70 protein-coding genes and 3 pseudogenes (2 of these 73 running past the window's edge) are annotated in these 56,415 nt (G+C 34.4%); 21 read left to right on the top strand and 52 right to left on the bottom strand.

The window, feature by feature from the left end; translation table 11 throughout:
• A protein-coding gene (locus CQ058_RS12900; protein WP_105589734.1) for a transglutaminase TgpA family protein crosses the window boundary here: on the top strand, window positions 1–750 show its 3' end. It extends 1,479 nt beyond the left edge of the window; 750 of the gene's 2,229 nt are visible here — the last part of the coding sequence; its start codon lies off the left edge, out of view; it ends in the stop codon at window positions 748–750.
• A gap of 83 nt (window positions 751–833) precedes the next feature.
• Here the strand turns inward: CQ058_RS12900 and bsaA are convergent, their stop codons facing one another.
• Window positions 834–1,316, bottom strand: coding sequence for a glutathione peroxidase (gene bsaA, locus CQ058_RS12895; protein WP_105589733.1), 483 nt, complete (start codon window positions 1,314–1,316; stop codon window positions 834–836).
• A 225-nt stretch (window positions 1,317–1,541) separates the two neighbouring features.
• Here bsaA and CQ058_RS12890 point away from each other — a divergent pair, with 225 nt between their 5' ends.
• From CQ058_RS12890 to CQ058_RS12870, 4 genes are all read left to right on the top strand, one after another.
• Window positions 1,542–1,751, top strand: coding sequence for a DUF3925 family protein (locus tag CQ058_RS12890; RefSeq protein WP_002127081.1), 210 nt, complete (start codon window positions 1,542–1,544; stop codon window positions 1,749–1,751).
• A gap of 96 nt (window positions 1,752–1,847) precedes the next feature.
• Window positions 1,848–2,813 (top strand): MBL fold metallo-hydrolase, encoded by a 966-nt coding sequence (locus tag CQ058_RS12885; RefSeq protein WP_002141446.1) that lies wholly within the window; start codon window positions 1,848–1,850, stop codon window positions 2,811–2,813.
• A gap of 85 nt (window positions 2,814–2,898) precedes the next feature.
• Window positions 2,899–3,333, top strand: a complete 435-nt coding sequence (locus CQ058_RS12880) for a hypothetical protein (protein ID WP_002135918.1) — start codon at window positions 2,899–2,901, stop codon at window positions 3,331–3,333.
• Window positions 3,334–3,644: 311 nt separating this feature from the next.
• Window positions 3,645–3,887, top strand: a complete 243-nt coding sequence (locus CQ058_RS12870) for a hypothetical protein (protein ID WP_002135917.1) — start codon at window positions 3,645–3,647, stop codon at window positions 3,885–3,887.
• A gap of 54 nt (window positions 3,888–3,941) precedes the next feature.
• Here the strand turns inward: CQ058_RS12870 and CQ058_RS12865 are convergent, their stop codons facing one another.
• Both CQ058_RS12865 and CQ058_RS12860 read right to left on the bottom strand, forming a co-directional pair.
• Complete coding sequence (locus CQ058_RS12865) at window positions 3,942–4,622, bottom strand: DUF3600 domain-containing protein (RefSeq protein ID WP_105589732.1); 681 nt, start codon at window positions 4,620–4,622, stop codon at window positions 3,942–3,944.
• Window positions 4,619–5,197 carry a sigma-70 family RNA polymerase sigma factor gene (locus CQ058_RS12860; protein WP_002031567.1) on the bottom strand — a complete coding sequence of 193 codons (579 nt, stop codon included), beginning with the start codon at window positions 5,195–5,197 and terminating at the stop codon, window positions 4,619–4,621. The genes CQ058_RS12865 and CQ058_RS12860 overlap by 4 nt, the downstream gene beginning before the upstream one ends.
• Window positions 5,198–5,403: 206 nt before the next feature.
• Between CQ058_RS12860 and CQ058_RS12855 the strand changes: the two genes are divergently transcribed.
• Window positions 5,404–6,390: a quinone oxidoreductase family protein gene (locus CQ058_RS12855; protein ID WP_002141439.1), complete on the top strand. Its 987-nt coding sequence runs from the start codon at window positions 5,404–5,406 to the stop codon at window positions 6,388–6,390.
• Window positions 6,391–6,419: 29 nt separating this feature from the next.
• A complete protein-coding gene (locus tag CQ058_RS12850; protein ID WP_105589731.1) occupies window positions 6,420–7,058 on the top strand; it encodes a zinc dependent phospholipase C family protein in 639 nt (212 codons plus the stop codon).
• A 44-nt stretch (window positions 7,059–7,102) separates the two neighbouring features.
• Here CQ058_RS12850 and CQ058_RS12845 read toward each other — a convergent pair.
• The 5 genes and pseudogenes from CQ058_RS12845 to CQ058_RS12825 all read right to left on the bottom strand — a co-directional run.
• Window positions 7,103–7,189, bottom strand: a pseudogene (locus CQ058_RS12845) (VOC family protein); the annotation flags it as partial.
• 8 nt (window positions 7,190–7,197) lie between these two features.
• Window positions 7,198–8,367, bottom strand: a complete 1,170-nt coding sequence (locus CQ058_RS12840; RefSeq protein WP_002012513.1) for a DEAD/DEAH box helicase — start codon at window positions 8,365–8,367, stop codon at window positions 7,198–7,200.
• Between the two features lie 19 nt (window positions 8,368–8,386).
• A complete protein-coding gene (locus tag CQ058_RS12835) occupies window positions 8,387–8,914 on the bottom strand; it encodes a hypothetical protein (protein ID WP_002065080.1) in 528 nt (175 codons plus the stop codon).
• 90 nt (window positions 8,915–9,004) lie between these two features.
• Entirely contained in the window at window positions 9,005–10,693 is a 1,689-nt protein-coding gene (locus tag CQ058_RS12830) for a formate--tetrahydrofolate ligase (RefSeq protein ID WP_002031556.1), read from the bottom strand.
• 93 nt (window positions 10,694–10,786) lie between these two features.
• Window positions 10,787–11,467: a class I SAM-dependent methyltransferase gene (locus CQ058_RS12825; RefSeq protein WP_002085991.1), complete on the bottom strand. Its 681-nt coding sequence runs from the start codon at window positions 11,465–11,467 to the stop codon at window positions 10,787–10,789.
• Between the two features lie 359 nt (window positions 11,468–11,826).
• Here CQ058_RS12825 and CQ058_RS12820 point away from each other — a divergent pair, with 359 nt between their 5' ends.
• A complete protein-coding gene (locus CQ058_RS12820) occupies window positions 11,827–12,165 on the top strand; it encodes a hypothetical protein (protein ID WP_001253195.1) in 339 nt (112 codons plus the stop codon).
• A 30-nt stretch (window positions 12,166–12,195) separates the two neighbouring features.
• On the opposite strand, the gene CQ058_RS12815 is transcribed toward CQ058_RS12820, so the two are convergent.
• The 4 genes from CQ058_RS12815 to ytfJ all read right to left on the bottom strand — a co-directional run bounded on the left by CQ058_RS12815 (window position 12,196) and on the right by ytfJ (window position 14,212).
• Window positions 12,196–12,408, bottom strand: a complete 213-nt coding sequence (locus CQ058_RS12815) for a hypothetical protein (protein ID WP_002012518.1) — start codon at window positions 12,406–12,408, stop codon at window positions 12,196–12,198.
• Window positions 12,409–12,477: 69 nt separating this feature from the next.
• Window positions 12,478–12,798 (bottom strand): hypothetical protein, encoded by a 321-nt coding sequence (locus tag CQ058_RS12810; protein ID WP_002118741.1) that lies wholly within the window; start codon window positions 12,796–12,798, stop codon window positions 12,478–12,480.
• A 51-nt stretch (window positions 12,799–12,849) separates the two neighbouring features.
• Complete coding sequence (locus CQ058_RS12805; RefSeq protein ID WP_002085994.1) at window positions 12,850–13,626, bottom strand: hypothetical protein; 777 nt, start codon at window positions 13,624–13,626, stop codon at window positions 12,850–12,852.
• Window positions 13,627–13,786: 160 nt separating this feature from the next.
• Entirely contained in the window at window positions 13,787–14,212 is a 426-nt protein-coding gene (gene ytfJ, locus CQ058_RS12800; RefSeq protein ID WP_002127061.1) for a GerW family sporulation protein, read from the bottom strand.
• Window positions 14,213–14,343: 131 nt separating this feature from the next.
• Here ytfJ and CQ058_RS12795 point away from each other — a divergent pair, with 131 nt between their 5' ends.
• Complete coding sequence (locus CQ058_RS12795) at window positions 14,344–15,129, top strand: GNAT family N-acetyltransferase (RefSeq protein WP_002189407.1); 786 nt, start codon at window positions 14,344–14,346, stop codon at window positions 15,127–15,129.
• Window positions 15,130–15,340: 211 nt separating this feature from the next.
• On the opposite strand, the gene CQ058_RS12790 is transcribed toward CQ058_RS12795, so the two are convergent.
• From CQ058_RS12790 to CQ058_RS12725, 14 genes and pseudogenes are all read right to left on the bottom strand, one after another.
• A complete protein-coding gene (locus CQ058_RS12790) occupies window positions 15,341–15,532 on the bottom strand; it encodes a hypothetical protein (protein WP_002189405.1) in 192 nt (63 codons plus the stop codon).
• A gap of 155 nt (window positions 15,533–15,687) precedes the next feature.
• Window positions 15,688–15,876 carry a hypothetical protein gene (locus CQ058_RS12785; protein WP_000516426.1) on the bottom strand — a complete coding sequence of 63 codons (189 nt, stop codon included), beginning with the start codon at window positions 15,874–15,876 and terminating at the stop codon, window positions 15,688–15,690.
• A gap of 50 nt (window positions 15,877–15,926) precedes the next feature.
• The gene (locus CQ058_RS12780) at window positions 15,927–16,175 is read right to left on the bottom strand and encodes a DUF4176 domain-containing protein (protein ID WP_000771626.1); all 249 of its coding nucleotides are present in this window, start codon (window positions 16,173–16,175) and stop codon (window positions 15,927–15,929) included.
• Between the two features lie 172 nt (window positions 16,176–16,347).
• On the bottom strand, window positions 16,348–16,542 hold the full coding sequence (locus CQ058_RS12775; RefSeq protein ID WP_105589730.1) for a hypothetical protein: 195 nt from the start codon (window positions 16,540–16,542) through the stop codon (window positions 16,348–16,350).
• Between the two features lie 4 nt (window positions 16,543–16,546).
• A pseudogene (locus CQ058_RS12770) lies at window positions 16,547–17,433 on the bottom strand (WXG100 family type VII secretion target).
• Window positions 17,434–17,726: 293 nt separating this feature from the next.
• Window positions 17,727–17,918 carry a hypothetical protein gene (locus tag CQ058_RS12765; RefSeq protein WP_001182258.1) on the bottom strand — a complete coding sequence of 64 codons (192 nt, stop codon included), beginning with the start codon at window positions 17,916–17,918 and terminating at the stop codon, window positions 17,727–17,729.
• Between the two features lie 115 nt (window positions 17,919–18,033).
• Window positions 18,034–18,213 (bottom strand): hypothetical protein, encoded by a 180-nt coding sequence (locus CQ058_RS12760; RefSeq protein ID WP_000701193.1) that lies wholly within the window; start codon window positions 18,211–18,213, stop codon window positions 18,034–18,036.
• Between the two features lie 89 nt (window positions 18,214–18,302).
• The gene (locus CQ058_RS12755; RefSeq protein ID WP_088007896.1) at window positions 18,303–18,497 is read right to left on the bottom strand and encodes a hypothetical protein; all 195 of its coding nucleotides are present in this window, start codon (window positions 18,495–18,497) and stop codon (window positions 18,303–18,305) included.
• A gap of 362 nt (window positions 18,498–18,859) precedes the next feature.
• Window positions 18,860–19,228, bottom strand: a complete 369-nt coding sequence (locus CQ058_RS12750; protein WP_105589728.1) for a cupin domain-containing protein — start codon at window positions 19,226–19,228, stop codon at window positions 18,860–18,862.
• A 12-nt stretch (window positions 19,229–19,240) separates the two neighbouring features.
• Window positions 19,241–19,726, bottom strand: a complete 486-nt coding sequence (locus CQ058_RS12745) for a GNAT family N-acetyltransferase (protein WP_002141432.1) — start codon at window positions 19,724–19,726, stop codon at window positions 19,241–19,243.
• Window positions 19,723–20,283 (bottom strand): 2'-5' RNA ligase family protein, encoded by a 561-nt coding sequence (locus CQ058_RS12740; protein WP_002189398.1) that lies wholly within the window; start codon window positions 20,281–20,283, stop codon window positions 19,723–19,725. Before CQ058_RS12740 ends, CQ058_RS12745 begins: the two co-directional genes overlap by 4 nt.
• A gap of 6 nt (window positions 20,284–20,289) precedes the next feature.
• Complete coding sequence (locus CQ058_RS12735) at window positions 20,290–20,856, bottom strand: GNAT family N-acetyltransferase (RefSeq protein WP_002189395.1); 567 nt, start codon at window positions 20,854–20,856, stop codon at window positions 20,290–20,292.
• 232 nt (window positions 20,857–21,088) lie between these two features.
• Window positions 21,089–22,216 carry a metallophosphoesterase gene (locus tag CQ058_RS12730; RefSeq protein ID WP_105589727.1) on the bottom strand — a complete coding sequence of 376 codons (1,128 nt, stop codon included), beginning with the start codon at window positions 22,214–22,216 and terminating at the stop codon, window positions 21,089–21,091.
• 150 nt (window positions 22,217–22,366) lie between these two features.
• Entirely contained in the window at window positions 22,367–22,789 is a 423-nt protein-coding gene (locus CQ058_RS12725; protein WP_002193065.1) for a GNAT family N-acetyltransferase, read from the bottom strand.
• Window positions 22,790–22,920: 131 nt separating this feature from the next.
• Here CQ058_RS12725 and pdxR point away from each other — a divergent pair, with 131 nt between their 5' ends.
• The gene (gene pdxR / locus CQ058_RS12720) at window positions 22,921–24,321 is read left to right on the top strand and encodes a MocR-like pyridoxine biosynthesis transcription factor PdxR (protein WP_002189390.1); all 1,401 of its coding nucleotides are present in this window, start codon (window positions 22,921–22,923) and stop codon (window positions 24,319–24,321) included.
• A gap of 46 nt (window positions 24,322–24,367) precedes the next feature.
• Here pdxR and CQ058_RS12715 read toward each other — a convergent pair whose 3' ends face one another.
• Window positions 24,368–25,225 carry a YitT family protein gene (locus tag CQ058_RS12715; RefSeq protein WP_002189389.1) on the bottom strand — a complete coding sequence of 286 codons (858 nt, stop codon included), beginning with the start codon at window positions 25,223–25,225 and terminating at the stop codon, window positions 24,368–24,370.
• A 169-nt stretch (window positions 25,226–25,394) separates the two neighbouring features.
• Window positions 25,395–26,603: a macrolide family glycosyltransferase gene (locus tag CQ058_RS12710; protein WP_002031509.1), complete on the bottom strand. Its 1,209-nt coding sequence runs from the start codon at window positions 26,601–26,603 to the stop codon at window positions 25,395–25,397.
• Window positions 26,604–26,986: 383 nt separating this feature from the next.
• On the opposite strand from CQ058_RS12710, the gene CQ058_RS12705 reads away from it, so the two are divergent.
• From CQ058_RS12705 to CQ058_RS12695, 3 genes are read left to right on the top strand one after another with little or no spacing between them, the layout of a single operon-like run.
• A complete protein-coding gene (locus CQ058_RS12705) occupies window positions 26,987–27,865 on the top strand; it encodes a phosphotransferase (RefSeq protein ID WP_105589726.1) in 879 nt (292 codons plus the stop codon).
• A gap of 23 nt (window positions 27,866–27,888) precedes the next feature.
• Complete coding sequence (locus tag CQ058_RS12700; protein ID WP_002031513.1) at window positions 27,889–28,776, top strand: GNAT family N-acetyltransferase; 888 nt, start codon at window positions 27,889–27,891, stop codon at window positions 28,774–28,776.
• Window positions 28,769–29,482, top strand: coding sequence for a class I SAM-dependent methyltransferase (locus CQ058_RS12695; RefSeq protein ID WP_002189385.1), 714 nt, complete (start codon window positions 28,769–28,771; stop codon window positions 29,480–29,482). The genes CQ058_RS12700 and CQ058_RS12695 overlap by 8 nt, the downstream gene beginning before the upstream one ends.
• A 20-nt stretch (window positions 29,483–29,502) precedes the next feature.
• On the opposite strand, the gene alr is transcribed toward CQ058_RS12695, so the two are convergent.
• Window positions 29,503–30,678 (bottom strand): alanine racemase, encoded by a 1,176-nt coding sequence (gene alr, locus CQ058_RS12690; RefSeq protein WP_002141421.1) that lies wholly within the window; start codon window positions 30,676–30,678, stop codon window positions 29,503–29,505.
• A gap of 171 nt (window positions 30,679–30,849) precedes the next feature.
• Here alr and CQ058_RS12685 point away from each other — a divergent pair, with 171 nt between their 5' ends.
• Entirely contained in the window at window positions 30,850–31,311 is a 462-nt protein-coding gene (locus CQ058_RS12685; protein ID WP_002031519.1) for a DinB family protein, read from the top strand.
• A 7-nt stretch (window positions 31,312–31,318) separates the two neighbouring features.
• On the opposite strand, the gene CQ058_RS12680 is transcribed toward CQ058_RS12685, so the two are convergent.
• From CQ058_RS12680 to CQ058_RS12660, 5 genes are all read right to left on the bottom strand, one after another.
• Complete coding sequence (locus tag CQ058_RS12680) at window positions 31,319–32,095, bottom strand: Cof-type HAD-IIB family hydrolase (RefSeq protein WP_105589725.1); 777 nt, start codon at window positions 32,093–32,095, stop codon at window positions 31,319–31,321.
• 6 nt (window positions 32,096–32,101) lie between these two features.
• Window positions 32,102–32,692 (bottom strand): histidine phosphatase family protein, encoded by a 591-nt coding sequence (locus CQ058_RS12675; RefSeq protein WP_002141416.1) that lies wholly within the window; start codon window positions 32,690–32,692, stop codon window positions 32,102–32,104.
• A gap of 91 nt (window positions 32,693–32,783) precedes the next feature.
• The gene (gene spoIIP / locus CQ058_RS12670; RefSeq protein ID WP_033708353.1) at window positions 32,784–33,938 is read right to left on the bottom strand and encodes a stage II sporulation protein P; all 1,155 of its coding nucleotides are present in this window, start codon (window positions 33,936–33,938) and stop codon (window positions 32,784–32,786) included.
• 76 nt (window positions 33,939–34,014) lie between these two features.
• Complete coding sequence (locus tag CQ058_RS12665) at window positions 34,015–34,983, bottom strand: SPFH domain-containing protein (protein WP_002031527.1); 969 nt, start codon at window positions 34,981–34,983, stop codon at window positions 34,015–34,017.
• 2 nt (window positions 34,984–34,985) lie between these two features.
• Complete coding sequence (locus CQ058_RS12660; protein WP_002012470.1) at window positions 34,986–35,414, bottom strand: NfeD family protein; 429 nt, start codon at window positions 35,412–35,414, stop codon at window positions 34,986–34,988.
• A 351-nt stretch (window positions 35,415–35,765) separates the two neighbouring features.
• Here CQ058_RS12660 and CQ058_RS32300 point away from each other — a divergent pair.
• Window positions 35,766–35,891 (top strand): annotated as a pseudogene (locus tag CQ058_RS32300) (MFS transporter); the annotation flags it as partial.
• Window positions 35,892–36,074: 183 nt separating this feature from the next.
• Here CQ058_RS32300 and CQ058_RS12650 read toward each other — a convergent pair.
• From CQ058_RS12650 to spoIIP (CQ058_RS12625), 5 genes are all read right to left on the bottom strand, one after another.
• Complete coding sequence (locus CQ058_RS12650; protein ID WP_002141413.1) at window positions 36,075–37,550, bottom strand: amidase family protein; 1,476 nt, start codon at window positions 37,548–37,550, stop codon at window positions 36,075–36,077.
• Window positions 37,551–37,737: 187 nt separating this feature from the next.
• Window positions 37,738–38,184, bottom strand: coding sequence for an NUDIX hydrolase (locus CQ058_RS12645; protein WP_002141412.1), 447 nt, complete (start codon window positions 38,182–38,184; stop codon window positions 37,738–37,740).
• A 23-nt stretch (window positions 38,185–38,207) separates the two neighbouring features.
• Window positions 38,208–38,948, bottom strand: coding sequence for a M15 family metallopeptidase (locus tag CQ058_RS12640; RefSeq protein ID WP_002031537.1), 741 nt, complete (start codon window positions 38,946–38,948; stop codon window positions 38,208–38,210).
• 11 nt (window positions 38,949–38,959) lie between these two features.
• Window positions 38,960–39,457: a GNAT family N-acetyltransferase gene (locus tag CQ058_RS12635; protein WP_002031539.1), complete on the bottom strand. Its 498-nt coding sequence runs from the start codon at window positions 39,455–39,457 to the stop codon at window positions 38,960–38,962.
• Between the two features lie 266 nt (window positions 39,458–39,723).
• Window positions 39,724–40,878, bottom strand: a complete 1,155-nt coding sequence (spoIIP, locus tag CQ058_RS12625) for a stage II sporulation protein SpoIIP (RefSeq protein WP_105589724.1) — start codon at window positions 40,876–40,878, stop codon at window positions 39,724–39,726.
• An 89-nt stretch (window positions 40,879–40,967) separates the two neighbouring features.
• Here spoIIP (CQ058_RS12625) and CQ058_RS12620 point away from each other — a divergent pair, with 89 nt between their 5' ends.
• Together CQ058_RS12620 and CQ058_RS32295 are read left to right on the top strand one after the other, a co-directional pair.
• Window positions 40,968–41,264 carry a hypothetical protein gene (locus CQ058_RS12620; protein WP_002189378.1) on the top strand — a complete coding sequence of 99 codons (297 nt, stop codon included), beginning with the start codon at window positions 40,968–40,970 and terminating at the stop codon, window positions 41,262–41,264.
• Between the two features lie 4 nt (window positions 41,265–41,268).
• Entirely contained in the window at window positions 41,269–41,574 is a 306-nt protein-coding gene (locus CQ058_RS32295) for a permease (RefSeq protein ID WP_080019332.1), read from the top strand.
• On the opposite strand, the gene CQ058_RS12610 is transcribed toward CQ058_RS32295, so the two are convergent.
• The 4 genes from CQ058_RS12610 to cbpA form a co-directional block, all read right to left on the bottom strand.
• Window positions 41,547–42,113 (bottom strand): DUF1572 domain-containing protein, encoded by a 567-nt coding sequence (locus CQ058_RS12610; RefSeq protein WP_002193071.1) that lies wholly within the window; start codon window positions 42,111–42,113, stop codon window positions 41,547–41,549. The genes CQ058_RS32295 and CQ058_RS12610 overlap by 28 nt on opposite strands.
• Entirely contained in the window at window positions 42,094–42,423 is a 330-nt protein-coding gene (csaA, locus tag CQ058_RS12605) for a chaperone CsaA (protein ID WP_001263027.1), read from the bottom strand. Before csaA ends, CQ058_RS12610 begins: the two co-directional genes overlap by 20 nt.
• Window positions 42,424–42,489: 66 nt before the next feature.
• A complete protein-coding gene (gene brnQ4 / locus CQ058_RS12600; protein ID WP_407707699.1) occupies window positions 42,490–43,827 on the bottom strand; it encodes a branched-chain amino acid transport system II carrier protein BrnQ4 in 1,338 nt (445 codons plus the stop codon).
• 441 nt (window positions 43,828–44,268) lie between these two features.
• Complete coding sequence (cbpA, locus tag CQ058_RS12595; protein ID WP_002031550.1) at window positions 44,269–44,916, bottom strand: cyclic di-AMP binding protein CbpA; 648 nt, start codon at window positions 44,914–44,916, stop codon at window positions 44,269–44,271.
• A 388-nt stretch (window positions 44,917–45,304) separates the two neighbouring features.
• Between cbpA and CQ058_RS12590 the strand changes: the two genes are divergently transcribed.
• The 3 genes from CQ058_RS12590 to CQ058_RS12580 all read left to right on the top strand — a co-directional run bounded on the left by CQ058_RS12590 (window position 45,305) and on the right by CQ058_RS12580 (window position 48,175).
• On the top strand, window positions 45,305–46,174 hold the full coding sequence (locus tag CQ058_RS12590; RefSeq protein WP_002031551.1) for a hypothetical protein: 870 nt from the start codon (window positions 45,305–45,307) through the stop codon (window positions 46,172–46,174).
• Between the two features lie 209 nt (window positions 46,175–46,383).
• The gene (locus CQ058_RS12585) at window positions 46,384–47,691 is read left to right on the top strand and encodes a hemolysin family protein (protein ID WP_016120073.1); all 1,308 of its coding nucleotides are present in this window, start codon (window positions 46,384–46,386) and stop codon (window positions 47,689–47,691) included.
• A 1-nt stretch (window position 47,692) separates the two neighbouring features.
• Window positions 47,693–48,175 carry a DUF456 domain-containing protein gene (locus tag CQ058_RS12580; RefSeq protein ID WP_000217328.1) on the top strand — a complete coding sequence of 161 codons (483 nt, stop codon included), beginning with the start codon at window positions 47,693–47,695 and terminating at the stop codon, window positions 48,173–48,175.
• Window positions 48,176–48,199: 24 nt separating this feature from the next.
• On the opposite strand, the gene CQ058_RS12575 is transcribed toward CQ058_RS12580, so the two are convergent.
• From CQ058_RS12575 to cls, 4 genes are all read right to left on the bottom strand, one after another.
• Window positions 48,200–48,820, bottom strand: coding sequence for an NAD(P)-dependent oxidoreductase (locus CQ058_RS12575; RefSeq protein WP_002031554.1), 621 nt, complete (start codon window positions 48,818–48,820; stop codon window positions 48,200–48,202).
• Between the two features lie 238 nt (window positions 48,821–49,058).
• Window positions 49,059–49,238, bottom strand: coding sequence for a hypothetical protein (locus CQ058_RS12565; protein ID WP_002012451.1), 180 nt, complete (start codon window positions 49,236–49,238; stop codon window positions 49,059–49,061).
• Between the two features lie 197 nt (window positions 49,239–49,435).
• A complete protein-coding gene (locus tag CQ058_RS12560) occupies window positions 49,436–49,900 on the bottom strand; it encodes a spore coat protein (RefSeq protein WP_105589723.1) in 465 nt (154 codons plus the stop codon).
• A gap of 32 nt (window positions 49,901–49,932) precedes the next feature.
• Window positions 49,933–51,117, bottom strand: coding sequence for a cardiolipin synthase (gene cls, locus CQ058_RS12555; RefSeq protein ID WP_002031488.1), 1,185 nt, complete (start codon window positions 51,115–51,117; stop codon window positions 49,933–49,935).
• Between the two features lie 159 nt (window positions 51,118–51,276).
• On the opposite strand from cls, the gene CQ058_RS12550 reads away from it, so the two are divergent.
• Window positions 51,277–51,363, top strand: coding sequence for a YjcZ family sporulation protein (locus CQ058_RS12550; RefSeq protein WP_000505094.1), 87 nt, complete (start codon window positions 51,277–51,279; stop codon window positions 51,361–51,363).
• Window positions 51,364–51,492: 129 nt separating this feature from the next.
• On the opposite strand, the gene CQ058_RS12545 is transcribed toward CQ058_RS12550, so the two are convergent.
• The 5 genes from CQ058_RS12545 to CQ058_RS12525 form a co-directional block, all read right to left on the bottom strand.
• The gene (locus tag CQ058_RS12545; protein WP_002012448.1) at window positions 51,493–51,999 is read right to left on the bottom strand and encodes an acyl-CoA thioesterase; all 507 of its coding nucleotides are present in this window, start codon (window positions 51,997–51,999) and stop codon (window positions 51,493–51,495) included.
• A 119-nt stretch (window positions 52,000–52,118) separates the two neighbouring features.
• Window positions 52,119–52,988, bottom strand: a complete 870-nt coding sequence (locus tag CQ058_RS12540; RefSeq protein ID WP_105589722.1) for a TIGR03943 family putative permease subunit — start codon at window positions 52,986–52,988, stop codon at window positions 52,119–52,121.
• Window positions 52,989–52,991: 3 nt separating this feature from the next.
• Entirely contained in the window at window positions 52,992–53,888 is an 897-nt protein-coding gene (locus tag CQ058_RS12535; protein WP_002031485.1) for a permease, read from the bottom strand.
• A gap of 198 nt (window positions 53,889–54,086) precedes the next feature.
• On the bottom strand, window positions 54,087–55,028 hold the full coding sequence (locus CQ058_RS12530; protein WP_000932392.1) for a magnesium transporter CorA family protein: 942 nt from the start codon (window positions 55,026–55,028) through the stop codon (window positions 54,087–54,089).
• Between the two features lie 184 nt (window positions 55,029–55,212).
• On the bottom strand, window positions 55,213–56,415 hold the 3' portion of the coding sequence (locus CQ058_RS12525) for a putative polysaccharide biosynthesis protein (protein ID WP_002031482.1). Its footprint extends 177 nt past the window's final position; 1,203 of the gene's 1,380 nt are visible here — the last part of the coding sequence; its start codon lies off the right edge, out of view — the gene reads right to left on this strand; its stop codon occupies window positions 55,213–55,215.

The following is a 56,415-nucleotide window of genomic DNA, read 5'->3' as shown; positions in this document are numbered from 1 at the left end:
GCTCGGATTCCTGCTCGCTGGGTAAAAGGATTTACAGAAGGAACTCTGGAGAATACACTTGCTAGTACAGAAAGTGAGAATGTTTATACAATCGCGAACAATAACGCACACTCTTGGGTCGAAGTATATTTCCCAGGATACGGATGGATTCCATTCGAACCAACAAAAGGATTTACCAATCCCTATAATTTTACAAATAATACTCCTGCTTCTACTTCACAAAATAACGAAGTAAATAATTCTAATAACGAGCCAATACACCAACGGAACAATGAAGCAAAGCTCAAAAGTTTAATAGAAAATACAGAAGAAGCCTCTACTAAAAAGATCACAAATTCCAAAAATGATTTTTCTTGGTGGTACGTATTCCTCTCTACGATACCGATTAGTATCATCGGATACATTCTCTTCACCACTAAAATGAAATGGATTACATTTTTTATTATTCTTTTCTATAAATACCGAAAAGATGATGCTGTTTATCAAAAAGCTTACGGTACACTTTTAAACCAATTTGCGAGAATCGGCATACCACGGGGTGAAAGTCAAACATTCCGAGAATACGCTCTCCACATCGATACACTTTATAACTCGGCCGATATGCAACAACTTACTTTCAGTTATGAGAACGCTATGTATCAAAAGGAACAGGCCGCAGCCGAATGGAAGACATCCGTACACTTATGGGAAGTGCTTATGAAAAAAGCAGCTTCTCTGCCTAAATCAAACGACTACGATAGAGTGATTTAATCTTGATAATGTGAGTTTAAAGAAAACACCTCAAAGAGCTACATTGTTCTTTGAGGCGTTTTTTAATAAAGTGAAACTCCTAATTATTCCCCAAGTACCTTCTCAATCTCAACCTCTAAATCCATCGGCTTCGTCTGCGGTGCAAAACGTCCTACTACTTTCCCGTCTTTTCCAATTAAAAACTTAGTAAAGTTCCATTTCACTGCTTTCATACCGAGTAAACCTGGCGCTTGTTCTGTCATGTATGTATAGAGAGGATGAGCCTTGTCACCTTTTACATCAATCTTTGCAAACATTGGGAAGTTCACACCGTAGTTCAATTCACAAAAACTAGTAATATCAGCTTCTGTGCCTGGTTCTTGTCCCCCAAATTGATTACAAGGGAAACCGAGTATTTCTAGTCCTTGGTCTTTATATTTATCATATACTTCCTGTAACCCTTTATATTGTGGTGTAAATCCACATTTACTAGCTACATTTACAATAAGAAGTGCTTTTCCTTCGTAATCTTTTAACGATTTTTCTTCTCCTGTTATTGTTTTAGCTGAAAAATCATAAACTGTCATTGTTCATACCCCTCTCTTCACTATCATTCTATGTTTATACTATACTACATTCGTGAATATACAGCTCTTATTACGTATTCACATACCGTAATGATAGCGCTTTATTTTCGTTCGAAAATTCGACACAATATACTAGACTTTTATGATGGAAATTTTTACAATTAATTTGTGAACAAAATGTGACAGTTTATATTTCCATTATAATAGAAAAGGATGGTGTTCATTATGAAAACTGCACAACATGAAACGATTTCAAATCGCGAGTTTTATTTCGTACTATATATGATGTTATTGTATGTTATTGGCTGGGTAATCGATGTAAATGGTTTATTTTTAAGCTCCTACTTTAATTTAGCAGGAGAAATTATGCTTCCGATCGTTGGTGGCATTGTTGGACTGTTCGTTATGTCTATCAATAAAGAACAAACGAAATAACTACATTACAAAAGGGCAGAAGACGAGCTTTCGTTTTCTGTCTTTTTCTATTTTTAGCGTATAATAGATACATACCGTATATAAGGAGTGGTAAGTATGAAAAAAGTAGAACAACTATCTTCTCATCTATATCTTATTGATGATTATGACTTACAACATGATGAACGCACAGGTACATACGTTTTATTAGGTGACGATATTACTTTAATTGAAACTTGTGCGGCCCCTTCTCTTCCCTATATTTTAGACGGCTTACAGCAATTACATATTAATTTAAATGATGTAAAAAACATTATCGTTACACATGTTCATTTAGATCACGCAGGCGCAGCAGGGTTAATGATGGAAAAGTGCCCAAATGCTACTCTATTTGTGCATCCGCGTGGGGCTCGTCATATGATTGATCCAACAAAACTAATTCTTGGCGCAAAAGCTGTGTACAAAGAAGATTTTGATAAACTTTTTGATCCAATTCTTCCAATTGAAGAAGAACGTGTTCATATTGTACAAAATGGTGATACATTAAAAATTGCAGAAGACCGTACACTCACATTTTATGATACACCGGGACATGCGAAGCACCATATTAGCATTCACGATTCATTAACAAACGGCATTTTTACTGGTGATACAATAGGAATTTATTATAGAGAACTCGCAGACCTTGATGTAGAACTATATCTACCATCAACGTCTCCTTCACAATTCCAGCCAGATGCGATGATTGCTTCTAAAAATCATATTCAAAGTATGAATGTAGATACTATTTATTTCGGTCATTACGGCGCATCATCCAATGTTACAGAAGTATATAACCAACTTGAACATTGGTTACCTATTTTCGTTAATACTGGAAATGAAATTTTTCAAAAACATACTGATTTTGATGAGGCTACTAAGGCATTACAATCTTTACTACTGGAGAAAGTCTCCACTCATCTTACAAAGCTAAATGTTCCATCCAATCATTCTGTTTATAACATTTTACATCTTGATTTAGAAATTAGCGCGATGGGAATTATTGATTACTTAACGAAGCAAACAAAATCCACAATTAACTAATAGAAAACGAAGATATATACAACGCCATTATCGTATATATCTTCGCTCCTTGAATATATTTTTTAATAAAGGATGGTGGAATGGAATGCAAAAAGTGATACTATACCTCTGCTTTACATTATTTATCATCTTATTATTAGTTGTAGGTGTTAAAATTCAATTTTATTTAGATACAGACGCGCAAGTGAACTTTAACGTCTATCCAAGATTATTCTACTTTACACTCTTCCCTCTTTTGGTCGGCATTTTATTACGATTCCTACAATCAATTAATCGCGAAACGAGTAAACAAAACTGGAACTTTCAGCCGGATAAGTTTATCGCTATTACGTTGCCAACACTATTCATTGCCTTTTCTCCAGCTCTACTCTTTTCACCAGTTGGTAAATACCTACCTTATTTAACTAATATTATTCTTGTGAATACAACTTTCATTACCATTATTAGTTTAATAGCTGGTTACTCACTTTTAGATTGTTTGATACAAAAAGACAAGGAGAATAGTAAGGAATATAACTAAGTGATTTCCCACTTTCACTTTATTAAGCAAGTCAAGGTAATTCTGCCCCTGACTTGTATGCAAAAGAACCTAATGTTCAATTTTTAAGTGCCGTTGGTTATGCTGGGTTATTTATAAGTGCAATACTCCTTGTAAGAGTTGCTATACATGTGGTAAGGAAATTTAAGTAATAACAAAACGAGTATGAAATCGCATAGATTTTATACTCGTTTTTTATTGTTCATATATTTAATTGGTAATAGGAAATTTATGTTAAACTAAAGAAAGTCGCGCACTAAATCAAAATACATTTCAAACAAGGGAGACTTATTATGAAATTAGGGACTTTCTCGTTTCTAACGTTTATCACAAGTATATGTTCTTTCTTTATTTTAAGAGGACCTAATTCAAATTTAACATTAATTATTGTGCTTCTAAGTATTCTTTCATTACTCGGTATTATTTTTGCGATCGCATCAAAGAATTGGCTATTTAAAATAGTTGGTACGACATTAAATGGAGTCATACTAATATTTGTATATTTCTTATTGCTAGCAAAAGGAATAGGTGGTTAATATATTTACGTTTCAATAAGAAAAGCTCACAGCTTAAGCTATGAGCTTTTTTACTTATCTCACCTTTTCATCTACATACTCCATAAACTGTTCTGCTTTAATAAATCTTTCTTTATAAGCTTCAGGTACTTCTTCTACTGTTATCCCACCACTCGATTTCGCTTTTACTAATACAGTTTGATATGACATTAACGCTTCCATATATTGTTCATACTCTTCTGAAGTTAATACTTCTTTACTAGATTTATGGCCATTTAATTTATCAAAATACGGCTGAAGTTCCATTTCTACCTTTTTCATTTCCTCTTTTTTAGCTGGTGATAATTGATCATAATCAATATTACCGTTCGAATCCCCGTACTCAAGCTTTGCATTCGTTAATTTCTTTAGTTCTTTTGTAAACTCTTCATATTCTTTTGCACCCATTTCATTTTCCGCTTGTGACAATTTCGCACTAAAGCGCATGTATCCTTCTAATGTTAAACTTCCGGCATGCTTCTTTAAGTTTTCAAAAGATCCGTATATACCATCTGCCATAATAGATTGATAAGCAAAACCAGTCGTCGGGATTAAAAATGCGGCTGCAAGCACTCCTGCGATAAGGCGCTTCTTCCTTTTACTTCCCCCGCTCTTCATTTTTATTTGAACAATTACTTTTTCTTTTAACTCCGGCGGGGCAATAATCCCCTTCGCTTCTTCTTGTATAGATTCTCTAACTCTACAATCTAAGCTCATTTCACATTCCCTACCTCTCCTAAAAAGATTTCTTCTACTTGCTCTTTTTGACGTAGTTTCTTTAAGGCCGCATGAATTCTAGATTTCACGGTACCGATTGGAATATGTAATATTTGTGCTACTTCTTCTTGTGAGTAATCATGTAAGTATCTTAAGATAATAACTTGTTTCAATTTATATGGTAATTTATGAATGAGTTCAATTAATTTTTGGTTTGATATTTTACTTACAACATCGCTAGAAAAATCAATTTCTACTGGTTTTCTTTGCTCTTCTGCTTTTTTTACAATTCGCAGTCGCATCCACCTCTTTCTTCTATAAGAATGGATTTGTTTAATCGCAAGTCCAATTAACCATGGACGAAATGGCTTCTCACTATCATATTTACGAAGCGATTCATATAGCTGTATGTATATTTCCTGAACGACATCATCTATATCTGCTTTATCCTCTATTAAAAAATGTGCTGTCTTATATACTTCTTGAATCGTTTTATCATACAATTCGCTATACGCTTCTTTATTGCCTGATAAAGTTAATTGGATTAAATCTGTATACACTGTTTCATCTTTCATGTACCATCCCTCCTTTGTCTTACACTATATATTGGCAAGCAAACGATATTTCGTTCGATTTCTTTCAAAGATTTTTCAAATAAATTAATATAATGATGCAATAACTTCATAAGCTTCACTTATAACCCTGCATAACAATTATATAATTTTCCAATTCCTAATGAAGATTTAAAATAATATATATAGTCAAATTTAGGAGGATGTATATGAAAGCTATCGTTGTAACTTCATTCGGTGGTCCTGAAGTGTTGAAATATACGGACATGGATATTCCTACAATTTCAGATAATCAAGTTTTAATTCGCGTTGTTGCTACTAGTGTTAATTTCGCCGATATTAAATCACGTTATGGCAAAAAAGGAAACAAATCCTTACCTTTTATTCCAGGGATAGATGCAGCTGGTATTGTAGAACACGTAGGCTCTCATGTAAAAAACATTCATCCTGGCCAGCGTGTCATTACTTTTCCTCAAAATGGCTCTTACGCTGAATATGTTGTCGCGAACGAAAATCTTACTTTTGTATTACCTGATGAAGTTAATTTCCAAACTGCAGCCGCTTGCCCTATCGTATCTTTTACAAGCTATAATTTACTCGCAAATGTTGCAAGGATTCAACAAGGTGAATCTGTTCTAATTCATGCAGCTGCTGGAGGAATTGGTACTACCGCGATTCAACTCGCAAAATTATTAGGGGCTAAAAAAGTAATCGGGACTGTCGGAAGTGAAGCAAAAAGAAAAATTGCTTTAGATGCTGGCGCTGATTATGTTATTTGTCATCAAGATGAAGATTTTGTAGAGAGGGTAAATCAGCTTACACACGGAGAAGGCGTTAATATTGTTTTAGATTCTATTTCTGGAACTGTTTCTGAAAGAAGTTTAAACTGCCTTGCTTATTACGGTCGCCTCGTCCATTTCGGCAATGCTAGCGGAGAAGTTGGTAGTTTTCAAACGAAAGATTTACACGCAAGTTGCCGTTCTATACTCGGTTTCAGCTTTGGCACTACACGGAAAAAACGTCCTGAATTGCTTCAAGAAACTGCGAATGAAGTTTTCCGTTATTTACGCGATGGAAGTTTACAAATTAAGGCTACGAAATCTTTTCCCCTTCAAGATGCAGGGAAAGCACATGAATGGGTCGAAAGTAGACAAAGTACAGGGAAAGTAATACTACACGTTCAGACAGCTCCCTAAAATGAATACATGAAATAGAGGTGTTATTCATGGGATCACGAATTATGCATATCATTATCGCTAACTGTATTGCTGAGAAACTTTCTATTCAAGATAAAACTTCTTTCTTACTTGGTGGTGTAGCTCCTGATGCTGTTCATTCAAAAAAAGAAAAAGGAACTTCACATTTTTACGCTGGTACAACGAAGAACTATACGAGAAGAATAGATTATGATTCATTTATTCATAAATACGAAGATCATCTGGATTCCCCTTATATTTTAGGTTATTATACCCACCTCATTGCCGATGATAATTGGCTAAGCGGCTTTTTTCTACCTTGGCTTAAAAACAGAATAGAAAACGACGAAACTATCGCACCTATGTACTATAACGATTTTAAATTATTGAACGCACAATTGTTGCATCATTACGATAAAGAACAGCAGCTCTTCGCCCTACTTAATCAAGAGGCTAACATTGTGAATATAGAGGAGATTTCTAGAAAGAATGTTTTAGCTTTTCGGCAATATATTTTTGAAGATATGCTATATCCTGAGCAACACTTGCACGAAAACTTACAAGTGTTTTCATTTGATCAAATCGTTGGTTATATTGAGACTGCAATTGAAAAAGGAACATTTTTTATAGAACAACTCGTTAATAAAAAATTGACTTCAAATATTTAATCCCCCTCATTATTTACGAGGGGGATTTTCACATAACTATATAATTATTTATTTTTTCCCATTACTGCAAAGTAATTCCCTTCACTATCAGCAAAGTTAAACACTTTACCAGAAGGCATAGTTACGTCTTCCCAATTATTTATCTAGGCTTTTTCTTACCAGTAAAAGCTGGTTTCTTTTTCTTTGGTGCTGGTGGTTTCGATTCTACAAATGTTCCTTTGAACATTTCTTGTTTCGTAAACACGATACCTAATTTTTTCGCAAATTGAAGTAATTTACGCTCTTCTTGTTCTGTTACAAGAGAAACAACTGTTCCTTCTTTGCCCATACGTCCAGTACGTCCTGAGCGGTGAATATATTGGTCTACTGTGTCTGGTAACTCTAAGTGGATTACGTGTGTTAAATCATCGATATCTAATCCACGTGCTGCAATATCAGTAGCAAGTAATATTTCTAATTTCCCGCTACGGAACGCGCGCATCGTTACTTCACGCTCTTGTTTGCTTGCCTCTGCATGAAGTGCTGCTGCTTTCATTTTACGGAACTTCAGTTTTTGAGTAATTTCATCTAAACGGAATGGATCATTTAAGAAGGCAACTGCTTTTACATTTCCCATATGCATAACTCTTCTAATATAATCATTTTTTTCACGACGCTCACAAACGATATACGTATGTTCAACTAGGCTCTGTGCCTCTGAACGTGTTACACGTACTAATTGTGGTTCAACTGTCAAATCACGTGCCGCATCTTCTGCAGCTTTTGTTATTGTCGCCGAGCAGAACACTAATTGACGATCGCGCATCGTTGATTTAATTACATCAAGTACAGCACCCATCATCTTTTGTTTTACAATTTGATCAAACTCATCAAATACAATCGTTTTCACTTCATGCATCTTTAATTTTTTCATGCGAATCAACTCTAAAATACGTCCTGGTGAACCGACAATAACTCTCGGATGTTTCTTTAATTTTTCAACTTGGCGCTTAATATCCGCACCACCAATTAAAGACGCACCTGAAATATCCGTTCCTGCTGTAAACTTTTGAACCTCTTCATGAATTTGCATAACAAGTTCACGAGTTGGCGCTAAAATTACAACTTGAGGTTGTTTAACTTCAGGATTAATTTTATGTAAAAGTGGTAATAAGTACGCTAATGTTTTTCCTGTTCCAGTTGGAGATTCAGCAATAACGTCTTGTCCTTCTAAAATAGTTGGAATCGCTTGTTTTTGAATTTCAGTAAATTCTTTAAAACCAGCCTTTTCCCAAGCTTGTTGTAAAAATGGTTGCATATCTTTTATCATTTGTTTTTCTCCTTTATCTCTATTTTTGAAGAAAATGTTGTATTGTTCGCACCGTTTCTATCATGTGTGAAATAACAGCTATTAAATCATCAACATGGTCTTCTGTAATCGATTTTTGAAATAGAACCTCTACCTTATTATGATATGAAATCGCTTGCTTATTATATTCGTATGAAATTTTTTGCGTAATCATTCGCTCTTTTCCCCATATAGAATGCAATAAAGTTTCAATTTCTTCGCATCCTATCTCTGGTTGCTCCATTTCGAACGAGAATTCCAGCTTCATTTCACAACCTGGTATAAACTGAGGTACTTCTAATATTTCACCTGATAAATTCTTTGCATCAACAGATAGTGAAAATGTCGCTTCTACCATCGTTTTAAATGTTTCTGTTAGTTGAAATGAAATACTATACATACGACTTAATGAAGCAAGGTCCATCACATCTTTTCGATCCGTTACGAGAATATCACCGTGTAAATCGAAATCATAGACAGCTCCTTCCACAATTACCTTTAAATTTTCAAAAGCAGTTGGATCAAACATAATTTCCTCCAAAAAACAGGCGCCTTTCGATGGAAAGGCGCCACTTGATGTATATATAGTTTACAGATAAACGAGATGAATTACAACCTTTTAGAATAAACCTACTGCTTTTCCATCTTCATTTACATCCATTTGCAGCGCAGCTGGCTGTTTTGGAAGGCCTGGCATTGTTAACATTGTTCCTGTTAACGCAACGATAAACCCTGCACCGATAGATGGTTTTAATTCACGAATTGTAACGATAAAGTCAGATGGGCGACCTAATTTTGTTGCATCATCTGAAAGAGAGTATTGTGTTTTCGCCATACAAATCGGTAGGTTACTCCAACCTTCTCCCTCATATTGAGCTAATTGCTTACGTGCTTTCGGAGCAAATTCAATATCTTTTGCGCCGTACACTTTTTGAGCAATTGTACGAATTTTTTCTTCTAATGGTAATTCTAATTCATAAAGTGGTGCGTAGTTGTTTTCACCTTTTTCAATTTCTTTTAACACTTTCTCAGCAAGGTCAACTCCGCCTTGGCCACCTTTCTCCCAAACTTCTGTTAAGGATACTGCATAGCCACGCTCATTGCACCATTCTTGTAAGTATGCAACTTCTGCATCTGTATCAGTAATGAATTTGTTAATGGCAATTACGAAAGGAACACCGAAGCTTTGAATTGTTTCAACATGCTTCTGTAAGTTCTCCATACCTTTTGCTAACGCATCTACATTTTCTTCTTTTAATTGATCTCTCGCAACACCACCGTGCATTTTAAGCGCACGAATAGTCGCAACAATAACTACCGCTTCTGGTTTAATACCAGCTGCACGTGCTTTAATATCTAAAAACTTCTCGGCACCTAAATCTGCACCGAATCCAGCTTCTGTAATAACATAATCACCTAATTTTGCTGCCATTGTCGTAGCGATAACACTGTTACAACCGTGAGCGATATTCGCAAATGGTCCGCCATGAATGATAGCTGGTGTATTTTCTAATGTTTGTACTAAGTTCGGTTTTAATGCATCTTTTAATAGAAGTGTTAACGCTCCTTCTACTCCTAAATCTTTAACTGTTACAGGTTGATTTGAAAAATTATAAGCGACAACAATGCGAGATAGACGTGATTTTAAATCTTGAATATCTGTTGCAAGGCAGAATACGGCCATAATTTCAGATGCTACTGTAATATCAAAACCATCTTCACGTGGTACACCTTGAACCGGTCCACCAAGGCCAATTACTACATTACGAAGGGCACGATCATTTAAGTCAACACAGCGTTTCCAAACGATTTTACGCGTATCAATTCCAAGTGTGTTTCCTTGTTGGATATGATTATCAATGAACGCCGCTAATGCGTTATTGGCAGTTGTAATCGCATGAATATCTCCAGTAAAGTGAAGGTTAATATCTTCCATTGGTACTACTTGAGAATAACCACCACCTGCTGCTCCGCCTTTTAATCCCATTGTTGGTCCAAGAGATGGTTCGCGAAGTGCAATTACTGTTTTCTTACCAATTTTATTAAAAGCTTGACCTAAACCAACTGTTACTGTTGATTTACCTTCTCCTGCTGGAGTTGGGTTAATCGCTGTTACTAAAACAACTTTACCGTCTTTCTCATCTTGTAAACGCTTAAAAATATCAAGAGATAACTTGCCTTTATAATGTCCGTATGGCTCTAGTTCTTCTTCTAAAATATTTAAATTAGCTGCAATTTCTTGAATCTTCTTCATACTTGCTTCTTGTGCGATTTCAATATCAGATTTAACTGTTGTAGTAGTTGTCATATACCCTAGTCCCCCTTTAATTGATTCTGATGATATTGTATCAGTTTTTTGTATTTTCTGCACTTATTTACCTCCTAAAACCCTTCAATTTTGTTATACGTTTTTTAACATAAATACCCATAAAAATGTTAACGCTTGTTGTAACTCTGTAGGTAGCTGACCTAACATCTTCTCATTTACTCCGCGCTTATATACGCCGGTACCATCTACAACTTCAAATCCTTGTTCTTTTGCTAACTGTTCAAATTCCCAAGGCATCATCGTATTGCAAACAACGTCTTTGCCATATAGGCGCGGATAACTGTTCTCTCTCGGTTTTGCTGTCGGTCCTAAAATTGCAATACATGCGTATCCATCTTTCTTTAAAACACGCTTTATTTCATTTAATGCTCGCAACGGCTCCTCGGTCCATTCTAAAGAATTAATTGCCATAATTGCTTCAAATTTCTCATTTTCAAATGGTAATGAAGAAAGATCACCTTTTATAAAAGATAAGTTTGGGTCTTCTCCGCGCTCCTTACCCTTTTGAATCATAACTTCCGATAAGTCCACCCCAACCGCTTTGTAGCCAGTAAGACTTAATTTATATGTACCATACCCATCACCACAGCCAACATCTAACACTTGTACTTCCTTTTCCACGTACTGCTCAAAAAATGGAATGATTGTACTCCTGCTCCCGCTATCCCACATTTCTTGACTATTTTGATTCCAAAACTCTGCATTGTTATCCCATTTTTTCTCTGCCGATTCATGCCAATTAAACTTCGCCATACATTCCCCTACCTTCACGTATTATCATTCATTTCATTCTACATCATGTTCCAAAATCCCTGTTTATCTTCATAAGGAGATAAAGTGAAACTTTAATCAGTGGGGGTGTTTGTTCGTCCCCCACTGATTATTATTTGAACCAATCGGGCTTTTACTGGCAGCCCGACTCCCATCTAACTTCTTTGCTCCAGCCGAATTTTGAGGCGGGGGTCTTACTGCACGGCAAATAGCGGGATAAACAGGATAACAACGGAATCTATTTTCTCCAATTTTTGCTTTACTTGGGTTTAACTCATACTCATGTTCTGCTCCTTATGAAAGATACTATAGATACACCCAATTGAAAGAGAGGGATGTACATGCGAAGAAAGAGAAATCATCATTTTAAAAGTGGTGAAAAAAACGAAGAGTATGCAGCTGAAATATCTCCGGCTGGTATTCCGATTAGACATGAGCGCAAAGAAATTGCAAATGAAATAGAAGGTACAAATACCGGTGCAATGATCGGCTATGTCGCATTATTTCTTTCGTTATTCTCCATTGCTTTTTATCCTGTTACACTCGGCTCCCTTGCTATTTTAGTTGGCTTATTAGCTGTCAATTTTGGAGCGAGAACACTTGGATATACCGCAATTGGTTTTGGTAGTTTTTCTGTTTTATTTACTTTACTCTATCCGCTTGCTTTGTCAGCGTTTTAAAAAAAACACACCAAGTTATACTTGGTGTGTTCATTCATGATACAACATGATATGACCGCATCCACAACAATGCTTCGCTGTAATTTCTTGAAAAACTGGATAATTTTCTTCATCTCTATGCTCAATAAACACCTTTTCAAATCGGTACATGTTTGGCGCATATGCCCAATCTTGTTTCGTACGTGCATATAATGTTGAAGAAAAAAACTCCTCACCACCACAAACGATACATCCCTTCTTCATCAATACCCCTCCTATGCTTGTCTTACTTCATCTATATGAACATAAGCATAAAAAAAAGACCTTCTATTACTAGAAAGTCTTCTCTGAAACAAAAAGAAATGTACCGAATATACCTACTCCGCTATATTCTTTCGTAACACCAGCTTCTGTTTTATACGTTTGCTTTACAGTCATAAAGAAAACACCATTTCGTGCATCAATACTTTCAAACTGTAATTTCTCTTTTTTTTCATCTACATTTTGCGTGCATTCAAAGCTACTCTCGTCACATTTCAATGCATACTTATCCTCTAAATACAATTTAAAATCTGATTCTTTCGGACAAGTTATAAGTAATATTGCCACGAGAATAATACTTACAATACCCACAATTGTATAATATTTCTTCATTTGTTCTCCTTTCAAAAGACAAGAAAACTTGACTTCATGCGCCAAGTTTTCTTAGTCTACAACCCATTGCCACTCTTGTTCTTTCTTATCAAAAATGAGCCAACCCGTTTCTGTTGCTTCCGCTTTCAATTCATCGATATTATCTAGTACCTCATCCGTACTTTCGAATGATCCTACTACATATACCGGAATTTCAAGACCTCTTCTCGACTCAATTTTCCCCGCTAAATCAATGTATAATCCATCTTCCATTAACGGCATAAGCCCAAGGATAACTTCCTTTGAAATTGCTGGGAAAATTTTTGATTTTTGGAAGAAAGTAAAACGTTTCTTTCCAAACGAACCGAGTTTATATGGAATCACTTTACTTAGCATTCCTACAAAATCACCGATTCTACGGTAATACACTTTGTTGTACCAACCGTCATCATGTGAAAAATAAACGAATCTATTCTTCAACAATGGGAAGAACGTTCTTCCAAGTGGTTCTTTTTTGTGAGCCAAATATAATAATTCTGCAATTTCTTTTGGCTCTAACTCATCTAAATCGCTTGCATCATCGAAATCTACCCAACAAAATTCATCAAATTCATCAATCTCTGCTTGAATGAGTTTATGTATGTTTTCTTCCTCAACATATTCAAATAAAGTATGATAATGAAAATCTGTCCACTCAAAATTATGCTTTAAAAGCAATACTTGATGAAGCGGTGAAGGGATGTTACTTGCAAACTCTTTAAACGTAATTCCAGATGTAATAAAACAATGACCCCGACGATTACCATTAATATATATCATATTGTTTACTTGGTCAGATCCTCCAGACAAAGCACCTAGCCACCTTCGTTTTATATGTTTCAATTCTATAGCATATTTTAACATGAAAAATTTTAGAAACATAGAAAAAACTTCAAAAACTATTTACAATTTCATGTGTTTTATTACATACTGATTACAAGAAAAAACACCTGCTTATGAGCAGGCGTTTTTAAAGGATTTCATCTGGGTTTTGAGGGTGATGATTTCCCTCTTTCTTTTCATCTGTTTGGAACATCGATTGAATTTTATCAATTGTTTGTGGAGCTAATTCAATTATTTTTTCTGCTAAATGTGTCGCATTTTGTAAATGAAGAATATTTACCCCGTCTTTATTCACGACTAGAAATGCTACTGGTGTAATAGAAACACCACCCGCGCTACCGCCACCAAATGCAGGGTTACCGTTCGCTCTTTGTCCATCATTCGTTTGGAAATCAGAACCTCCTGCTCCAAAACCGAACGCTACTTTAGAAACCGTTAACACTACACCACCGTCAGCCGTTTGAACAGGCTCTCCAACAATCGTATTTACATCGACCATTTCTTTTAAATTTTCCATTGCCGCTTTCATTAACCCTTGAATTGGATGATCCACCGTTCATAACCTCCTTTGTCATATCTTTCCTAGTTTTTCCGAAAGTTGGTGAACTAAACATAAAATTTTATATTGATTTCAAAAAACTTAAGTTGTAATATTTAGAAAAATAAAAAAGAGGTCGATTTTTTATGATGAGAAAATTAACAAAGAAAGATCATGAACAAGTATTCGCTTACCTAAAAGAAGAAGCAGCCCTTAATTTGTTTATTATTGGGGATTTAGAAGCTTTCGGTTATGAAACAGACTTTCAAGAATTATGGGGCGTATATAAAGAGAATGGAACATTAAAATCGATTTTACTTCGCTTTCACGATACATTTATACCGTATAGTAAAGAAGAGTTTGTGGTTACTGACTATGAGGCACTTCTTTCCGCATATAAGCCGCTTAAACTCTCTGGCAAGTCAACTATTGTAGAAAGATTTGAAACTGCTCCAAGTGTACAACTAGGCGCCAAAAATGAAATGTATTTTTGCGAATGTCTAAATGACAGCAACTTACCTAGCACACCTGTCCAAGAAACAATTAAACTTGCCACACTAGATGATGTGGAGCGAATTATGCAATTACGAAGTAACATTGCTGAATTTCCAGTTGCTAATGAATCAGAGAAAATATTAAGACAAACTCTCGAAACAAATACAGGACGTACATATTATATTGAAAAAGACGGTGCTATTATCGCATCTGCTTCTACTTCCGCTGAAAATTCACTATCGGCTATGGTTGTTGGAGTCTGCACACATCCGAATCATCGCGGGAATGGATATGCTTCGCTCATATTACAGAAAATGATCCAAGACTTTACGAAAGAAGGCCGAACGCTTTGCTTATTTTATAACAACCCAGCTGCTGGACGGATTTATAAACGATTAGGATTTAAAGATATTGGGATGTGGACGATGTATCGATAATAATGCATAATACACGCAGAAGAGGCTGCCTATTATAAGTAGCCTCTTCTGCGTATAACTAATATCTATTCACATGTACTCCGCTTGTCGTTACTATATGATATACTATGCTTGTTAACTCTTGTTAATTTCTATAACATAAAAAAACAATTTAAATCTTTTATCTTTACAACTGAACCAATTAGGAACGCTTTATCGTTATTCTCTGTTCTTATTTAGATATATTTTTCGACTTGCTACTGGAATTTTCTAATAAATAGGAAATTCCAATACCTACTCCACCAATAATTAGAGCAACAATAGCTGTTAAAACCCTTTTTCCCATTGGCTGCGGAAAGAAGAAGGAAGAAAAAAATAACACTGCGGTAAAAATACACATTAAAATGCGCCCTTGTTTAAACATGCTTGATTGCTCCTTTTTTCTTTGTTAAATAAAAAATCAGCCCTCCATTACCAGGGAGATAACGTTAAAAGAGGCGACCAGTAGGCCACCACCCAAGTAAAGCTATTAGTCATACATGTTATATATTTTCAACTGATATTCCATGCAATCTATCTCTATTTTACCCTTTTCTTTTTTCGATTTCTAAATATAATCTCTAATACAATTACCGTACTGAATCCTACAGTTAGTTGTAAAACTGTAAACAGCAATTTATCATTTAGAGGCATTGTAGGTACACTCCACAGCAGTACTGGAGGGATAAGTATGCCAATGATTACAAGGGTTCTCATTATTTTCCCCATTTTATTTCCCCTATCTTATTTTTTAAATCTATATGTATTTTTCAACTAATCTACAATTCTAATAATTTCTCACGTAGAACTAATTCACTCTCAGTCATATACCCTCTATGCATTTCCTCTACAATCTTATCATGATTAAAACAAAGTACTTTTTCATCACCTAGATAGCCCACTGGATAAGGAACGCCCACATAATCAAAATCACGTTTATCTGCTGATACAACCATTCTTCCAATGATCATAATAATCGGTTCTACCTCTTCTAGTTTTACTACTGTTCCGATTGGTAAAAGTTTCATTTATTCATTCCCCTTTATATATTTTTTGATAAAAGTGTTCAATAAGCAATTAAGACCACATAGCTATTACACCAAATAAAAGTATTACAAATACATTTATAATTTTTATATTAATGTCTGCAGTTACCATAAAACTTGCAATCACTCAATTATACTTTCTTATTTAAGTACATTAATTATCTCTATTCTTTTTAAATTTATTAGTGATGTATTCTAATAAATTTGTAGTCCCAAGAGACATTACACCTAATACAAGTATAAAAGTGAAAATAATAATTTTCCCTTTTAAATCTAAAGGAAAAAACAAACTAGTAATAGCCATTGCTATAAACCCAACAATTTTAATAATTTTTGACGATTTAAACATTCTCTTATTCCTCTTCCCCACGCTTTTTGAATTTTGCAAATAGACCACCACCAACTTTTCCACCACCAACATACGCACCAGTTTCTTGACCTACATGAAACTTATAACCAAACGTCCCCAAACCAAATTCAGCTCGCACTTCGAGATCGTGATCTTTAAAAAATGGAATAATATTTGGAATATCAATTCTATCTAGCTTTGCTTCATATTTTTGTATTGTCACTTCTGCATCATCTTTAAACGTATAATCCTCAACCCCGTATACAACTGAAGCATCTATGAATTTTTGTGTTACTGATATTTCTGAAACATAAGGGTTTTTAAACGAAAGACTATCCTCGAATCCTGTAACTCCGCCCTTCACTCCAAGAATCTTCCCTGTCAATACATCTTCTTTTATCGTATCAAATTTATAAGGAAGTCCCACCTCTAGCTCTGCATGCCCAGCTTTGAACCCTAGCTTACTATTCTCAGAAAGTTCATATTCTCCCTCTAGTAATGACCCTTCTGTTTTAATATGATAGCGATCCTCTGTATTTACTTTTGTTGAACCTGTAAGTGTTTTATAATCCCCTTTAAAAGGTTTCCCCGTTAAAATGGTGGAAGCCATCGCAATAGCAACATCCATATTATCTACCTGCTCAAATTTATTAGCAGAATCAAGAAGAAACTTCTCAAGTGGCTCTAATATGGTTATAAATTGCGCCATCTTAAAAGATGAATCGCGGAAATCCATATTAAATTTCATATAAGTTGAGCCCAACCAATTACTAGAAATCATATCAATATCTCGTTTTAGTCGCTCCTGTGTTGCAGTTGTATTCGTGATAGTTGATCTAATGTCCCTGCCACTTTTCTCAACTGTTCAGGAGTAACTTTTATATCCCCCATAGCCATTCTCTTTTTAAATATTTATATGGGGATATTTTACCATATAAAATTAATTTTACAGAATAATATTTTTTATACTCTTAAAAATCCGAAAACTCCCCCTCCTCAAGAGAAGCAATTTTAATCAATACTATTAAATGCACAGATAGCTGATAACGAGACGGAAGCAATTCCTAGTATTCTTTCCCTAGATTATTTGTACACAAAAAAGAGCAACCTGCGTGGGCTACTCTTCCTGAAATCGCTCTTCATGGGAAAAATTATTGTGATAATTCCCCCCTATTTTATTAGTCTTATTTATTATTAAGTTTACTATACATCCGTTCGTAAAGTTTATTAGTACCAAGTGCACATGCTCCTAAAATAAGAACACCTATAATAAAGCCAACCTTTTTAGGTAATTCATACGGAGACATAATAGCAACTACAAGAAATATAGCAATCGCGACATATGTAATATATTTTCCAACCTTAAATGGCTGCATAATAATATGCTCCTCTCTTAATCCTCAAACTTAATGGTACCACCTAGTCCATAACTATCTCTAACATATAATCCCGTTTCTTATCCTAATTATTATTCCTCCTTCAATCTAAGTTTCATTTACTCATCCTCCTTTTAATATACTCCATTAAATTAATTGCTCCTATCGCCATTGCTCCCCAAAAGATCACACCAAATGTATATATAATCTTTTCTTTTATTGAATATGGCCCCATCAGCCCGACAGCGACTGAAATTACAACTAGTATTACCATTATAATTTTCGGAATCTTCATCACCTTACTACTCCTTATCTGTCTTCTCAAATTTTACAAATCTACAACTTTGGACTTTACTACTGTTCCCACTTGTAAAAGCTTCATTTTCATTCCCTTTTATCTTTTGTTTTTCCAATAAAGTCCATTAAATAGGTAAATCCAATTGCTAATCCGCCAAAAACAAGTACAAAAAAGAAAGTAAGTATACGATCTCCTAATGACTGCGGAAAAAATAATGAGAGTAGTGCAATAATAGGTACTGTTATTAAATATATAGTTCTCATTCGCTTGAAAGGTAGCATTTATTTACTCCTTTTTCCATTGAATTTCTCCATAAAATTTATAATAAATGTGTTCCATACTAGAGAAAATCCAGTAAATATAAAAACAGCTAGCGAAATAACAATTTTATCCCGCATTAACGGGCAGTAAGACCCCACCTCAAAGGTCGAATGGAACAAAAAAGTTAGGGGGAGATCAACTGCCCGTAAACGCCCGATTGGTTCAACTAATAATCCGCGGGGGATGAACACCCCCCACGGATTAAAGTTTCACTTTATCTTTCCACGTTTCTCCATTTATCATAGCGAGTGTGATTAATAGTACTGCTGCACAGATTACTATTTGCGTAACTTTGTGCATAGTAATCTCCTCCTTACACACCTTAATCATCAAACTTTCCCACTTCTTTCATTAAAACTCCTTTCTCAAGTCCCTCCGACTCAATTACAATTGCCATCAAGCCCTTTTCCGTACTCGTCTCATGTAACTCACCCTTCTCCCAAAACACAGCTTGTCCAGCTTCTACCTTCACTTTTTCTTTATCTGCCCCGCATACATATCCTTCACCATCCACAATAAGAAGCAGCTGAGATACAACTGCTTCATGATATCCGATAATTCCATTCTCTTGTAAATGCATGGCACCGATATGTATATTCCCTTGATGATTTAATATTTTTGTCATTATGAAATTAGATTGAAATGCTGATATGTGCTTCCCAGCTTCTGCACTGAAATCAAATATTTTCATTCCTACTCCTCCCTATATGTATAAAACCATCCTTACTGTCTGCATCAAATGCCCTTCAAAATCTTCTTCAAATTGCTCTAAAGCTGCAAAACCTTTCGCTTCATAAAAGCGCTTTCCTTTTTCATTTGCTGCTTCTACATGTATGTACAGTTTCCGAATCCCTTTAAGTCCGTTAATCCCTCTTTTTAACAAAGCACTTCCTATCCCTTTTCCTTGCTGATCTGGTAACAAATAAATCGCACCTAATTCTGCTTCATTTTGCAGTCTAACGGGTGAAAAATTCGCAAATCCAATTACTTCTCCCTCTTCTTCTGCAACGAATAAATGTGTATTTTTAAGACGATATTTCATTTTTTCATCAGAATAGGCTTCATCTAAAAAACTATTTTGAATCTCTCTCGGAATAATTCCTTCGTAAGTATCATGCCAAGCTATTTTTGCTACGTTTTGTACAGCATGAATATCTTCTTGCTTCATTTCTCTAATTACATATGTCATCTCGATGTCTCCATTCTCTTTAAATTATATTCTGCTAATATACTAGAAGAAATGGCAAAACCATCTTCATAATTTACCTTAATTAATTTTAACTTCTCAATCGAAGCTAGTGTAACATTAAATTTTTCATATATATATTCCATTACACTTAAAAATTGATTTGAATTTAACCCATTAGCAATCGTGCAATGCGGAATCCATTTTCCTGGAACGTAATAGGACTGTGGATTATCATGAAAAGTTTTGAAATAATCATGATAAGAATGATGAAGTGTTATTAATTCATCAGTAATGGTTGGTGCTAGAAAGATCGTTCCGTTAGTAGGAAAAGTTCCAACAGAAGAAAAAGTTACAGCAGCAATGTTCTCTTGAAAAACTACAAACTCCTCTAATTTCTTCGTATATAAATTAACATCTAACTCCTTATAATCAGCCAATGTTATATGCGGTTCTACTCCGGCTAGTTCATTTGTTTCAATTATATTCGTTAACTCATTTTGCAATTCTCTAACTTTATTAGTGAACACACAATCAAATGTAGCAATAATAGCGTACACACTTATTCACCCCTTTGTTACACATAGTGCTTCCCACTCTTCACGAATCATTCCCATTCGAATAGAGTCATAGTATGTCCCGTTATAATAACGGCATTTTCGCATTCTACCTTCTAATCGCATTCCTATTTTCTCCGCTACTTTCATCATTCGTTCATTACCAGACCAAGTCGTAAGTCCTACTCTACCAATTTCCATATTTTCAAATAGCAAATCTCTGTATAGTTTTAATGCTTCTGTACCATATCCACCATTCCAGTATGCTGGGTCATAAATTACGATTCCCATTTCTAACCAACGCGTCGGTTTATGTTCCCAATAAAATCCGACTGTCCCTATAATTTGACCGTTATTTTCTATTATTAAATTTGATAGCGGTTCTTCTTGTAAACGAGTTTGCATCTTCTCTTTATAGGACGCGTATTCTTGCATTGAGAACGGAAAATACGGTGCATCCCATTTCTTCCATTCTGGATTTTCTTCTTTATATATGAAGCTCCATAATGTTTTTATATCCGATTCTTCAATTGTACGAATTGTAACTTTGTTCCCCTTTAATATAACGTTTTGCATAATTTCCTCCTACATTCCTCTTTATTTCATATATAATTATAATATTTTTTCAGAAAAATCAAAACAAAAACCCTTTATTATATTGTATAATTTTGTTATAAGATACGAATTATTTATGTAAATTAGCCAATTTTTTCGAGCCTAATTTAGAAACGGAACTTCGGAAAAAATTAGATGCAGTACGAACTCGTAACATAGTTAATAAAAAATAGGAGGTTATATCCCTCCCATTTTAGCTAAATATTGTATTCCTCTTCTTTTCTATCTCAAGTAGAATTCCTTTCTCTATCCAGCCTTCTACACCATCTTTTTTAATTAAATCATATCCGACACAACTACCATCAATGAGAGAAACAACATCCCCGTTTCTAACGCTTAATTGTGCACAAGAAATATCCGTTTTCACTGTATACTCACCTGATTCAAGTTGCTTTATATACTCGTTTTTCACATGAAGTAATTCATTTGTTCCTAGTTGTTTACATACGGTAAAACCTTTCATTCTCTCCACAGGCTCTATATAATAATGCGGATATGTAACCCCGCCCTGCATTACTGAATTCGCATTAAAATCGGCCAATACCTCATACTGTAGAAAATGATCTACAAATGTATAAGAAAACGTATCACCTGAAGTTGTCCTCTGAATAATAAATGCGTTTAATTGCCCTGCTTCTTTAATCGCATTACCACCATCAATCGCAATAATTTTTTTCTCCTTATCAATAACTGGATTGTTAGACGGCGCCTCTTCGGAATAGTTCACAACAGGCCAATGTCCAACAATTACGTACTTATCCGCTCTATGTGATTTATTAAAAAACTCTGGCATTGCAATTGCATTTTTCCTGTCTGTTTGTCTCCAATTCTCTCTATCTTCAAGGCCAGCATGTACAAAGATATAATCATCAGTTTCAATAGCCGTTGGCAATTCTGTTAGCCACTTTATTTCTTTTGAAAAACGGCCCATCAATATGTTTTTCACTTCACAAATATCACTTTCTTCATTAACTGTAACGTTTAATTTCCCTAGCCATTCATTAAAAATTGTATTTTTTCGCGTACATAAATAATTTATTAGCGCAGGATTTTCATTTACAAGCGCTTCAACTACAACTTCACAATTCCCTTCAACTACATAAACATTTGGCTTGCTAACTACTAAATCCATCACATAGTTTACGACGCCAATGCTATCGTTCCCCTTCTCACAAAGGTCTCCATTTATAATTAAATAATCATCATCTTTAAAATTAACTTTATGTAATAATTCCTTTAAAAGATTTAATTCGCCATGAATATCAGATATTACGATAACTCTTACACCTTTTGGGATTAATAGTTTCTGAATTTTTTCCAAGTATAAACTCTCCTAACCTTCTTTTAATTCCATATTATCGTCTCAATTATAAAGAGACTATTCGACAAAATAAGTAATTAACCCTCCTCATTCTTCAATTCTAAATTAAAAGGGGTTCCATATGTTCTCACACATAGACCCCCCTTACTATTATAATTCTTTATAAAAAGAATAGCTTACCTTATCATAGCCTTCTCTTTCATAAAAACGATGTGCATCAACTCTTGGAAACGCTGATGTAAGAACGATAGAACTGCACCCTTTTTCTTCCCCCCACTTTTCTACATATGACAGCAGAACCTTACCATATCCTTTTGATCTGTGAGCTTCTGCAGTTACAAGATCATATACGAAAACATGTTTCTCATTATAAAAATTCGTACAAATCGCTACACCAGCTAGACTAACAACTTCGTCATCTTCATTCTGTAACGAGAGTAGTTTATAATTTTCTTTTTTCATTTTTTGAAATAAAGAACTTGCTTCTTCTCTTGAAATTTTTGTTCGTAATTGCTGTAATACAGGGAATACATCATGTAAATCAGCTTCTGTTACTATTTCTCTAATATTCATTTTGATTCTCCTCTTTCTATTTATTAAATTTTCTAAATGTTATATCATCATTATAAAAAGTAACTGCCCTTAACTTAAGTGACAGTTCGATTATTTTTTATATGGCCAGTTTTTAAAGGAGAATTCTTAAAATGGATCTTACTATCCCATTACAATTAGAAAGTAAAACACCAATTTATTTACAAATTTACGAATATATGAAACGAGAAATCTCTCAGGGATCACTGCCTGCCGGTACACGCCTTCCTTCTCACAGAAATTTAGCGATACAACTTAATGTTAGCCGTATTACTGTTGAATCTGCTTATCAACAATTACTAGCTGAAGGTTATGTAGAAAGTAAACCGAAGCGCGGGATTTTTGTTGTGGAAGTTGATATTGATGTCATTCAAAATAAACAACACGTTGCGTCAAACAGCGTTAACAATATTAAAAATGAACAATATGACTATGATTGTAGCCAAGGCCTTATTGATCAAAAAGCTTTTCCAATTACAAACTGGAAAAGAGCATTACAAGAAACTTTATTCCAGTATGAAAATGAATTATTTGCTAGAGAAGATCCTCAAGGTGAGTTCGTTTTACGAGAGCATATTTCAAAATATTTATACCATGCCCGCGGGGTACATTCTTCACCTGATCAAATTATTATCGGAGCCGGTACGCAGCCTCTTCTTTGGCTACTACTTCAACTGCTTGGTTCAAAAAAAGAATATGGAATCGAAAACCCTGGATTTCACCGTATAACTGCTATGATTCAAAGCTCTGCTCTTCCTGTTCACCCTATACCTCTAGATGATAAAGGGATTCATATTTCAGCTTTACGTGAATCAAGTGCTAATGTAGCATACGTCACTCCATCTCACCAATTTCCTCTTGGAATGATTATGCCATTATCTAGAAGGCTCGAATTATTAAGATGGGCCAATGATTGCGAAGGATATATTATTGAAGATGATTATGACGGGGAATTTCGTTATGTAGGAAAACCTATCCCCTCTTTACAGGGACTAGATTCAAATGAACGCGTTATTTATATGGGAACTTTCTCGAAATCCTTTTTACCTTCTTTGCGAATGGGGTATATCGTTTTACCACCTCATCTATTAAAAATCTATACAGAGCTTGAAGGTAAGTTTAAACAAACTGTTTCCACAATACAGCAACTCGCTTTTGCAACCTTTATTCACAATGGTGATTGGGAGCGCCATTTGAACCGTAGTCGTACGTTATATAAAAGAAAACATATTTCTTTAGTTAAATCTATTACAAATGAAATGGGCAATAACGTTCATATACTCGGTGAACAATCAGGGCTTCATATCGTACTTCATGTTCATAATGGGATGAACGAACAAGAACTTATTCATGCTGCTGCAAAACAGCGAATCAAGTTGTATCCTCTCTCCACATATGATTCTGTACATAATTTAAGAGAGGCGTCATATGTATTACTCGGTTTCGGCAGTATTCCCGAAGATAGTATCGAAACGGTTGTCAAATTACTGAAAAAAGTCTGGTTCCCTAACTAAAAATAACTCCACGTAAGTTATACTTACGTGGAGTTATTTTTAGTCACTATTTTTCTGATACTTGCCCTGATCTCGCTGTCCTTCCTGGACGCTTAACACCAGTTGTTTCTGTTGAATAAGAAGCTTCAATTATAGCGGTTGGATCTACAGAGAGAACGAGATCTTTCATTTTTGGATAAATGAAACGGTTTGTAATACAATAAATGATTTTCTTGTGCTCTCCTAAAAAACCACCTTCTCCATGTAGATACGTAACGGATAATTGCAATTCTTTCATAAGCAAATCGCCTATTTCTTTATTTTTCCCAGAAATAATCATAACGCTCTTTCCTTGATTAATACCATCTAATATGAAATCAATCATTTTCGTAACAATATAGAAAATAGCTAATGAGAACATCGCTTGTTCGATTGAAAATAAAATGGCAACAAAAATGAAAATAACCGCATTTACAGCAAGTAAAAATGTACTAATTGGTACTTTAAAATGCTTGTTCATCCAAACAGCTAACATTTCTGACCCATCAATTGCTCCACCCATTTTTACAACAATCCCAACACCAACTCCAAATAGAACTCCTCCATAAAGTACAATTAATAATTCCGAAGTTGTAATTGCTGGAAATGGCTTTAAATAAATCAATCCAAGTGTTGTAACAACATTTGCATAAGACGTACGGATAAAGAACTTCTTACCCATTACTTTTGCAGTAAATAACAAAATAGGAATATTAAGTCCTAAAAACACTCCGTAAAGCGGTAATCCTGCAACTTTATTTGCCATAATAGCAATCGCAGTTACCCCACCGTCTACTAGGCCATTAGGCGCTAAAATAAGTTCTAGTGAGCCCGCTACAATAATGGATCCAATTGTTAATAATACGTATTCGAATAATTTTTTCATTCATTACCCCCAAAACTTATATATTTTCTTAGTATTATTTTAACGTAATTTTACTACTAATTCAAAGATATCAGTTTATATACACAAAAGTTTCACCTTTATAGTGATTTTTTATGTAATTTATTTATAAAAACACACTTACGTATTTCAGTAAGTGTGCTCCAAACATTTATTTAAGTTTTAAGTATGAATTCACTTTCATTTTAAATATTTCATCAACTGCTCTATTATACCCACCAGCATTTCGAAGTGACTCTCCAACTTTACGACTATTTTCCTTAAACGTTACATCATACATTACTTTCTTTACAGTCTCACCTAACAATTCAGAAGTTAATTCTTTACGATTAAGCCTTATTCCAGCTCCTACTTCACTCACTCGTTTCGCAACTAAAGGCTGATCTCCTGTTACCGGAATTACAACTAACGGGACACCGTAATATAGTGCTTCACTCGAACTATTCATACCACCGTGTGTCACGAATACATCAGCGTACTGTAATACTTCTAATTGCGGCACATAATTATACAACTTAAAGTTATTCGGAATGTTTTCAAATTGACTTATATTTATCTTCTTACCAACAACTAATACGACTGTCGCTTCTACATCTTTAAACGCTTCAAAACATTTTTCATATAACTCAGGTTGTTCATTAAAAACTGTTCCCATAGAAATGAAAATCAATTGTTTATCTTTTAAATCTTCCATAGGAAAGCTATCTACTTCTTTTCGAGTAGCAATTGATGGACCGACAAACTTATACGATTCATCGAATACATCTGAACGCGGCTGATATTCCTTTGAAGTATATACAATAGTAATATCACCAGGATGATTCATAATATCATACATATTAATACATTTCATTCCATACTGCCTATTCCATTTTTCCATTCCCGCTAAACAAGATTGATATAATGGATTAGTTTCATCTACTTGTCTCGATTCTTGTTCATCATTAAAAGTAATGTACTGATTAAAAGCAAACGTTGTACAAGAAGAAACGCTAGGTAATTTTAAAACATTCGCTATAATACGTCCTACTGGAAAATGATTATCGTATATCAAGTAATCGTACTTTTCCCCTTTTGTTTCTTCTACAATTTGAGTAACAATACGCTCTGATGCTTCAATCATATGAGATAGCATCGTCAAAGGACTCCCACCTTCATTTACTCGTTCCATAATATTAATTTGAGAGAGGAAATTCTCAAACACTCGGAATTCTGCACCTGTTGCTTCAATCTTCTTTCTATAATCTTCAATACAATACGAAACAACTGTTTCCCCTCGCCGAATTAACTCACTTACAATAGCTAAAGTCGGATTTATATGACCTTCTCCAGGGAAATTTATTACGAGTACATTTGCCATAATATTCTCTCCTATCTAATATAATCAATAGTTAATCATATTAATTAATTTAAAACTATTAAGTAATCTATTCTACTTCTTCATATTTTTCTCTTCATTTTATTATTGAGAAATATTTTTCATAACCTACATTATAACTCTTATAAAAGTAGACTTAACCTTTCATTTATTGAAAAATACGGGATTTACATTCAGGCATTTTTACAGATTTATCATCAGAAACATTATTTTGATAATTCATACAAAACTAGAAAAATATAATTTTTACACTGATTTCTCACCATAAATTTATTTAAGTTCTATGTTGTCCCCATCATTATCCACTTGGTACATATTCTGTTATATAATGAATTTAGAGAATTTACAGAAAAAGGAGCTCTTTCATGCTACAACAATTGTTGACTTCACCTATTTTATCCGCTCAAGCTTTGCATCCAGGCTATGAAGACCATGCAAGCGACGTGTTTCTTGTTAAAACAGAAGCTGAAGAAGTTATTGTTCGCTCTTCAAAAATGACTGAAGAGCCCAACAATGATTTTTGGTGGGGATGTAAAAATCTTTTTGGAATTGATCCAAGGCATGTACATCATTTAGAAACAATACACGCATTATTGAAAAAGCATACTACCTTACCCATCCCGACTATTTTGCAAAAACATGTTTTAAATGAGCGAGAGTATGTAATCGTCGAAAAACTAACCGGAAATACGCTGCAATCATTTATCGGACAACCTGATTCTATTTTATTCAGCCTTGGAAAAGGACTAGCAGAAATTCATTCGTTTCAAGCAGAGTTTATAGGAAACCCATCAAATACTTTCCACATTCCACTAGAAGAATTTAAATCTCACATATTAAAAGTCAGTAAAGATCTTGTAAATAGGTTCTATTCCGATAACGCGAGCATCCAAAACGCATTTCATACTTTTGAATCACAGCTATCTTCCTTGCCTGCACCAAAGGAATCTACACTCGTTTTAATTGATATGGATCCTACTCAGTTTTTATCAGATGGTCAATCTATTACTGGTTTAGTAGATACAGAAGCTTATGTAATTGCTCCACGAGAGTTTGATTTTATTGGATTAGAATATGTACTTACAGAAAAAGAGGCTCATGCTTTTAAACAAGGTTACGAAACCATTATGCCCATTCCTCGTCTTGAAGAATGTAGACACCCCTATCGATATTTGTACCGGTTATTATCTGTTCAGGGCAGTGTGGAGTTAGAAAAGTGGCTAAGTCATCCATCCTATTTTTAAATACGAATGAGAGGGATTATGAAATGAATATTGAAAAAAAGACATCTTTAACAGCAAACGAAATTCAGCAAATGAAAGATTTATCTCATATTTGCGGACAACACGATCAAATTGATTACTCGTCAGATTTACATATAAACTTTTTAACAGTTCGTAATAAAGATGTGATAAATGATTTTCTATTTTATGATGATACACAATTAATCAGTGCATTAAGTATGTATGACTTTGAAAGACCAACAAAACTGGAGTTAATAGGGTTTGTTCATCCGAACTATAGGAAACAACATATAGGCACTACTCTTTTACAAACCGCAATGAAAGAAATACAAAAAAGAGAGGCAGATGAAGCCCTTCTTATAATTAATGGTGACTCTATTTCAGGGAAATCATTTGCAAAACAAATGAACTTTCCTTATTTATACAGTGAATACGGTATGGAGTTCAAAACAAACGAAGCACAAAAAACAATGAAAAATAATATTAATCTTACCGTTGCATCTTCTGAATTACTTCCTGATCTTATAGAAATCGCTAGTGAAGCTTTTGGAGATTCGGCAGCAAATACATCCACATGGTTACAAAAGATGATGAATTCATCTTCCCATCAAGTTTACAGTGCTCTTATCGATGAAAAAGTGATAGGAACGATTACAGTTACTGAGCAAGAGCAATCTACTACACTATCAGGATTTGCAGTTCATCCTTCTTATCAAGGTAAAGGATATGGTAAAGGTATTCTTAGTTATATGGTACATACACTTATTACAGAAGGAGTTTCAACAATTGAACTAGACGTCGAAACGAAAAATAACAATGCTTTAAAACTATATACACAATGTGGTTTTGAAATTAAAAAGAAGCATGACTATTATAATTTAATGAATTTTGAGCAGAATACATATGTCTAAAAAACTAATTTATTCTGATTATGATATTTTTGCAGACATTTATAATAAACATTGGGGACATTTTGCAGAACACTCCTATCCAGCCTATCATAAATTTGTTTTACAAGATGCCGCTTCCCACTCCCGTATATTAGACCTTTGCTGCGGGACTGGTCATCTTACTAGGAAACTAATTGATAATAATTTTATAGTAACTGGTATAGATGGTTCTGCTCAAATGATCGAACACGCACGTCAAAATGCGCCAGATGCAACCTTCATCGTCGATGATGCTCGCTATTTCAATATAAATGAGCAATTCCACTACGTCATCTCAGCCGGTGATAGCTTAAATCACATTATGAAATTAAACGAGCTAAAAGACGCTTTTCATCATGTTTATTCGGCATTATATGATGGAGGTACATTCGCATTTGATATAAATACAGAAAAAGGATTTCTTGAAAACTGGAGTGCTTCGTTTCATATTTCAGAACGAGAATATGTTTGTACCATTGATTCCACGTATGATAGTGAAAGTAACAGAGCAGAAATGAACTTCATACTATTTAAACATGACATAGATGATAGTTGGAAAAGAAGTGACTTTTCTTTTGAGGAAGCCTGTTACTCCAATGAAGAAATAATTTCTTCGTTGGAATCTGTAGGATTTAAAAACATTCAACTACATGGTGCAAATAGAACATTTTTCATTTGTCAAAAATAAAAAAACTGAATCATATCGATTCAGTTTTTTCTTAATATATTTACAATTGCAGTCGTTTCATCATTTTCTTTATAGACACGTGGAATTCTTCTGTCCAACATACATGTAACTTCATAGTTAATTGTACCTAGCATATCTGCTATTTCTTCTACCGCAATCTCTTCTTCATCTTGTTTGCCGTAGAATACAACTTCGTCTCCTACTTGTACTGGCATTGCATTTGTAACATCTAGCATAAGCTGATCCATACAAACACGGCCAATTACAGGTACTCGTACTCCGTTTATTAGTGCATGCCCTTTATTAGATAGCTGACGATTATAACCATCAGCATAACCAATCGGTACAGTTGCAATCCATTCTTCGCCCGTTGTTACATAAGTATTCCCATAGCTAACACCACGATTTTTCTTCGCATGTTTAACATGAGCTACTTTTGATTTTAAAGACAACGCTGGCTGTAAGGAAGCAACTGTATGATCCACTTCTCTTGAAGGATACATACCGTAAATTCCAATACCAACACGAACCATATTTTGAAATGTGTTACTAAGTTCCATTGATCCTGCACTGTTTGAACTATGAATATATGGAAAATGAATTCCTAATTCTTCCGCTGTATTTACAGCTTTCTCAAACAAACTTGTTTGCATATTTGTATAAGTTTTATCTATTTCATCAGCGGTAGAGTAATGTGTAAACATCCCTACTACTTCTACATATCGCATACGTTTTAACTCTTCAAAAAACGGTTTAACTTCTTCTTCCTGTAAACCAATACGGCTCATTCCTGTATCAATTTTCACATGAATTCGCACTTTCTTTTGAAGATGGTTTGCAACTTCATCTATACCTTGTAAATCTTCTACTCTATAAACAGTCATCATAACGTCATATTGAATTACATCTTCTACAGCTGCTACTGGTGTATATCCTAAAATTAAAATAGGTACAGTGATTCCAGCTTCTCTTAATTCAATTGCTTCATCTACAAATGCAACTGCAAGTTGGTTTATTCCTGCTTCAATAGCCGATTTCGCAACTTCAACTGCCCCATGACCATACCCATTCGCTTTTACAGCAGCCATCATTGCAATATTTTCATCATTCACACGTTTTTTAAATTCTTTTACATTATGTTTTACCGCATTTAAGTCAACTTCAACAATTGTATCTCTTCCATATTTCAAGCTCATTGGTCTAACTCCTAACTCAATAATTACATTCCATTCTATTTCACGTTTCATATGACCTTTTACAATATAATACTTTTCACTATGCTAGTCAAACTACTAGAATTTTCGGAATTTTGAGTATGATATAATACCCTTAAGAAACTATTATATACGGAGGTGAGAATAATTACAATGTTTGTTCCATCTGCATTGAATCAAGTTAAAATTGCTATCGATACTTCCATTCAAATACTGAACCAATATACTGAAAGTGATTTGAAAATAAAGTCGATTGAATCAAAGCGGGCATTATTTGAAATGTGTACACATCTTTCCCTTATTTGCCACGCTGATTTACTCATATTAAATGGTATTACGGAAAAAGACTTACATACCTTTTATATAGAACAAACACCAGAAACAATTACTCAAATACAGCAAACGATGATACAAGGGTACGATTTACTTTCTAAAACTTTTTTATCCTATTCCAATGAAGAGTTAGCGGAAATTATGACTGCTTATTGGGGTATTTCTTACTCTCGATTCGAATGGTTGCTTGAAATCGTTGCACATTTTTATCATCATCGCGGGCAAATTCATATTTTATTATGTGAGCACGTTAAAGATCCTAACATACCTTTATTTCAATAAAGGTATGTTAGACGACATTAAACTTTTTTAAGGCAAATAAAATACCACCTTCACTCGCCTTCTTTGTAACGAAATCTGCTCTTGTTTTTAACTCTTCTCCGCCATTCCCCATCGCAATTCCTAGTCCTACATAATGTAACATCTCAACATCATTTCCACCGTCACCAAAAGCAATTGCTTCTGATTTACAAATTTCCAGATGTTCCAATACCTTTTGAATTGCAGTTAGCTTCGATACTTTACTATCTTCCAACACATTCATAACGTAACCATGAAAACGTTCAAACGTAAGTGCTGGATATCTTTCAAAGAATTTTTGAGCTTCTGTTTCATCAGCATACAGACATACACAATAAATCTCTTCTGATAAGTTTCTAACTTTGTCAGGATACCGCTCTAAATTTAACGTTTCATTTAATGCTCGTATTACACGTTCGTCTTTTGAGGCAATACCATTCATTACAAATTCCTCTGTAAAATAAGAAACACTGTGACCATGTAATTCAGCGAAATTTGAAATATCATGAACAATTCCACTTGAAAGTACCGATTTATGTATAACTTCATCAGCACATTTTATATGTGCACCATTTGCAGAAATAAACGTATTTATGCCCAGCTCTTTAAATTGTGAGCATAAACTATATGGTCTCCCTGTTGTAACAACTACGTGAATTTCTTTATCTATTAACCTTTGTATCGCTTCTTTTGTGCTTTCATGCATACTTCTATCAATCTCACTTAAAAGAGTACCATCCACATCAAAAAATACAACTTTGTACATATCCTCTTACATTCCCTCTAAATGATTTGTATCATTTATAAAATGAATAGTTTTCTGTTTATCCGTAAGTTCAATCAAACTAATTCCCGTATCTCCCATTTTAAAATAATAGTCCATGCTAATTGGCATTTGGAAAAACGCTCGTAAAATACTATTTATTACACCACCGTGTGCAACAATTGCAATTCGGTCATATGTATTCTCTGTCACGATTTTAGAAAAAATCCCTTCTATTCTCATTCTAAATTCAATAAATGATTCCCCGTTTTCAAAACGATCATGAAGAAATTTTGGCTCTGGATATTTTTTCGCTTCTTCAAATGATAACCCTGCTTGTACCCCATTATTAAACTCCATTAATTCTTCTTCTAGTTGAATTGGGCACCCAATTCCTTCTGCTAATGTTTCACCAGTTTCGCGAGCACGTTTTAATGTGCTTGCCCAAATGAAATCTGGCGGGAAATCTGCTTTCACTTTCTGTACAAGTCTTTGTACTTGCTGTCTTCCCTTTTCTGTTAATTCAAAGTCAGCTCGACCTTCATGTACATTTAAAATATCTGCTTCTGATTCACCGTGGCGTATTAGTAGTATTTGCATGTTTCTTCCGCTCCCTTGTTTAATACTCACAAAACTCCATTATATCACATTCTTAACTTTATATAACAAAAAAGGAACGGTTTCCCGCCCCTCATCCATTCACTTTCTCTGCATCATTCCAATAATACTTACTAAACGCTTCCGTCAACACATCAATTGTGTTATATAATTCATCTAATGTATTATCAACACCACCAACTTCAATTAACATCGCATTTTTAGATAAATCTTGATTATAAACGCCATTTCCATCTTTTTTATACTTTGGAAAGATTCCTCTGCTTAATCCGTAATAGTTTTCATCTAAATAACTATTGATTGCTCTTGCAATTTTTTCATTTTCAGCACGCCCTTCATTTTCCATCCCAATTATAAAATATAATCTTGCATACGATTTCCCGTTAATTACTTTTGTTGTTACCTTCTTCCGCTGATCATCACGGTGTATATCAATCGGAAACGCAATTTTATTATTTTGTGCTAATGTTTCTTTTACATATTCATGAGACGCTTTATATGATTGCGGCCATTTCCATTTTTTACTCGCTAATAAATCCCCCATATTCGTTTTATCATGAACTACTGGAATTCCTTGTCCTTCAAGTTGTTCTTTCATACGTTTCCCTAGTAAGGACACATTTACATCTGGACTTGATGGATCGGTAGCCCCTGGTAATAACGGAAAGAAAGATTCCCAGCTATGTGTATGATAAATATATACTGCACTTTCACCTTTTTTCGCTCCGTTCTTTTTCTGAACCGGATTATTCTTTTCAGCTTCTGTAACTTTATCTTTTGCTACTTCTCGCTCTTTCGTTACTTCTTCAATCGGTACACTAGATTCATTTGGGATATTCGTAAAGTTTGTCCCTTCCCCAGCTACGATAATGTTAGAGTAATACTTTGACATACCAGGTACTTCTTTACCCACAAACGTTCTTAAATCTTTAATTTTCAAATCCGTCGCAATCGAGAACATTAAATTTCCAAATGACTCCCTTTTATTCTGCTTAAAATAATCAAATCCGTAATAGCGATTCTCACTTTCTATCATTTGAACAAAACCTTGCATCGATACTTTTCCAAACCATTGATTCACGTAATTCGATTTCATTGTATGTAAAAGCGACGTCAAAATCGACGCAATAATAATTATGACTAGTGCATATAGAAAGAGTAACGAGATTAGTTTCTTCCCATGTATACGGGTTGCATACTTTTTCAATGTATCACCTTCTTTATACATGGATATGTACAAGCTTTTCGTAATATACGCAAAAAAAAAAAGAGAAATGGCATCCCATTTCTCTTTCTCACTCTTATTATTCTTTTTCTGTATCTGACGAAGGTAATTTCTTCGCTTGTTTTTCTTTGAAGATTTCCCCAATTGCACCAAGAGTACCAAGTGTTTCAATTGCATTAGACGGAATAAAGACTTTATTCGCTGGTCCTTTTGCAACCTCAATTAATGATTCAAACGATTTATAAGCAAGTACGCGTTCATCTAAATCTGCTGCGCGAAGTAATTCAATTCGGTTTTGTTCTGCTTTTGCGATTTCCTCAATCGCTCTTGCTTCCCCTTGTGCTTCTAATTCTTTTGCTTCTTTTAAACCTTCAGCTTCTCGAATACGCGCTTCTTTATCCCCTTCAGCCATTAAAATTTTACTTTGTTTTTCCCCTTCAGCCCGAAGGACTTTATCTTGTTTCGCTGCTTCAGCTTCTAAAATGATCGCACGTTTATTACGTTCTGCTTTCATTTGTTTTTCCATTGATACTTGCACATCTTTTGGTGGATTAATATCGACTATTTCGACACGCTCAATACGAACGCCCCATTTTTCTGTCGCTTCATCAAGTGCTAAACGAATTTCTGTTGAAATTTTTTCACGACCTGATAATGTTTCATCAAGCTCCATTTTACCAATAATTTGACGCATTGTTGCAGATGTAATATTACGAACACCATATTCATAGTTTGAAATACCATATGTCGCAAGCTCTGGTTCAACAATTTGATAGAAAATAATTGTATCAATTTCTACTTGTACATTATCTTTCGTTATTACCTTTTGTGGTGGTACATTCGTTTGTTGAATACGTAAATCGTGATATACACGAACGCGGTCTACAATTGGGATTAGAATATTTAATCCTGGGTGCATAATCCGTTGAAATTTACCAAACCTTTCAACGACCCCAACTTTTTGCTGAGAAATAATTTTAATTGTCAATGCAATAAATACAACGACAATCAATGCGAAAATAATCGTTAACGTTAATGCTACTGCCATATTTATTCACTCTCCTTTTTCACTTGTAAAATAGTACTATGCCTCTGTATAACAACGACTTTTTCTCCAGCATCAATAGGAGTATCCGAAATAGCTGTCCAAGTATCTCCATCCACTTTCACAATACCGTTCACTTCACTTGTAATCGTTTGCATAACGATTCCCTTTTTACCAACAAGTTTATCTACTGTATCAGTAAAACCTTTTGCTTCTCGAAAGTTTTTAGAAATTCTTTTCGTAAAGAAAGTCAATGTTAAACTTACAATCGCCCCAACAACAACTTGTAAAAATAGTGCATCAGGAGCAAACAAAGCAATAAGACCTCCGACAACAGCTCCAATTCCAAGCCAAAGCATGTAAAACGTAATCGACAACATTTCTGCAATAAATAAAATACCCGCTATTATAAACCAAATCACCCATCCAGCCATATGCAACCCTCACTTTCTTTCTCATTTTCTATATGTATATGAAGAAAAGAATGGTTTATCCGCCCTTTCTCATAGAGGGGGCGTTTGCTACAAGCTATTATATGTATTCGCTGTTACAACAAGCATTAATATAATGCTATATTAACATATTCTTCATTATACACGAAAACCCCTTTCAAAAAATGACAAAAAATTTAATTCTTTCAAAAATATATTTTTCTGATTATAATTTGAAAAATATTATTGATTTGAAGATGGGCTTCTTATTGCCGAAACGTTCACTAGCTTACTATTTAGGCTCCAAAATGTGTATTATCCTCGCTGACATTGTATACAACTAAATCAGCTACAATTACCGATATTTTCGATGTTCGTACTATTTATATTATCGCTTCTTTTCTTATTTTATGTTCTACTTGTTTGTCTTTTCGTTTATTAAAGCATCAGAGATTGCCAAAGAAAGAGATTTCTATTTAACATATTGTATCTAAGTGATTTATTTCTTATATAAGACTTCCAACTAAATAGTCCAATGAATTTATATCAACGATTCGATATGAGATATCGATTCCTCAAAAGAAATCGACAATACTTTTAGCTATTAATAAGAGCAGGCTGGCCTCCATAAATCCATTTCAGGCAACCTTCTCTCGTTTCTATTTACGATAAGTTTGGCATTTTTCTATGTTTTGTCGCTTGTTCAAAAGCATATGCTAGTTTAATTAATGCCCCTTCACTAAAAGCAGCACTTGCAAGAGTAATTCCAAAAGGCCTCCCATTATCCATATATCCCGCAGGCATTGCTATAGATGGATAACCTGCTTTCGCACATATAGTAGATCCTATATAAGAAGGGAACAGTATCGCATCCAGATTATATTTTTCCAACGCAAAATCAATACCTTGTTTTTGCGAAAAATATATATCTTCTAATCTTGCGTTTAAATATTCTGGATTTCTTAACGTATTAGGAAAATCTTTTCTTCTTTCTAACTTAGTTTGTCCATATTTCAAAGCTCTTTCTGCTATGTTTTTATTAAACTCCATTAACTCCGAAATAGAATGTACTGGAATAGTAGAAGGTAATTTAGAAAGATAGTTATCCAAGCTGTGCTTCAGCTCATAAAGTGGAACTCCCCAACTCCATTCCCTATGAAAAGACGGAATATCAATATCTTCTACTACTGTCGCTCCCTCACTACGTAATACTTGGATCGTTTCCTCAAACAATTTTTCATCGTACTCACCATTTTCGTAATAATCTTTTGGCGCATTGCTATAAACACCAATCTTCGCTCCCTTTAAACCATTAGCATCAAGATAAGATGTATAATCTTGATATGCCATGCCTTCACTTTTATGAGTAGCTACATCTTTTTCATCCACCCCAGTTAGACTCCCTAGTAAAATAGCAGCATCTGTTACCGTTCTAGCAAACGGACCGGCTGTATCTTGAGAATATGTGAACGGAATAATTCCACTACGGCTAATTAAACCAACTGTCGGCTTAATACCTACAACCGAGTTTTGAACAGCTGGACTTAAAATAGAAGCATCTGTCTCTGTTCCAACGGATAATACAGTAAAGTTAGCAGCAACTGCAACGGCAGATCCTGTACTCGATCCACCAACAAACATATCATCCTTTCCTGTACCGTAAGGATTAATCGTTTGACCGCCTCTAGCGCTATATCCAGCCCACATTTCAAAAGACATTCCGTTTGCTAACTCTGTCATATTTGCTTTCCCTAGTATAATCGCACCTGCTTCTCGGAGCTTTTTAACAAGAAATGCATCTTCACTACTTATATTTTGTTCCAGGGCAATCGTACCTGCACTTGTATGCATTGAGTCATTCGTTTCAATATTATCCTTAAGTAAAACAGGTATACCATGTAATAGGCCTCTTACACCTTTTGTCTTTCTTTCATGATCTAGCGCTTCTGCAATAAAGATAGCATCCGGATTGATTTCTAAAATAGAATTGATTTTCGGACCATCTTGGTCATACTTTGCGATTCTATGAAGATAATACATGACTAGTTCTTTTGAAGTTAACTTCCCAGCTTCCATTTCCTTTTGAATATCATGAATTGTTAATTCTTTTTGCAATAATGTATTAAACTGAATTTCCATTTTCATTCTCCTTTTATAAGCCCTTATATATATGACGTGTATCTATTACTTTTTCATTTTCTCCGCTCCTCGCATAAACAGCTACAATCCCTTTAAAGAAATTCAACTCACCAGTTTAAAAACCTTTAATTTCCAGAGAAATAAAAAGAGTCTGAAACGAATACAATATCGCCTCAGACTCTTTTTATTATTTTACATATACCTCTTCTAACAAATGTAAAAACTCGCCTTGTTTACCTGCTAATTCAGGGCATTTGTTAATATCAATCCATTCATAACAAAATACTAAACCTTTGTCTTCCTCACCAGCACTTACTATATGTTCCCACGTATCTTTCACATCTGTTAATAATGAAATGTGGAAAAAATGACGTTTTTGATATTCCTTTTTTTCTTTCATATAAATAATGTAATCAGAAAGGAAGCGCTCGATACAAAAATGGCGTAGTCCTGACTCTTCTTGTACTTCACGTAAAATTGCTGCCTCTAACGTTTCGCCTTCATCTACCGTCCCGCCTGGAACTTGGATACCAGCCTCTCGTATATCACGATGTTTAAAAACGAGTAGTTGCATAGCCCCTTCTTTTTCTCTCGTAATATATGCATGTACCTTTTTCTTATATAACATCGTCATCTTAGCCCTCTCCCCTCAATTCATTACTGCGTTACTTCTTCAATCGTCAGTTGGTTTTCATATAAATATGTAGCTTGCGGATTCCCAACATACCGTACATGCCACGGTTCATAACGATAACCGGTAATCCCTTCTTTCTCTTTCGTATATCTAATAACAAAACCAAACTTATGGGCATTTTCAGAAAGCCACTTTCCTTCTTTCGTCTCCCCAAAAACAGTTTCTAGCTGAAATTTAGCAGATTGAGATGTAATATCCATAGCTAGTCCTGTTTGATGTTCACTCGTACCAGGGACTGCACTAGACATCGCTGTCTTTGCTTCTCCATCTTGTCTTTTATACATTGTATTTAATGCTTTTTGTCGATCAAAAGATCTAAATCCAGAGACTGCAAAAAGGAAAATCCGCTCATTATTGGCTTGCTGAAACATTTCCTCAAGTGCCACCGCTGCCTCTTTCCTCATCTTTTTCTTCTCTTGATCACCTTCACTAGAGTAACGTACTTTCGGAACAACTAAATCTGGCGGTCTATACCCATCTGGTAAACGCCTATTTTTATTCACAAGTACAAGCATCGAACTTGGATTACTAATGACTGCGATATCCCCATCCATATTAGCAATCGTTTCTTTAGCTTTCGGAAATATATTGTTTACATTTACTTCCTTCGCCTCTTGCTCCTTGTACATCTTATAATTTATTCCTGCTACTCCAATGATCAGTATCATTGCTACGATACCAAGTAGTGCCCATCTTTTTTTCATATAACGACCTCTTATTTTAATAATTTGGCCATTTCATACTCATCGATACCTTTTCCATCGATGATAAGAGCAGATTTTTTGACACCTTCTTGTTCAAATCCAATTTTGCTATATAGTGCCTGAGCTCTTGTATTGTGGGCCATTACCGTTAATTCTAAACGCCATACATCATGTAATCTTGCCCACTTCTCTACTTCTTTAAACAAACTCGTTCCAATACCTCGGCCACTATACTCTTGCAAAATACCAATTACAATGCCTGCCACATGTCTCTTTCTTTGAACATCATTACCATTGGCTAAAATAAATCCAACTACTCTATCATCTTCAACTGCTACAAATATTGTTGCATATTCATTTTCTATAAAACGGTGGACCATCTTTTCTTGTTGCTCTACTGTGGTTTTTCTTTCCCCTGGTTCGTATAACATAAATTTCGTTTCTTCGTCTAACTGCTTACTTAATTGTAAAAATGATGCTGCATCTTCTACTCTAATCTCTCGTATCACCTTGATCCCCTACCCATTCTGTTAGTTAAAAATTTTCCTTGTAAAAAGATTTTCTCTATTTTTGCGAAAATCCCTTTCTAATTCTCCTATTATAAATAGACAAATTTCGATATTACTATAGCAATTACAAATTATGTCTATAATGTGACATCTTATCATCCTCATTTCATGACAAACAAAAAACGTAAGCTGTACACTTACGTTTTCCCCCAATTGATGTAGGCTGATAACCATCGGCAATGCCTACCACTAATTCAAATTTCACTTTATCCATTCACTTTTTCTGCTTGCCAAAAATATTCACCAAATGCTTTAGCAAGTGCATCAATTGATCGATTTAATTCTTCCTCTGTATTATCTACCCCGCCAACTTCAATTAATATCGCTTGTCCTGATAGGTCTTGATTGTAGACTCCATTTCCTGTTTGGAATCCTTTTTGAATTACACCACGGCTCATTCCCGGATATTTCTTACTAATCGTCTCATGTAACGCAGTTGCTAATTGTAAGTTTTTTTCATAGTTTTTGTTACCTTTCCCAATTACAAAAGCAAGCTTAGCATATGATTTATCTCCAATTGTTTTTGTTGTTACATTTTTCCGTGCACTATCACGGTGTAAATCGAAGAAGTATTGTAATTCTTTATTACCAGCCATCGCTTCTTGTACAATTTCCCGTGACATTTTATAAGAACTAGTATCATTCAATCCTTTACTTATTAACTTTTGACCGACATTAGTCTTATCGTTAGTAGCACCTATCCCTTCACTTGCCAGTTGTTCACGAAAGCGATCTCCAACTATTGAAATATTCGTTACAGAACTCGTTGCTTTATTTGGATTAGGATCATTTGTTAAGTTAAGTAACGGCAAATAAGATTCCCAGCTATGTGAATGATATATAAATGCAACTTGTCTTTTTCCAGTCGTTTGAGCTGGTTGTTTTTTCTCTTTATTCGTATCAGGCTTTGGCGCTTGTCCACCTTCTCCAGTCCGTTCTTTCAATACTTCTTCAAGAGGAACACTCGACTCTATCGGTAAGTTAGAATAATTTGTTCCCTCACCTGCGATAACGATTTCTGTATCGTACTTACCAAAGCCAGGAAGCTCTTTCCCGACAAAACTACGTACATCATCAAAACGAATATTCGTAGCCATCGAAAAGAGGAATGAAGAAATAGAAAAGTCTTGATTCAAATTCCGGTACTCCTGTGTAAAATAATGATTCTCTTTCCCAATAACGTACATGTAGCCATTCATCGATAACTCATTTAACCAATTATATAAATACGTTGACTTTGTCTCTTTCATAGAGGTTACCATCATACTAATAAGAAAAAAAGTCGCCAGTACTGTAGTAATAATAAATAAAACTAACTTACGTACACTTGTGAACTTCACGTAAAAAAAGCCTCGATTCATACTATCACCCTCTCTATTTCAAGTTATGTACAAGCTCTAGAGAATAGACCGCTTAAATTCCGGCTATATTGTTAATGAGGTGAAATGAATTGAAGCTACTAATAGGAACATTACCAATCGTCTTATCATTTATTTTTTATTTGTTTGCTTTACATCCTAAAATTCGTATTGTGCTACATATTTCCGCATACTTAGCACTGTATGTACTCGGTACAGTTATTTCCATTAATATATACGATGTTTTAATACAAGATTTAGTTTTCATGACGAGCATTCATGGAATTTTACTGAATCCATTTTTCCTTATTGCAGGAGCGTATATAGGAACATACACTTTATACTTACTTTTGTCTTACATTATTACAAATATAAAAAATGGAGCGTAATGAAATGCAGCCACCATTCATCTGTCATAAATGTAAAAAAAGAATAACGAGAAAGAAAGATCTTATTACCTCTACACGGTATTTCCGCTTTTATTTGTTTCACAACACTTGTTTCAAAAATCAGCAATTATTTGTCTCACGCTTTATTCCTATAAATACACTCTTTGGTTTCTTTCTTATTACATATGGGCTTATTGCTGGCAGCATTCTAATGTTCACGGAGCCCTCTATCAATTGGCTTATTTTTTTGCTTCCTATTTTATATCGGTTTCTTTCATATTATTACGTTGAACGTTTTTTCTGTAAATAACTAGTAGATTGACCTCTAGGAATGCTTAAACACTCCCATTCATTTTCTTTTAACATTTTACCAATGTAAATGATTTGTCCAATATGTAAAGCATAATGAGAAATTTGCCTTTCGATCGCTTGCATGACAGTATGTTCTTCTCCGCGAATGTATACTTTCTGCAAAATCTGTTCTGCTGTTAAAGTATCCATCGTTTTAAAGACATACTCCCACCCTTCTTGCCACGCAGCAAGCGCTTCTTGTTTTGAATTGTAGCCACCTTCAAATTCACCATCTCGGTTACGATCTATTTTTTCGCCATCAGACGTTAAAAATTCCGTCCATCTTGAACGCATATTACCATGTAAATGTTTAATAATAATCGCGATACTATTTGTCTCTTCCTGAGCAGACCACATTATCTGTTCATAAGATAATTGAGAAAGTACACGTTCTCCTTGTTTTTGTGTTGCCTTGAAATTCGAAATGGCACATTGTAAATATTCTCGTCCGATATCCATGTTTACCCCTACCTTCACACTAACTAATTTTCGTTCCATTTGGCAATTCCATATTAGGCTGAAGCAACACAACATCACCAGCTTCAGGAACACCACCCAATACAAGCACTTCCGATTTAAATCCTGCCACACGCTTTGGCGGAAAATTTACAACAGCAACAATTTGCTGACCGATTAAGTCTTCTGGATTATATCTCTTCGTAATTTGAGCACTTGACTGCTTGACCCCAAGCTCCCCAAAATCAATTTCTAGTTTAATCGCTGGCACTCTCGCTTCTTTAAATTCCTCTGCCTGTGTTACTGTTCCAATTCTTACATCAAAAGTTAAAAAATCTTCAAAATTAGCCATTTTATCATTCCTCCCAATTATTACTTAGACAAAATACAAAAATCCCCTTTAAAAAAAGAAAGGCGCCTAAGCACCTTTCTTTTGTAATTCACTTAATTCATTTGATTTATAGAAGAAGAAACCGAGAATCCCGCCAATACATGATGGGATTAGCCATCCTATTCCTTCTTTATATAATGGTAACATTTGTAGCACATTAGAAATCGCATCAATTTTAATGTTCGCACTTTCTAAACCGTTAAAGAAACTAATTAACAACGCACCTAAAATAGCTCCAATATATATTGTATTACGCTTCCCTATCCATTTATGGAAATATGAAAGAACGATTAATACAATTGCAACTGGATAAATGATCATTAACACTGGTAATGTTACTGTGATTAATTGTGTTAACCCTAGGTTAGATACAATTAAACTAAATACACATACCATAGTTACAATCGTTTTATGCGAAAGTTTTGGGAATAAGTTTGTAAAGAAGCCAGCACACGCAGATGTTAATCCAACAGAAGTTGTTAAACAAGCGAGTATAATTACAAGTCCTAATAAAATTTTGCCACTTGTTCCATATAACTCATTTACAACATTCGTTAAAATAAGTCCACCATTCTCTGAGACACCAAGTGATGTACTTGTTGAACCAAGATAAGCAAGTGATAAATAGATTAACGTTAAACCAAGTACAGCAATAATACCTGATACAACTGTTATTTTTGCAATTTGACTACTCTCTTTTATCCCTTTAGAGCGGATAACTTGTACAACGACAATTCCAAATACGAGCGCGCTAATTGCATCCATCGTTAAATATCCTTGAATAAATCCACCAAAGAAAGCATTTTCTTTGTATGCCGCTAGCGGCGCAGCTGGTTCTCCAATCGGATCAATAATTGCCTTTCCGACAATAACAGCAACAATCAATACTAACAATGGTGTAAGAAATTTCCCGAACCAATCCACTAATTTAGATGGATTTAATGATAAATACCACGTTATTCCGAAGAAAACTATAGTGAAAAGAAATAGCATGTACCACTCAGAAACCATTGTCTCTGATAGAAATGGCTTCATACCCATTTCAAATGAAACAGCTCCAGTACGCGGAATCGCAAAAAATGGTCCAATCGCTAAATAACTAATCAATGGGAAAATAAACGCAAATATAGGGTGAACTCTAGAAGATAGCGCTTTCAAGTCCCCCTCTACAAACGCGACAGCTGTTACAGCTAATAGGGGTAATCCGACTCCCGTTACAAGGAATCCAATTGTAGCAATCCAAACATTTTCTCCTGCTTGTTGACCTAAAACTGGCGGGAAAATTAAATTTCCTGCTCCTAAAAATAGTGCAAATAACATTAAACCAATCGCTACCGTATCACCTGGCCTTAAACGTCCCTTCATGCTTTTCATTTGCATAGCACTTTTTCATTGTTTATATCTCTTTTCACAATATGCTATGCATCCTCCTCTCTGCTCAAGATGATAAAATATGCCCCTTACAAAGCAGTGTCTTTCTCCATAATTTCTCCATTCCCCTTATTCTTACTCTAATTATTAATTTTTGATTTTTTCGAAAATTTAACTCATTAGAGTGGTATAACGTGGAGTTTAGTTGTCAGACCTCTTTGTTTTTATCACACATATAGTAACATATTTAGTTGAAAAATAAAAACATATTTTCAATTTGATTTTTTTGAAAATCAAAATTATCTACATATACTTCCTTTATTCATTCTATTACACAAATATTTTTTTAAATTTACGATTCATATATTTTATTATATTTAGATATCTTTATGTGAAAGAAAGTAAAAGCCATCAAAAATAAGATGGCTTTACTTGTTAGTCTATCGTTTCAACTTCACGTGGATTTTTCATCTCTTCAACATACACAACTCTAAATCCATGATCTTCTAAATCCTTTAGCAATGTTTCTAATTCACTATCTTCAAACTCTTCTCCCAATGTAAACATTATTCTACGTACTAATAAAGCATCATTATCAAAAGTCATTAAGCTTTGAATACCAGTGTATTTCTTTAGCACTGTCGATAATTTTTGAATGGCCCCATTATAATCTTGTGTTCCAATCATGACAGAATATTTACTAGAATGGACTCCCCATGCATCTTCTAATAGTTCAAAAACTTTTTTATGAGTTAAAATACCAAGGAAGACCCCTTTTTCATCAACTACTGATAAATACGGTAGTTTTTTAATTGTAAAAAATACTTTAAAGAAGGAAGAGTCTTCTCTCACGTACCCATTTTTATCGTTCAATAATTGTAATACATTATCTTCAAGTGAACCTTTATATTCTAAAATATCTACTTTGTATACATTCCCTAAAAACTTCTCTTTTTTTTCATCTAAAACTGGTACACAACGATACCCCGTTTTATTTAAATGTTCCAGCATTTCCCCTATCGTAATTGAACTTGAGCAAAACAAAACTTCCCTTTTTGGCACATAATTCCCTTTAATCCTCATAAAAAAGCCTCCTTATGCTAAAATACTTTCTGTGCCATAACTATATTATATTTTCAGAAAAAAATAAATATATTATTTTATTTTTCTGAAAATTATTCATTTTTCCGTCATAATTTATTCATTAATCATACACTTATTTAAATTGAAACTTTAATAAGCGGGGATTTCCCCCCACTTATTATTAGCCTTCACCAATCGGGCTTTTACTGGCAGTCGATATACCCACCTAACTTCTACGCATTCGCCGCATTTTGAGGTAGAGTCTTACTGCCCGTTAAAGCGGGATAATCTCTCTAACTTACTTCGAGAAAAATATGTTGTAACTTTATCCGAAAAAAGCTAAAATAAGAATAAGAATTTTCTGAATATTCAAAGAGTAGGTGATTGTATGTCCTTATTGCGCTCACATATATGTAAATTTATAGCCGGTGTTTTGATTATTTTTGTCATAAGTCCCCTTCCAGCATTATTCATTACACATAATTACTCCTACTTAACTGGATTTGTAAGCATTTTTCATAATTTAGCACAGCCTTCTTCCATTTCAATTCCAACAATTGATTGGATGCATGAGCCTATCCTTTTCTCAGCAAATCAGCTTGTACATACCTCTAACCATTCGTCACCACTGTTCCCCTACATATGGGAAATATATTTTTTATCAATCGTTCGTTTCACATTCACTCTTGTAATCGGTTTCTTTATAAGTCTAGGAATTGGCCATCTATTTTTAAAAGCACCAAACTCATTAAAAAAGTGTAGTTCTTTATTTCGCTGGATACCGTATTCTTTTGGCACTGTGATATTACAATGTTCAGTCCTATTATCACTTCTCTACATATCTAAATTCATAAAGTTTCCTTTCTTCTCTTCTTTTATCATCGTATGTAGCACTTCTATGATAATCGTTATGCAAGCAATTAGAAAATGGCTACCGTTCTTAAATACTACTAATGAATACGAAATAAAAAATTCATCTTTCCTTGTTGATACGTTATTTATTGCGCTTACTTCCAATCATAAATCTATTTTGAGTTCCATTATTCTTTCATTCGTTTTTATGGAATGTATTTTTCATACAAACGGACTATTACAATTTATCGTCCAATTTGGTAGAAATGCACCTATAGTTGTCACAATTGGTTTATTACTACTTTATATTCCATATAGCATCTTATCGTTTCTCCAAGCTTTATGGACAACAAACCACTCTAAACAAAACACGTATACTTTAACTAGAAGTATTTCGAAACCATAACATAGAATAACCGTCTACTTAAATTAAAAGTAGACGGTTATTCCTATTATATAGAGGACAAAATAACAGCAAATTAAAAAACTACTATAGAAACCTACCATTATTTACCCATTTTCTTTGACTAATCTTTTCATTTGGATTTATTATAAAAGTATAACATAATTACAGGAGGTGACATCTTTATTCCAAATTAGGAATAAAGAACACACTTGGACATATTAAATATTTTTCTCATCTTTATACTTATCCTTATTTCTGGTTTTTTCGTTGCTTCAGAATTCGCTGTCGTAAAAGTACGAAAAAGTCGAATTGACCAGCTTGCTAATGAAGGTAATAAACAAGCATTAGCTGCAAGAAGCGTTTTATCTAACTTAGACGTTTATTTATCCGCTTGTCAGCTTGGCATTACTATCACCTCTTTAGGACTTGGTTGGCTTGGTGAACCAACTGTGGAACATTTACTGCGACCACTATTTGAAAAAATCAATATTACTGGAACAATGGCTAACACGTTATCCTTTATTATTGCTTTTAGTGTGATTACTTTTTTCCATGTTGTATTAGGCGAGTTAGTTCCTAAGTCTTTCGCAATCCAAAAAGCTGAAGCAATCACATTAAAATTTGCAAAACCGCTTATTTTATTTGATAAAATTATGTATCCGTTCATTTGGCTTCTCAATAGTGCAGCTATATTTTTCACAAAATCACTCGGTTTAGAGCCTGCGAAAGAAAATGAACTTGCCCATTCCGAAGAAGAACTACGACTCATTTTAGGTGAAAGCTATAAAAGCGGCGAAATTAATCAAACCGAATATAAATATGTAAATAATATTTTTGAATTTGATGATCGTGTTGCTAAAGAAATTATGGTACCTAGAACTGAAATGGTTTGTTTATCTACTGAAAATACGTTAGAAGAAAATATGAAAATCGTTGCAACTGAAAAGTATACACGTTATCCTATTATTGAAAAGGATAAAGATGATATTATTGGAATGATAAATACGAAAGAGATTTTTCATAATCAAACAAAAGGCATTTACAAACCACTTGATGCCTACATACATCCTGTTTTAACTGTATTTGAAACAGTTCCCATTCGTAAAACGTTAATACACCTCCAAAAGAACCGCGTACAAATGGCGATTATTATGGATGAATACGGCGGAACTGCTGGCCTTTTAACGATGGAGGATATTCTTGAAGAAATTATCGGAGAAATTCAAGATGAATTTGACGCAGACGAATCACCAATGATTGAAAAGCGTACTCCTAGGCTTACTGTTTTAGATGGGAAAGTACTCATTTCTGAAGTAAATGATATGTTTGGCCTACATATCGATGAAAGTGATTTAGATACAATTGGTGGTTGGCTTCTCTCTCAATCAATTGATTTAAATATTGAGGCTGGCTATTCAGTTGAATATGATGGTTTTCAATTTAAAGCATTAGAACTTGATGGGCATCAAATTAAAAAGATTGCTGTACATAAATTAGATACTACAAAGGAGTTATAAAGTGACTGTTTTACTAACAATTTGTATCATTGCTTGTTTCATTGTTTCATTTCTTGCCTTTATATACCCCATTATCCCTGGCATCCTTGCCGTATGGGCTGGCTATTTCATTTATCATTTTGGAATAAACGGCGGAGAGTTAACGACATCTTTTTGGATTATTCAAGTCATTTTTACACTCTTCATTTTCGTTGCTGACTTTATTGCAAATGGATACTTCCTAAAAAAATACGGAAGTACAAAATCGGGCGAACGTGTTGGTATGGTTTCTATCATTGTCGGATCGTTCTTCTTCCCACCATTCGGGCTTATTATCATACCGTTCTTATCTGTATTTATTACGGAACTAATGCATAAAAAGGCGCCAAAAGACGCCCTTTTAGTCGGAATTGCAACTGTTGTCGGTTTTTTAAGTAGTACAGTAGCGAAAGCAATTCTCCAAATCATTATGATTATCATCTTTGTATGCTATATCATTTTTTAGCCATCCCTATTTTGGGATGGTTTTTTAATATGAAATACCTACTCGGCTTTTCTCGTATAAGCTTTTATTACGTATACTCCATGTAAACTGAGCTGTATCACCAACTGTGATTTTCGATCCATCTGTTGGCAACATATCTTGTTCAGTTCGATATACACCGGTTACATCACCATCTATTAAATGCGTCGGACAAACAACAGTCCAACATAGTTTACTATTATTCAGCGCTTCATAAGCGGCTAAATGATCTTCCGCAGCTGTTGTCATTTTTCTTTTCGATTCTTTTGATTGGAAACGATATATACTTGGGTTTGTTCGTGCTTGTAAAATACCAGCAGTTCCTATTGTAACAATTTTCTTTATGCCCTCTTCTTCCATTTGCTTTATAATAATCGGTAAACTCTTCTCTAACGTCCCATTCCGATCAGTTCCAAGAGCACTAATTACAATATCACATCCTTTAATCGCTTCCTTTATATCATTTCCGTTTAACACATTTCCCTCTATAATATGTAACCTTTCATGCTCTGTTTCCACTCTACTCAAATCACGAACTAATACCGTCACTTCATATGAATCATGTAATGCCAATTTCATAATGTGTGATCCTACTCTACCTGTCGCTCCTAATATACATACTTTCATTTATTATCCCCTCTTCCATTCTTTCTCTCTATTTTTCCGCAAAACTTACAAATACGCAACAAAAAAGCTCCCTCATATATGTGAGGAAGCTCTATTATCCATTTATCCCGCATTAACGGGCAGTAAATTCGGCGAATGCGAGGAAATTAGGTGGGAGATAACTGCCCGTAAATGCCCGATTGGTGTGGGCTAATAATCAGTGGGGATGGACAAAATCCCCACTGATTAAAGTTTCACTTTATTTCTTTTCTTTCGAATCAGAAGATTTTTCTGTTCCACTTGTTTCTTTATCTTTCTTTTCATCTTGCTGCGAAGTTGTGTCATCCTCTTTCTTTTTATCCTCATCTTTACTACAACCTACCATTAATAAAGAACTTGCAAGTGCCATAGCAGCTAATGACTTAACCCATTTGTTCATTTGCGTTTCCTCCCTTTGATAGAATATGTACAACCCCATATTACTCTTTATTTTTAAAGGAAAGATTTAAAAACAGTAAAGATATTGTAAACTTTTGTAAATACTCTGATAACACAACTGGTTTGTCTCAATTCTTCTAATTGAGCCTTTCATTAGACATAAAAAAACTAAGACGCCTTTCATTCCGTCTTAGTTTTTCACGCAAACTTCTCACTTTCATTTTCATTTAAATGTTTAATTTTATATTCCTTCTTCACAACATATTGCCAAACACTATAAGCATAACGATTCATTTTCACAAAACAATTTTCCAAGAAAGAACGAAACTCTGGGTTCGCAACTTCCACTGCAACTTGAGCAAACTTTAATGCTAATCGCTTCAAATGTGAAATATAACAAATAGCAATCCCAATATCCCCTGTATACTCATTATCTGTTTCCCTATCCATTTCAGTAAATTCCGGCCACATTTGTTTACAAGTTATATGTTGTATATTTTCTCCTTCTTGAAAATTCACTTGTTCATTATATGCTTGTAACATATACGGTAAATGATGCTGCAAAATATCTTTTAATTCTTCATCTCGAACCTTGCTCGTGTATTCTCCAACTTTATATATAAGTGTGTAACTATATGTCATCAATTCTTTCATACAATCCATTAAAGCGCCTCCCTTCCTATTTCATCTCTATACTATAAATATGATGCGATAACATTTGATATTCTTGCTAGAAACCAATCCCATCTACTAATTTTCTCAAAATCTTCTTCAGAAAATCGTTTTGATTTATGAAAGTCTTCTTTTAATCGACTCCATACGTCAGCAACGACTGTCTTATCATATATGAAACAGTTAGATTCGTTATTTAAGTAAAAACTTCTATTATCAAAATTTGCTGTACCAATATCAACCATTTCCTCATCGATGATTGTTACTTTCCCATGAAAAAATCCATTTCGATATTGATAAATCTCCGCTCCAGCATCTAACATGTCTTTCAAATAAGGATAGGCAGCCTGTTTTAGCAATACTGCATCACTTTTAAATGGGACGAGGATTTTTACATGGACACCACGATTTAATGCATCTTTCAGCCCCTTCACCATTTCTTTACTCGGTACAAAATATGGTGTAGCGATAATTAAAGAATGTTTTGCCTTCTTTAAAAACGCTCCATACTCCTTCCATAAACCTTTTCCATTCGAAAATACGTATTGATATTTTACATTTCCTTGTACAGGTAACTCTTGGTGTATAGGAAACTTTTCTCCCGTATCTTCTTGCCAATCTTCCGCAAACTTCCGTTCCATATCAGTAGCTCCATTCCCTTCGATGCGTACATGATAATCACGCCACGGACCAAATTTAGGATCCTGTCCAAGATATTCCTTTCCGATATTGAAGCCACCAATGTACGAAACTTTCCCATCTATAGTAACAATGCGTCTATGATTACGTTGATGCAAAGAATAAAATAAGTTTTTTAATTTAGGTTTTTTACTAAATGTAAACTTCACGCCTTTTTCTTTTAATTGATTAATTATCTTTTTCTTAAGCTTATATCCGCCAATGCGGTCTACTGACAATTTCACAACTACTCCGCTAGATGCTTTTTTCTCTAATAACTGTAAGAACTTTTGGCTTATTTCATCTTTTCCCACAATATAAAAATGAATATACACATTCTTTTCTGCACGATTTATATCCTCAAATAAACTTTTATATAACTCATCACCGTTCGTATATACTTGAAAATCCCCTGATCGGATTTTTTCTAATTCATATCCACTAGCCATTTTCTTCCCCATTTCCACATCAACGTTCATCCATATGAATACACCTATAAAACAAATTATTACAATTAAAAAGCGCTTCATGGATACGTTCCTTTCTCTAACTACTGTTATTCCTATATCTTTCCTTTTTTAAAACATTATCATACAAAAAATATGTCATTGCATGATATACGTCCATATCAAACAGGAGCTCATCTGCATATTGTATGTTGTATCTTAAAATAAAAGGAGGAAATAACAATGGGCTTCGCACATGGTAATGGATTTGCGCTACTAGTCGTATTATTTATCCTCTTAATTATCGTCGGTGCTGCTTGCTTCTGCTAAGCAGTTATTGTAGTACGATATGAGGATGAAAAAACTATAAAAGCGGACACCTATTTTTAGGTGTCCGCTTTTCATTTCAAAAATCTCCTAACCTATTACAAAATAGTACCACTAGGAAAGTATTTTATATCAAAAAGTTAGCAGTGTAGCTACCTTCTTACTCTCTGCCTTACGAATATGGCGCTGTTCTGCACGTAACACAGCAATTCGATGCAATTCTTTCTCCTCTTCTGTCTCAGGGATAACACGCGGTACAGGAACTGGATTATTCTCCTTACTAAGCGCAACAAAAGTAACGAATGAAGTTGCTGCTACACGTTTTTTACCTGAAATTAAATCTTCTGCTACTACTTTCACAAATATCTCCATAGAAGTTCTTCCCGTCCAAATTACGAAAGATTCATAACTAACACAATCTGAAGAACGTACTGGATGTAAGAAATCTACCCAATCCATAGACGCTGTGACACATTCCATTCTCGAGTGTCTCGTTGCTGAAATTGAAGCAACCATATCCATCTCCGCCAATATCTTTCCACCAAATAGCGTGTTATGATCATTTAAATCCGTTGGAAATACTCGACTCGTTTTAAACACCCTTGATTCATTAGCTGTTTTACCCTTTACTTCAGTCATTGTTATCACCCCTTTAATTATTTATCCCTAATATCCCAATATACACTACATCTCATGAACTACACGTTTAATATTAACAATTTTTAGAACTTTTAGTCCACAAAAAAGAACCGATTTTATCAATCGGCTCCTCTAAACACATATTGTTCTTTCGGCTGTTCAACTTTATTCCATTTCGTTACCTCTAACACTGGAATATTCGCATGAAACGGCTGATAAAATTCAGTTGAAATTTCTCCCTCTATCTGAATCCAATCATCATTTTTCCACTCTACCCCTTCTGGTTTTTTAACTAACATACCATATACACCCGAATCCGCAACACAATGTATAATGCCGAAACGGAATAAGAAATATTGTTCCTTTTTAGAAGAATCATCTCGGAAAACAAATCCTTTATAAGACAGGGTTTTACCAGTAAATTCACCAGGATAATTATAAATTGTCTCCATACCCTTTAAGAAATCTTCATCTTTTAAAGTGATATTATCTTTCGTAACAAACTCTTCCTTCCCTTTTTCCATTACACCACGATATCCTTCTTTCCCGTAATAAATACTCGTGTCAGGTCTTAGAAATTGTCTTGTCATAAATGGATCTTTACTTTCTGCTTGCGCTACTGGAAAATGGAATCCCTTCGCCTTAACAATATCGGAATCTAATGTTGCAATTGGGAAAAACAATCCTGTAATGATTGGAAAACAGAATAACGTATAAGAAAACACTTTTTTCCACCATGTATTCTCATCTTTCGAATGATCATGCCCACAATGACTATGATCACAACTACAATCATGTTTCTCTTTTTCCTTTTGGTGCTCTTTTTGGAAAACGATAATAATTTGTACAATCGTTAAGAAACCTAAAATAATAGCAGCAGTTTTTGATAAATAGGCGTACTTCATATTTATATACTTCGTAATGTTACCGGAAATATGAAGCTGTCCAATTAAAATTGTAAAGCCTAATAATATATATGCTCGAAACATAACCTACCACCCCATCGCATAAATGAGTAGTGAGCTTGCATAAACAACAAGTGTAACTGTAACCGTCACAACAATTACAAATTTTGTTTTAAATGTCGCAAGCATCATAAACATATTTTTAATATCCACCATCGGTCCATATACGAGAAACGCGACAAGTGACGCTGTTGAAAATGTACTTTGGAACGAAGAAGCAATAAATGCATCCGCCTCTGAACAAAGTGATAAAATGAAAGCAAGTCCCATCATTACAGCTGATGAAGAAAACGGACCTTGTCCAATAGCAAGCAATGTTGAAGTTTGTACAAACGTTTGAACTGCAGCAGCAATTAACGCTCCTAACACTAAATATTTCCCCATTGAGAAAAATTCCTCAACAGCATGTGTACATACATCCCACATTTTTGCACGTAACGGACGCTTATGGTTCACTTCTGGGAAGTGATCATCTCTTAATTGATGTTCTTTAAACATAAATGATAATATAATTCCAACGATAATTGCTACGATAATCGCTACAATAGAACGATACCATACCATGTGCATACTACTTCCAAAGGCAACGTATGTTGCAAATAATACGACTGGATTAATGATTGGTCCAGTTAACATAAATGCAATCCCGGCATATGGCGGAACCCCTTTTCCGATTAATCGCCTTACAATCGGAACGATTCCACATTCACAGCCCGGAAACATCATCCCTAAAAAAGTAGCCATTAAAACAGACAGAAATCGATTTTTCGGCATCCATTTTGCTACCATATCTTCTGTTACAAACATTTGAATGAATCCTGAAATAAATACACCAATGAGCACAAAAGGAAGTGCTTCGATCAATATGGAGATAAAAATTGTATTCATTTGCAGGAATGCTTTCGGTAATTGAAACAATTCCATGATGTATTTCCTCCAACTTTTCATTAACAATATGTAATTTTAACCTCATTTTATGAATTGGACAAGACTTATACGGAATTCACCCCTTTCATATACATTACATTTTATAAGTTATATTCTATTCAAAATTTAGGATTTCATAGCAAAAAAGCTGCTCTAGCGCAGTTACACAACTATGCTAGAGCAGCTTTCTTCTCGTTAAAAGTAACGTTTCTTCCAAAAAACAAACGCTAATGTGAAAGATAGTGTTACACATATTATGAGTACAATTACAAAACCATGTGCTTCCCCTTCAAACGGAACCTTTACGTTCATTCCAAAGAAACTAGAAACCATCGTTGGTAACGATAAAATGATTGTAATAGACGTTAACAGTTTCATAACACTATTTAAATTATTTGATATAACGGAGCTAAAAGTATTCATCATTCCACTTAAAATGTGACTATATATTTCCGCCATTTCAATAGCCTGTTTATTTTCAATTAATACATCTTCTAATAAATCTTGATCGTCTTCATACATTTTTAAAAATGTACTGTTACGCATTAATTTTTGAATTACAATTTTATTCGCCTTTAATGATGTTGTAAAGTAAACTAAACTTTTTTCAAGGCCTAGCAATGTAAAAATTTCTTTATTTTTCATCGACTTATTTAATTGGTGCTCTAAATCGATTGTTTTTCTGTTAATTTGCTTTAAGTATCTTAAATAATAAGTAGAAATCGTATATAAGAGCTGAAGTGCAAAGCGTGTCTTTTTAAACGTATAAAATTCTTTAATACGTTGATTAATAAAACGTTCAAAAATTGGGTTTTCTTCTAAACAAATTGTCACAAAGCAATCTGGCATTACAATCATACCTATTGGAATCGTGTCATAAATCGAATTTCCTTCTTCATCATGTCTGACTGTCGGAATATCCACGATAATTAAAGTATTATTGTCTTCCTTTTCAATACGAGAGCGTTCTTCATCATCCAAAGGGTCTTTAATGAAATCTAAGTCTACATTTAAAGTTTGTACTAGATATTGAATTTCTTCTTCCGTTGGATGAAGTACATTAATCCAGCAACCCTTTTGCATTTCCTCAACCTCTTGTAGTTTTCCGTTTCGGTCTGTTAAATAAATATTTAACATACTATCACCCCGATTCTTTTTACATGTAGGAATCTACCTCTCTTACATAACAGTTTTTGAACCGCCATTCTCAGCATATGAAACATACGTTTAAATTTCAATAGAAAAATTATTTTGAAAACGTTTTTATAAGAAAAATATTCTAAACAAAGAAAAAGACAGAGTGCTCTCTGCCTTAAAAAGCTTATGTTGCCTTTATAACATATTTAGAAAGCATCCACAAGTTAAAGCCAACTGAAATCGTATAGCCAGCGTATGTTGAAATGATAAAACTTACATAATCAAAATACGGTAGCAATACAATATTTAAAACTATCTTCACAGTTATTCCGATTACTAATCCTAGCACTGTTTTCTGTTGTTGATTAATTCCTTGTAACATGGCAGCGGTTACTGTAAATAGTGAGAATAGTATACAAGCAGGAGCATAGTACTGCAAAATAATACTGCCCATCTCCGGATCATTTCCAGCACCAAATAAAAGAGTATACACTGGTTTTGCTAAAATCATCATTCCAATCGCCGCCGGTACGGTAATTCCTACCACTAATAAATTTGTCCTTGTAAAGTGTTTATACAGTAGCTTCTCATTTCCCGCTGTATAAGCTTTCGTCATCTCAGGTACAAGGGACATACTAAAAGCTGTTGCAACAGAAACCGGGATAAGTACAACCATCTGAACAAGGCCAATAATCGCATTAATCTTTTCTGCTTCTCCTTGCATATATCCTACTTGTATAAGTAGCTTATTAATTGTAAATGTATCAATCGTCTGATATAACGGAATCGCTAATCCAACTACAACGAAAGGAATAGAATATGTAAACAGTTCTCTATACAACGAAAAAAAAGTTTTCGTCGTTTGTGGTATACTGGCAATCTCTTTTTTCTTTAAATGTTTTCTCCTTCTTATATAATACGCACTTAAAACACTTAATCCACCTAGTGCTCCCATAAATGCTCCAAACGTTGAAATACCAACTGCCAACGAAACAGAAGCTTTTATAACATATAAAACGACAAAGCTTCCTATCAAAATAGTTAAGACCCGAAAAAATTGCTCTACAACTACACTGAGCGCAGAAGGTCCCATAGATTGAAAACCTTGAAAGAAACCACGTAACAAGCTCATTACAGGAACGAGTATTAACGCAAAACTTACAATTTGAATATTGTGCGTGACAGCTACCACACTATTACCCGACTGATCATTTCCATCAATCACAAGTTTAGCTAAATGTGGTGCTAACATATATAATGCTAAACAAGAAATAACGCCCATAATGACCATAAAAACGATACCACTCTTTAGCACTCTCTTAACAGTGTGATAATCATTGAGTTGATCATATTTTGAAACCATTTTTGAAACGGCAAGTGGCAATCC

It is taken from the genome of Bacillus sp. MYb56, from assembly GCF_002976445.1.
Classification (GTDB): domain Bacteria; phylum Bacillota; class Bacilli; order Bacillales; family Bacillaceae_G; genus Bacillus_A; species Bacillus_A mycoides.
This window is presented reverse-complemented; position numbering and strand designations above follow the sequence as displayed.

Coding starts and splice junctions, on each gene's coding strand:
- CQ058_RS12825 (WP_002085991.1), bottom strand. CDS start 11,467: ATGGCGAAGTTTAATTGGCATGAATCGGCAGAGAAAAAATGGGATAAC.
- CQ058_RS12810 (WP_002118741.1), bottom strand. CDS start 12,798: ATGAAGAAATATTATACAATTGTGGGTATTGTAAGTATTATTCTCGTG.
- CQ058_RS12760 (WP_000701193.1), bottom strand. CDS start 18,213: ATGAAGATTCCGAAAATTATAATGGTAATACTAGTTGTAATTTCAGTC.
- CQ058_RS12695 (WP_002189385.1), top strand. CDS start 28,769: ATGTCTAAAAAACTAATTTATTCTGATTATGATATTTTTGCAGACATT.
- CQ058_RS12665 (WP_002031527.1), bottom strand. CDS start 34,983: ATGGCAGTAGCATTAACGTTAACGATTATTTTCGCATTGATTGTCGTT.
- CQ058_RS12700 (WP_002031513.1), top strand. CDS start 27,889: ATGAATATTGAAAAAAAGACATCTTTAACAGCAAACGAAATTCAGCAA.
- CQ058_RS12590 (WP_002031551.1), top strand. CDS start 45,305: ATGTCCTTATTGCGCTCACATATATGTAAATTTATAGCCGGTGTTTTG.
- CQ058_RS12750 (WP_105589728.1), bottom strand. CDS start 19,228: ATGAAAATATTTGATTTCAGTGCAGAAGCTGGGAAGCACATATCAGCA.
- CQ058_RS12560 (WP_105589723.1), bottom strand. CDS start 49,900: ATGGATTGTATGAAAGAATTGATGACATATAGTTACACACTTATATAT.
- CQ058_RS12865 (WP_105589732.1), bottom strand. CDS start 4,622: ATGAGCTTAGATTGTAGAGTTAGAGAATCTATACAAGAAGAAGCGAAG.
- CQ058_RS12535 (WP_002031485.1), bottom strand. CDS start 53,888: ATGGAATTGTTTCAATTACCGAAAGCATTCCTGCAAATGAATACAATT.
- CQ058_RS12755 (WP_088007896.1), bottom strand. CDS start 18,497: ATGCTACCTTTCAAGCGAATGAGAACTATATATTTAATAACAGTACCT.
- CQ058_RS12820 (WP_001253195.1), top strand. CDS start 11,827: ATGCGAAGAAAGAGAAATCATCATTTTAAAAGTGGTGAAAAAAACGAA.
- CQ058_RS12540 (WP_105589722.1), bottom strand. CDS start 52,988: ATGTTTCGAGCATATATATTATTAGGCTTTACAATTTTAATTGGACAG.
- CQ058_RS12610 (WP_002193071.1), bottom strand. CDS start 42,113: ATGGAACGAAAATTAGTTAGTGTGAAGGTAGGGGTAAACATGGATATC.
- CQ058_RS12870 (WP_002135917.1), top strand. CDS start 3,645: ATGAAATTAGGGACTTTCTCGTTTCTAACGTTTATCACAAGTATATGT.
- CQ058_RS12550 (WP_000505094.1), top strand. CDS start 51,277: ATGGGCTTCGCACATGGTAATGGATTTGCGCTACTAGTCGTATTATTT.
- CQ058_RS12815 (WP_002012518.1), bottom strand. CDS start 12,408: ATGAAGAAGGGATGTATCGTTTGTGGTGGTGAGGAGTTTTTTTCTTCA.
- CQ058_RS12830 (WP_002031556.1), bottom strand. CDS start 10,693: ATGACAACTACTACAACAGTTAAATCTGATATTGAAATCGCACAAGAA.
- CQ058_RS12650 (WP_002141413.1), bottom strand. CDS start 37,550: ATGGAAATTCAGTTTAATACATTATTGCAAAAAGAATTAACAATTCAT.
- CQ058_RS12660 (WP_002012470.1), bottom strand. CDS start 35,414: ATGGCTGGATGGGTGATTTGGTTTATAATAGCGGGTATTTTATTTATT.
- CQ058_RS12545 (WP_002012448.1), bottom strand. CDS start 51,999: ATGACTGAAGTAAAGGGTAAAACAGCTAATGAATCAAGGGTGTTTAAA.
- CQ058_RS12855 (WP_002141439.1), top strand. CDS start 5,404: ATGAAAGCTATCGTTGTAACTTCATTCGGTGGTCCTGAAGTGTTGAAA.
- CQ058_RS12680 (WP_105589725.1), bottom strand. CDS start 32,095: ATGTACAAAGTTGTATTTTTTGATGTGGATGGTACTCTTTTAAGTGAG.
- CQ058_RS12840 (WP_002012513.1), bottom strand. CDS start 8,367: ATGATAAAAGATATGCAACCATTTTTACAACAAGCTTGGGAAAAGGCT.
- CQ058_RS12725 (WP_002193065.1), bottom strand. CDS start 22,789: ATGAATATTAGAGAAATAGTAACAGAAGCTGATTTACATGATGTATTC.
- CQ058_RS12835 (WP_002065080.1), bottom strand. CDS start 8,914: ATGTTTGATCCAACTGCTTTTGAAAATTTAAAGGTAATTGTGGAAGGA.
- CQ058_RS12795 (WP_002189407.1), top strand. CDS start 14,344: ATGATGAGAAAATTAACAAAGAAAGATCATGAACAAGTATTCGCTTAC.
- brnQ4 (WP_407707699.1), bottom strand. CDS start 43,827: ATGAAGGGACGTTTAAGGCCAGGTGATACGGTAGCGATTGGTTTAATG.
- CQ058_RS12735 (WP_002189395.1), bottom strand. CDS start 20,856: ATGCAAAACGTTATATTAAAGGGGAACAAAGTTACAATTCGTACAATT.
- CQ058_RS12890 (WP_002127081.1), top strand. CDS start 1,542: ATGAAAACTGCACAACATGAAACGATTTCAAATCGCGAGTTTTATTTC.
- CQ058_RS12850 (WP_105589731.1), top strand. CDS start 6,420: ATGGGATCACGAATTATGCATATCATTATCGCTAACTGTATTGCTGAG.
- CQ058_RS12675 (WP_002141416.1), bottom strand. CDS start 32,692: ATGCAAATACTACTAATACGCCACGGTGAATCAGAAGCAGATATTTTA.
- cbpA (WP_002031550.1), bottom strand. CDS start 44,916: ATGAGGATTAAAGGGAATTATGTGCCAAAAAGGGAAGTTTTGTTTTGC.
- CQ058_RS12705 (WP_105589726.1), top strand. CDS start 26,987: ATGCTACAACAATTGTTGACTTCACCTATTTTATCCGCTCAAGCTTTG.
- CQ058_RS12565 (WP_002012451.1), bottom strand. CDS start 49,238: ATGAACAAATGGGTTAAGTCATTAGCTGCTATGGCACTTGCAAGTTCT.
- CQ058_RS12880 (WP_002135918.1), top strand. CDS start 2,899: ATGCAAAAAGTGATACTATACCTCTGCTTTACATTATTTATCATCTTA.
- CQ058_RS12640 (WP_002031537.1), bottom strand. CDS start 38,948: ATGAAAAAAAGATGGGCACTACTTGGTATCGTAGCAATGATACTGATC.
- CQ058_RS12710 (WP_002031509.1), bottom strand. CDS start 26,603: ATGGCAAATGTACTCGTAATAAATTTCCCTGGAGAAGGTCATATAAAT.
- CQ058_RS12575 (WP_002031554.1), bottom strand. CDS start 48,820: ATGAAAGTATGTATATTAGGAGCGACAGGTAGAGTAGGATCACACATT.
- pdxR (WP_002189390.1), top strand. CDS start 22,921: ATGGATCTTACTATCCCATTACAATTAGAAAGTAAAACACCAATTTAT.
- CQ058_RS12745 (WP_002141432.1), bottom strand. CDS start 19,726: ATGACATATGTAATTAGAGAAATGAAGCAAGAAGATATTCATGCTGTA.
- CQ058_RS12780 (WP_000771626.1), bottom strand. CDS start 16,175: ATGAAACTTTTACCAATCGGAACAGTAGTAAAACTAGAAGAGGTAGAA.
- spoIIP (WP_033708353.1), bottom strand. CDS start 33,938: ATGTATAAAGAAGGTGATACATTGAAAAAGTATGCAACCCGTATACAT.
- CQ058_RS12530 (WP_000932392.1), bottom strand. CDS start 55,028: ATGTTAAATATTTATTTAACAGACCGAAACGGAAAACTACAAGAGGTT.
- CQ058_RS32295 (WP_080019332.1), top strand. CDS start 41,269: ATGCAGCCACCATTCATCTGTCATAAATGTAAAAAAAGAATAACGAGA.
- CQ058_RS12790 (WP_002189405.1), bottom strand. CDS start 15,532: ATGTTTAAACAAGGGCGCATTTTAATGTGTATTTTTACCGCAGTGTTA.
- spoIIP (WP_105589724.1), bottom strand. CDS start 40,878: ATGAATCGAGGCTTTTTTTACGTGAAGTTCACAAGTGTACGTAAGTTA.
- CQ058_RS12765 (WP_001182258.1), bottom strand. CDS start 17,918: ATGCAGCCATTTAAGGTTGGAAAATATATTACATATGTCGCGATTGCT.
- csaA (WP_001263027.1), bottom strand. CDS start 42,423: ATGGCTAATTTTGAAGATTTTTTAACTTTTGATGTAAGAATTGGAACA.
- CQ058_RS12645 (WP_002141412.1), bottom strand. CDS start 38,184: ATGACGATGTTATATAAGAAAAAGGTACATGCATATATTACGAGAGAA.
- CQ058_RS12885 (WP_002141446.1), top strand. CDS start 1,848: ATGAAAAAAGTAGAACAACTATCTTCTCATCTATATCTTATTGATGAT.
- CQ058_RS12715 (WP_002189389.1), bottom strand. CDS start 25,225: ATGAAAAAATTATTCGAATACGTATTATTAACAATTGGATCCATTATT.
- CQ058_RS12685 (WP_002031519.1), top strand. CDS start 30,850: ATGTTTGTTCCATCTGCATTGAATCAAGTTAAAATTGCTATCGATACT.
- CQ058_RS12785 (WP_000516426.1), bottom strand. CDS start 15,876: ATGGGGAAAATAATGAGAACCCTTGTAATCATTGGCATACTTATCCCT.
- bsaA (WP_105589733.1), bottom strand. CDS start 1,316: ATGACAGTTTATGATTTTTCAGCTAAAACAATAACAGGAGAAGAAAAA.
- CQ058_RS12775 (WP_105589730.1), bottom strand. CDS start 16,542: ATGTTTAAATCGTCAAAAATTATTAAAATTGTTGGGTTTATAGCAATG.
- alr (WP_002141421.1), bottom strand. CDS start 30,678: ATGAGCTTGAAATATGGAAGAGATACAATTGTTGAAGTTGACTTAAAT.
- cls (WP_002031488.1), bottom strand. CDS start 51,117: ATGAAGCGCTTTTTAATTGTAATAATTTGTTTTATAGGTGTATTCATA.
- CQ058_RS12860 (WP_002031567.1), bottom strand. CDS start 5,197: ATGAAAGATGAAACAGTGTATACAGATTTAATCCAATTAACTTTATCA.